Origin of the sequence: Petroclostridium sp. X23 (assembly GCF_030013905.1) — a bacterium.
Taxonomy (GTDB): Bacteria; Bacillota; Clostridia; order SK-Y3; family SK-Y3; genus X23.
Genome location: NZ_CP124862.1, coordinates 2191514 through 2249184, shown reverse-complemented (window position 1 = coordinate 2249184; position 57671 = coordinate 2191514). Strand labels below are relative to the sequence as shown.

Genomic DNA, 57671 nt, shown 5'->3' with positions numbered 1-57671 from the left:
CATTTTCATTAAGATAATTGATTATAAATCAGGAGGAAAAAATTTGAATTTGACAGAAGTAGTAAATGGCTTGCAATTACAGCTTATGATTTATTTGAATGCAGTATTGAATGGTTTTAGTCAAAGTAATAATGCAAGAGCAGCAAAGCCAGCGGGTGTATTTTACTTTAAAATTGATGACCCTATTATTGAATCTGATAATATTAATAATAAAGAAATCATTTTTAATGTAGAAAATGAAATAAGGAAACTCTTTAAGATGGATGGATTGGTGCTTAAAGATATAAATATAATTAATAATATAGATAGCGAAATAAACGGATATTCAAATATTATTCCTGTAAATGTTAAAAAGGAAGGATCAATAGGGGGAAAATCAAAGACCTTGGAAGAAAAAGACTTTGAAAAGTTACTTTCACATATGCTAAAAATTACAGGGGATTTGTGCGAGTCTATAATACAAGGGAATATTGAAATTAAACCTAAAAAATTTAATGATAAAAAAACTTCTTGTACATATTGTAAATATAGAACCATATGTCAATTTGACATATCTCTTGCAGGTCAAAAGTACGAGAAATATGATAAAATAAAGCCAGAGGAAATGCTATCATCTTAAGATGATAGATGAAGAGATGAAATATGAGAGTTAATGAAGATTTTGCAAAGCAAAATCCTGCCTTAATTATTCATTATTAATTTTTCATTCGTAATTTGGAGCGTAGCTCCATCCTGCCAACATAGCTCAGCCGGTAGAGCAGCTGATTCGTAATCAGCAGGTCGTGGGTTCAAGTTCCGTTGTTGGCTCCAGTATAATCACTATGTCATTGATATAGTGATTATTATTATGTTTAACTACCCACGGCCAAGGGGGGAACGGGGGAAGTATTCCCCTGTTAAAGAAGTTGACTAGAGTCAACTGGATTACAACTCCGGGGGTAAGGCACACGAAGGTGTGCTGGCCGATAGAATCATTTGGTAGAGCCTGGGGACATTCCTCAAAGAGAAAGACCGTCTTGCGGAGGTGTGTCCCCTTACTTTGTGAGAGCGAAAGCGACGGGAGAGGGTTCAAGTTTTGCCATGCCGTGGCCGGAAGGTCTCGAAGGCAGACACGGATTCTAAATACCCAACTTTTTTTTCTTTCGCCACAAGGTACTTCTACTGACCCCAAGCATCTTGGCGGCATCCGTTTCGGTGTTGCATTTAGAGAGGGCTGTTTCAATAAATTGTTTTTCCTCGCAAACATGGGTTGGGTGGATAAACAGAATTTTTTCAAACAATTTTGTTTCAGTGTCGTAGCCCTGATACTGGACTGAAAAACGTTCCATAATATTTCTCAATTCCCTGATGTTACCTGGCCACTTATATTGTGTCAGCAATTCATTGTTTGCGATCCTCTTAATCGTGGACGGAGAAAGGTCGGGGCGAAAGCTCTGCAAAAAAAACTCAGCTAGGTCAGCAACATCATCAATGCGCTCACGAAGTGGAGGCAGTTGAATCTCAAGGATATTGAGACGATAAAACAGGTCAATTCGAAATTTTTGTTCCGAAACCAGAGTCAGTAGACTTTTATTAGTGGCTGCAATAACCCGGGCATCTGTATATATGGGACGTTGGCCGCCAACACGGAAAAACTCATGCTGTTCAAGAACGCGGAGGAATCGTGACTGTATCGGAAGAGAAAGTTCGCTAATCTCATCCAAAAACAAAGTGCCCCCCTGAGCCAGCTCAAAATAGCCACGCTTGCCCCCACGACGTGCCCCGGTAAATGCGCCCTCGTCATAACCAAACAGTTCGCTTTCTATGAGGCTTTCAGGAAAAGAGGCGCAGTTTACAGCTACGAATGGTTTAAGTGCCCTAGAACTCGCATTATGGATACTCTGAGCAAATAAATCTTTTCCCGTTCCACTCTCACCGTTGATTAATATTGTGGAGGGAGTATTAGCATATATTTTTGCATCTTTTTTTGCTTCAAGCAAAATCGGCGCCTTTCCAATAATATCAGAAAAATGAGTCTTTGCACTAAAATGATTGCCTCCATCATGACGCTGTATGGCTTCACTAGCTCTCTGGATAATATCTACATATTGAAAAGTAATAACAACACCCGTGACATCCCCATGCACATTAACAGGAACTTGTGTATTCATAACTTTCATATTGTCGATAATACAAAATTCATTGATCTTTTTTATATTACTGGTAACCAATTCTTCAACGTTTATCCCTTGGATTATATCGTTGACGTTTTTACCTATGATTTTGTCAGCGGAGATTCCAATGATTTTTTCAGCCCTTGGATTGATGAGCTCAATAATTCCAGTCTTGGATACGGACATAATTCCTTCATATGTCGAATTAATGATAGTTTTAAAATGTGTGGCGTCAGAAAATAGCTTCTTGTTGGAATGAGCCATTATTATAGAATTATCGATAGCGAGCTTTATGGCAGGTATTCGCCACAACAGATGTCCTCTTAATCCTTTTTCCTCTGCTAAACGGCATGTGTAGCTACCTCCGATGATGTCCTGTATTCCTGATTCCTTTAGTTGGTCGATAGTACACTCTAAATCGGTTAAACCGTCATATGTGTACTCTTCAACATCAACTCGCAGTATACTTTTTGTCTCAGCAAGATAGGGAATGAGATTTTTGTTCGTAATAATAGCTATCTTGTTGGAATGGCGCCGCACTTCCTTAAGAACACATAAGAGGTCAAAACCTGTGACTTGGATTTCTACAAGTGGGGTATTGATTTCATTGCATTGCTTGATTATTCGAGCGTTGGAGCCAGATGATATGAGTACATCAATATGCTGTTTGCTTTCGAGGTCGAGGATTTCTTCTATTACATGTTCAGGCGTGACTTCAAGAATAACAAATTCAATATCGGGGTATAATCGGTATACGGATTTAATAAGTTTCATCTGTTTTCCATAACTTAAAAAAACAAGTCGTGTATTCATATTGCAGTACCTCCTAAAAGAATTCAAAGATCATGTTCGTTTCCTTGAAATAAAAGTATAAGCTATTTCAAGGAGAGCGTATTATATTTGCACAGGAGATGATGGTAGGGTTTGGTTGCACGATTTACTGATCGTGAGCCTTTGGAATATAATTATAACATAATTCAAATGTGACTGCAACAATGAAACACGGTGAAACGATTTGATGAAACGAAGATGGGGATCTCTTCAAAGCAATATGTAATTAATGTAAATACAGTGTGCTGCAATCTCATTTGGTAGGTATTACGCATAGGTTCAATATGCGCCATAAAACAGCATTTTTTATAATCGATTTTATGATTTGTCTCAAAAATTATTAAAATATATCTCTATCGCGGGAAATTGGCACGAACATTGCTAAATATAAAGAGCAAAGACGGAAAGATTTTAAAGCATGTCTATTTTTAAGGCAAATGGATTGATAAAAAAGCTTAATTTGAACTTTAAGGAGGGATGCCCAATGTCACCATAAAAAAACCGTTTTTGAAAACAACCGTATATGACTCTATAGTTGTGCTTGTTATTTTTTAGGTGATGCTATGAATGCATCAAAAACTTTTTTCGTCTTTGATGGGTAGATCCTTTAGGTTGAGTCCTTTTATGTTTTGCATTGCTTTTCAAAAAATAAATAATATAAGTGAGGTATAAAAATGAGTCTATCAGTGATTTTTCTTATTTGTATCTTGAGCGCTATTTTTCTTGGTTTCTTTTTAAAGGTAAATGCCGGTATTATTTCTACAGTATTAGCAGTATTGCTAGGGGTTCTGGGCTGTGGTCTCAGTGTCAGCGGTGTCATCGCGCTCTGGCCGTCCAAGCTGATGATGACCCTTGTGTTTATGACCTTCTTTTTCGGTTTCGCCATAAATAACGGCACTCTTCACCGCATTATTCAAGTAGCAACACGGTGGGGAAGGAAGTGCCCGCCTCTAATCCCGATTATACTTTTCGCAATTAATTTTATTATGTCTATGATTGGTGTGCCCGCATATGCCATGTTCGCTTTTACAGCCCCCATCATTATCCCCATCTGCGTTGACAGTAGCATAAGTCTCATACTCGCTGCTATCATAATAATCGGTGCTCCAATCGCCGGTGGCTATTCCAGTGTTGGCCAGTTCGGCATCATCACTACCAACACAATGCTGGCGCATGGCTATTCCATGGAGCAGGCCATTCCGATAGTCCGAACTATGTGGATTAACAACATAATAGTTCAGGTTCTTGTATTTGTAGCTTTTTACTTTATACTGAAGGGATACAAAACCAAGGTCAGTGAAAGTGTTATGCATCCAGATCCCTTCGACAAAGTACAGAAAAAGACAGCCATCCTTCTCATGGTAGCGTTCGGCAGTATGATACTTATGAGTGTCTTGAAAACGCTAATCGGTGGTGATTTTTTCATTACTCTCAACAAGTTTAATGATGTACTCTTTATCATACCTATTCTAATCATAGCCTCTATTATCTTAAAGGTTGGCGATGAAAAAGAAGCATTTAAGAGGATTCCGATGGGATCTATCCTCTTGGTCTGCGGTATTATCACATTAGTTTCCGTTGGTCTCAAAGGCGGCATCTTAGATGAAATTACAGTCTGGGCGGCTGATAACGTCAGCAGTGGAGTTGCACCCTATTTCCTTTGCGTGGCTGCTTCGTTCATGAGTTACTTCGTATCCACTACTAGTGGAGTTATACCAACTCTTGGCACGATGGTCGCTGGCATCGCACAAAGCACCGGGCTTAACACATGTCTTCTCTACTCCTGTATATCCGTCCCTGCTGGATTTACCGGATACTCCCCATTCTCAAGTGGCGGTTCAATCACTCTGGGGTCCATAGTTGATGATAATCTCTCCAAGCCACTTTACAAGACGTTGCTCTGGTTCCCACTTCTTGCCACTGTTATTAACATTCTCTGCATCATGCTCGGCATTATGCAAAAAGGGCCCTTCTAAGGGATCGGTAATGTATAACTTTTGATTTTATCTGCTACAATGCAGTAGCCTTGACGGGTAGGGGCTACAGCATTGATTATCCAAAATCTATAGTAAGACTTATCATTCTAACAAGTTATAAGGGAGTGAAAATATTGACAATAACTGAGAAAATACTTGCTGCTCACTGTGGGAAAGACCATGTGGTTCCCGGAGAACTGATTACCACGAAACTTGATTGTCTACTGGCTAATGACGTGTCGGGGCCCATTGCGGTGCGAGAGTTTTACAAAATGGGTTTTAAAGAAGTATTTGACAATGAACGTGTATACCTAGTCAACGACCATTTTACGCCCAATGCAACGATCAACGCTGCGACGCAGAGCAAAGCCAATCGTGATTTTGCCCGCGACTGCAAGATTAAGAATTTTTTTGACGTTGGCAAAATGGGCATTGAGCACGCTCTTCTACCTGAGCAGGGCCTTGTATTGCCAGGTGATATCTTGATTGGGGGAGACTCCCACACCTGTACTTATGGAGCTTTAGGAGCATTCAGCACAGGTATGGGAAGCACCGACGTAGCAGTGGGTATGGGTACCGGTGAAATTTGGATTAAGGTACCCCATACAAAAAAGTTCATTTTTAGTGGTTCCTGCCCCGAATATGTTACTGGTAAAGACTTCATTCTTTACATCATTGGCAAGATTGGAGTGGATGGTGCACTGTATATGGCTATGGAATTTGCTGGGCAGGCTATTAGTGAACTGTCAATGGACAGCAGGTTTACCATCTGCAATATGGCTATCGAAGCAGGCGCCAAAAACGGCATCATAGCTCCTGACGAGAAGACCATTGAATATGTAAATGAGCACAACCGAACTGGTAGGAAGTACACAGTCTATGAAAGCGATCCCGACGCTGAATATGCAGCAGTTTACGAGTGGGATGCCAGTCAGTTGCAACCATTGGTTGCATGCCCGCATCTTCCAAGTAATGTCAAACCTGCCAGAGAGATCAAGGATGTCCGCATAGACCAGTCCATCATTGGATCCTGCACAAACGGTCGCCTTGAGGATTTGCGTGCTGCCGCTTCAGTGCTGAAAGGCAATAAGGTCGCTTCCAATGTCCGCACGATCGTTATTCCCGCTACTCAGGAGATATACCGTCAGGCTGTGAATGAGGGTCTGGTGGATATATTCCTCGATGCGGGCGCGGCGGTTTCCACGCCAACCTGCGGTCCCTGCTTTGGCGGACATATGGGCATTCTCGCCGCTGGTGAGCGTACCGTTTCCACAACAAACCGAAACTTTGTCGGCAGAATGGGTCATCCCACTTCTGAGGTCTATCTGTCGGGAGCTTATGTAGCTGCCGCATCTGCAGTTGCAGGTAAGATTGCAGATCCAAAGGAGGTGCTCTGATGGGAACAGCACATAAATTCGGTAACAATATTGATACAGACCTTATCGTTCCCGGCAAGTATTTATCCCTGTCCGATGCAAAAGATCTCGGAAATATTTGCATGGAGGGAGCAGACCCCGAGTTTGTGAATAAAGTGAAGCGGGGCGATGTCATTGTAGCCGGAACGAACTTTGGCTGCGGCTCATCCCGTGAGCATGCTCCAATAAGCATTCTTGCGTCAGGTGTTAATTGTGTTATTGCAGAGAGCTTTGCTCGTATCTTTTATCGAAATGCGATTAACTTGGGTTTACTCGTTCTTGAGTCTGCTGAAGCGGCAAAAGCCATATCTGATGGTGACGAAATTGAAGTAGCTGTTATTGAAGGAGTTATTGAAAATAAGACGACTGGTAAGAAATACTTTTTTGTTCCATTTCCTCCTTCTATAATGGAAATTGTAAAGGCTGGCGGAATTAAGAAAAAATTAATATCAGATTTAAATATAGAGAAAAATTAATGAGGTGAAAAAATGTCTAAAGTAAAAGCTCTTCGTGAATTGATTAATTCTGGAAAAATAATTTCAGCCCCTGGTGCATATGATGTGTGGTCCGCAAAGCTGATCGAAAATGCTGGTTTTGACGTTGCTTATATGACAGGTTATGGTGTGTCTGCAAGTGTACTCGGACGTCCGGACATCGGGCTAATGACTTTTTCAGAAGTGGCTATGATGGCGAAAAATATTGCTTTTGCCACTAACATTCCTATAATTGCAGACTGTGATACTGGCTTTGGCAATACTTTAAATGTCATCCGTTGTGTCGAGGAGTTTGAGGCTGCCGGTGTTGCTGCTATCCAGTTGGAAGATCAGTTAATGCCTAAGCGTTGTGGACACATGGAAGGCAAAGTTGTAATCCCCAAAGAGGAAATGGTAGCAAAGATTCGTGCTGCTGCGTATGCGCGTAAAGACCCTGACTTTGTTATTATTGCTCGCACGGATGCACGAGCTGCCAACAGTTTTGATGATGCTATGGATCGAGCAAAAGCCTATGTTGAGGCCGGTGCCGACGTTATTTTCTTTGAGGCACCTCAGTCAGTTGAAGAAATTAAGACTGTTGCTGCAACCCTCAAAGTTCCGCTCATTTCCAACATGGTTGAGAACGGAAAAACTCCTTTGCTTTCGGAAAAAGAACTTCAGGAATTAGGATACAGAATTGTAATTTATCCTCTTGTAGCCCTCTATGCAGCTACCAAAGCAGTAATGAACACACTTGATGTCCTAAAGGGTTCAGGGAGTATTGAAAATTGCCTGGAAAATGGTGTCGATTTCCCGACGTTTAATAATGCGATTAGTCTTCCTGAATTACGTAGATTAGAAGAAAGTTTTTATAACAAATGAGGAGGTGAAAAGAAATGTTTACATGTGCCGACTGCTCCAATAAGCCTTGTCGTACAAACCAACCAGATAAGTTTCCAAATGGTTGCCCAAGCATTGGCGCTACTACTGAAAGCGTGTTAGGACGTTATTCTCCTGATGAAATTAGAATATTAAAAGAAGCAGCGGTTGTAGAGGCAAAGGGCTATTGCCTGCATACTAGGGTAGAAGAGACCATGCATTTAGCTTATCGTCTTGGATATAAGAAAATTGGAATTGGATTCTGTGCAGGTCTTTCAAAAGAAGCGGCTACACTGGTAAATATCCTTAGGAACAATGATTTTGAGGTGTCTGCGATTTGCTGTAAATCCTGTAGTATTTCCAAAAGCGCAATCGGAATCAGCAATGAAGAGCAGGTCAGGCAGGGGCAATTTGAGGCCATGTGTAACCCCGGCTTCCAAGCGGAATATCTTAACGAAGCCAACGTGGATTTCAATATTCTTCTTGGCTTGTGCGTAGGACACGACTCTACTTTCATTAGACACGCAAAAGCGCCTGTGACTGTTCTGTCCAGTAAAGATCGTGCTCTGGGTCACAATGCTATGGTTGCGCTCTATATGGCTGATGGTTATTTTAACAAGAGATTAAATAATTTTATTGCTTGCTTAAAAAAACAGGAAATTAGAGACTAAGAAGGAAAGCAAATATACCGTTAGTGGTATCAAAAACAGGGTAACAAGATGGCTGGATATATACTTCACGGAGTTTTGCACAGTTTTTGGAGACTGGGAAGGAAAAACTGCTCTTATGACATTAAAAGAGTTAGCCTTACCTTCAAAGATTGCTAAAATGGAGCCATTCACACTATTAGCCTTTTGGCGCCAAGAGGTTAAACGTGGGGTAGGCATCAAAAAAGCAGAACAACTAGTTGAAGCTGCCAAGTCTTCTATTGGAGTTGGGACATTGATCCCGTGAGAAATGGGAGGGTTTGCCGCCAGAGAATAGTGGATACCGTGGGCCCCAATATACCAAAAAGTATGTAGGTTTATTAAGGTTACACTATTACTTCCATATATTTTAAAAATATGTACTGCCGTCCAAGAGGCTTATGATAAAAAAGACAAAAATCTAAGATTAAGCGAGATATTCAAAGAAAATGAAAGATTATTGAGGGAGGTATTTTAATGAGTGATCAGTTTCGCGTTCCATGTGTAATTATGAGAGGAGGTACAAGTAGGGCTATCTTTCTGAAGTCCAACGATCTTCCTTCAGACTCCGAACTTAGAGATAAGGTTATTTTGGAGATTTTTGGAAGCCCCGATGTTCGCCAAATTGATGGACTTGCGGGTGCAGACTCACTTACTAGTAAATTAGCGATTATTGGGCCACCAACGCATCCGGATGCGGATGTAGATTATACTTTTGGTCAAGTTGCAATCAACGATTCATATATTGATTATAGTGGTAATTGTGGCAACATATCTTCAAGTGTCGGGCCTTTCGCTATTGACGAGTCTATGGTTACCGCTGTAGAGCCTGTTACCAAGGTATGTATTTATAACACTAACACCAAGAAACTGCTTTATTCCGAGGTTCAGGTAAAAAACGGAAAATCAAAGGTAACCGGCGATTGCAAAATCGACGGTGTGCCAGGCACGTCAGCACCTGTTCTTTTAGACTTTTCTGAAACAGCTGGTGCTGCTACGGGCAAGATGCTTCCAACAGGTAATGTAGTTGATGTGATTGAAACAAGCCGTGGTCCGGTAGAAGTTTCAATCGTTGACGTTGCAAATCCTATGGTATTTCTGCGTGCAAGTTCTGTCAATATGAAGGGTACTGAAACTCCTGCTGAGATAGATGGCAATGCAGAACTGCTCAGTTATTTAGAAGAAATTCGTGCTAAATGCTGTGTAATGATTGGCATGGCGGCTACGACTGAGGAGGCCACAAAAAAGTCGCCCGCATTTCCAATGATTGCGTTCATAACTGAAGCTGCGGATTATATCGACTTTACTACAGGAAATACAATCCATAAAGAAGATGTTGATTTCGTTTCCAGGCTTATGTATATGCAGGTACTGCATAAAGCGTATGCTGGAACGGCAACTATTTGTACAGGTGTGGCAGCAAAAATTCCCGGAACAATAGTCAATCAGATAATTGCAAACATTAATCAAATTACATCTATTCGTATCGGTCATCCTGCCGGCGTAATTCCGGTGATAGCTGAAGTGGAAGATGGTATAGTTAAAAAGGCTGCATTTATTCGTACTGCCAGAAGAATCATGGAGGGATACGCCTATGTAGAAAAAGCCAGAATAGAAAAGTAGAGTGATTTATTTTTATATTTAATAGTAAATCTCCCCACTTTTTTAAGATTGGTGCAACATACTTTTAATAATTTTACTGTGTGGCTTTAGTACAAGGAAGGAAATGGTATAGATGATTCACCTAAAAGAAGAACTTGGAAAACTGCCCGGTGGAAAAGTTCTAGATGTTGCTACACGTTATGGTGAGTTTGCATTTAAACTTAAAGCTGGACTCCCTGAAACAACAGTGATATATGCAATCGACAATTCGGAGAAAACAATTGCCAAAGCAAAAGAAAAATTTCATGACAGTGGCATTATCTTCGAGGTAATGGATGCCCAAAAACTTAGGTATCCTGACATATTCTTTGACTCGGTTTGTGTATCTAATTCTCTACACCATATTGAGAATATTGATGACGTGATTAAGGAGATGCTTCGCGTGTTAAAAACCGGAGGAACCTTAATTATTAATGAAATGTTCTGTGATAATCAAGATTTAGCTCAACAGACACATGTTGCGCTTCACCATCTTGAAAGTAAAATAGACCGAGCTCTTGGGATATATCAGGTAGAAACTAGTACTAATGCTGAACTAAGTGCGTGGTTTATGGGGCTTTGCCTTGACAATACTCATATATTCGAAGACCACGAAACTGATCCTGAACTTGACAAAAAGTTGAGTATTAAGGCAGAACAAATCGTAGAAAAAGCACAATTACTCAAAGAGCGAGCTCAGTACGATGAGATTCTACAGGAGGCAAAAAATGTTTTTTCTTTATATAAGAAGAATGGAATACGCCGTTGTACTCAATTGGTTATGATGGGAGAAAAGAAAGCTGATTTATAAGGAACATAAAATTTCCAAAAATAAAGATATGGAGGAATATTAAGATGGGTCAAACACGTCAATTAGCTGAATTTGTAAGTTCACTTCAATACGAAAAACTTCCTAAGGAAGTTGTAGCCTCTGTTAAGAAATGCCTATTAGATTATTTTGGTTGTACGCTTTTTGCGACACAGACAGACATGGGAAAGATTATTATTGATTACAGTAAACAGGGGAATTCAGGTCACGCAACGATTCTCCCTGATTTTGAACAGGCGTTTAATCCAGCCAATGCTGCACTGGCGAACGGTTCTTGTGCCCACGGATTTGAATTAGATGACGTGAGTGCAATTTCCATATCGCATCCCGGCGCTTGTGTTATCCCGGCCGTTTTGGCTCTGGCAGAGGAGCGAGGAATTAGCGGAAAGCGTACGATTGAGGCTATTGTGGCCGGCTATGAGGTGATGGTAAGAGTCGGTTCAACCATTGCTGGTGCTCACATAGCAAAAGGTTTTCATCCCACCGCATCTTTTGGAACCTTTGGAGCAACTGCAGGTTGCTGCAAGCTTTTAGGTCTGACGGCGGATCAAACGGAGAATGCCTTTGGTATTGCCGGTTCTTTGGCATCCGGCCTGACACAATTCTCAATCAGCGGTTCTATGGTTAAACGCATTCACGCCGGTAAATCTGCACAGCAGGGTGTTATTGTGTCTCAGCTTGCCGAAAAGGGATTTACTGGACCTGCTGGAATTTTTGAAGCTGAGCTCGGTTTCTGCCGCGTGTTCCGGGATGACAGCTCAAAGATTCTCTGGGACAGGTTAACCGATGGATTGGGAGAGTCTTATGCAATAATTGACACGACCTTTAAACCCTCTCCAACCTGTGGAGTGTTGCATACCTCCGTTGAGTGTATCGATCGAATGAAGCAGAATCCTATTTTTGATGCTGCAAAGATACAAAAAATTCTTGTATTTGGCAGTAAAAATTTGGCGCATACACATAATGTGTTCACTCCAGATTCTATTCTTGCCGCTCAATACAGCCTGCCATTTACGTTGGCCATGGCCTGTCTCGGTGATTTGGCCGACCCTACTCCATACTTAAGCAATGACATATTGAGTGATCAGTCGGTTTTGGAGCTTGCCAAGAAGGTGGAGACAGAATTTGATCCAGAGCAAGAGACTTGGTATCCCCAACATTTCTCTGCCAAGGTCAGTGTCTTTTTTGAGGATGGCACCGTTTTGCACGAGGAGATTATGGATCCCAAGGGATCTGCTATCTCTCCATTCACCTATGATGAACTTTACAACAAATATAAGAAGCTGTCTGCTAATATTGTTTCTGAAGCTGTTGCCACTCAACTATCCGAACGGATCAGTAAAGTGGAAGAATTTGCGTCAATGCGTGATTTTTCATCAAAACTGGTATAAGTGACACTTAAAAGCGGTTTTGTATGAGATACTTCAAAGTTGTATAGCATTTTCTGAATACCAGGATTTATTTTGGAGAGCCTCGATGTTATTTCGAGGCTCTCTAAAGCTTTTTCAGCACGACGGTCAACGTGGTTGAGATGCAGTCGAAAGCCGGCCTCGCTGGCGCGGTGCACGGCCCGCTTGAAGCGGGAGCGCTGACCACTACATATACCGCCTTTTTTAGGGGCTGTTGCTGATGATTCCCAATATGTACAAACTGTCCGGGAATTTCTGCCTGCGGCATTTCAAGCCCCGTTGTTGGTTCCATAAAACCCCCTTATACGTGTTGAAGTTGTAATCCTGCACTCAATGTGGCATAATAAGCAACCACAGATTTTGCTTAACCATACTGGCTAAAATGCAGGTCTAAAGCTAATTTTAGGGAACAAGACCATAGTAAAATCATTAATCAACCAACATGGCAAAAAGGGTGAAGCTATAAATATACTGTAATTTTCATCTAGGCAATATGGCAATTGAAAACTTTGAACAATATCTTCACAACTGCTTCAATTCAACCTTGGATGGCAATTTTTATAAGCATTTTGGTTGATAAGTCATGAAAGGATAAAACAACCAGACTAAACAACCAGGTTGTCATAAATAGTAGAAAGTGATTATATATAATGGGAAAATTACTTTCCAGATGCTGCTTACTTGGGTTACTTTTATTTTTTGATTATTTTTCTGTATGTGTGCTACAATGGGATACAGTAGATTAAAATACAGGTATTAAGATAAATAAAAAGCATTGGGCAGTAAAATCGATGCTGAAAGACAATAACTTGTCCAAATTTTGATTATATGCTCTTGGATAGGTCAGACTGGTATGGCAACAGCAATATAATAGATGGCCGAGAAGGTTTAAAATTTATATTCACTTATTGTAATAAGAGAAACGAGCACGTTTTGATAAATTTGAACAAGGTATTTGTAGTATAATAGATACGATATACGATATATCTAACTAAATAAATTTGATAAGGGCAAACTTGTTGAAAGACAAGGACGGAAAGCCACGGGTCTAAAGCGAGTGTTGATATCGCTATGATAGCCGGGTTGCCGGGGGATTAGACTGCTTTAGGCTCACTGGTGCTTTGTATAACATCAGTGGGCCTTAATGTATATAATTGGCTCTATATATTGCAATAACTTGGCAACCATTATGACTTTGATTTACATTGGAGATGTTAACAAGTTTGCTAAGAAACCAAGAAAGGTGTGGTGAATTTGTTACCAGTAAAAATTGTAATGGCTGATGATGAACCTGGAGTATTGTTATTGCTTTGTTCAATTCTTTGTAAGCTTGAAGGTGCTCTGGTTGTAGGAACAACAGAAAATGCGAATAATGCAATAGCGATTGTTAGAGAGCAATGTCCGGATGTAGCTTTTTTAGATATTGAGTTGCCTGATATGAAAGGGATAGAGCTAGCAGAGAAATTGAGAGAAATACAACCTAACATAGCTATAGTATTTATTACTGCACATCAGGAGTACTCTCTTGATGCTTTCAAACTATATGCTTCTGATTATATTTTAAAACCAATTGATCAAGAAAGGGTTAAGTCAACTTATCAGCGTATATATCAAATGTTAAAAATGGCGGAGAATAGCAATAATACCTCGTGCGTGCAGACAACCAGGATCTCTATAAATCTAGGTAATGAACGGGTTTTTGTGAAGTTAGACGAGATTTTCTACATAGAAAAGGCTGGACGTCATACTCTTATTTATTGTATCAACGGAGAATTCAAAACCCGGCAGACATTGCAAGAGCTGGAGCGGCACTTAGGGAAGAGTTTTTTTCGATCCCACAAATCCTTCATTATTAATACTGATCGAATAGAACGAATAGTATCTTTTCCCAATTCATCATACTACGAGGTTAAGTTTAATAATTGTAAGGATAAGGCTTTACTTAGTCGTGACCGTATGCATGAACTTATGAAATACTCAAATTACAATCTCTAAAGGGGGATGGAGATGGACTTTATGCCATTAATACCATTTTTAGGTGTATCTGTTCCTGAGAGCTTGATTTTATATTATATGGTGTTAGTACTAACAGGCAAGAAAGAGTCTCCGCTTTTTGTTATTGTTCTTTCCTTGTTAACCTCACTATTTTCTTTTACTGTCAGGTCAATACCAATACTTTTTGGTATTCATAGCATCTTGCAAGTAATAATAATGATATTTTTTTTGAACCTTTTTTTTCAATTATCCTGGCATACTGCGGCAATTGTAATGATAATTGCAAGCATAGCATTAGGATTGGCAGAGGGAGTTTTTGTTCCTTTTATTGCATGGGCTTTCTCGCTGAATCTACAACAGGTTGTTTCAGATCCTTTACTACGGATACTGTTTACTTTACCGCATCTTGCTTTCCTAGGAGTCTTTAAAACATTAGGGATGGCAGACTGTGTCAAAACTCCAGAAAATGGTTAACATAATTTAAAAGGAATATGTTATAATCTAATCTGTTCATTAGAAAGCAGGTGGATTATGAGATATATTGAAGGTATTGATAGAAAAAGAATTGCTTATCCAGAGTATATAGATGATTACATTACTGATGACAATCCTGTTAGAGTTATTGATGCTTTTGTTGATTCTCTAGACCTGGTTGAGCTGGGATTTAGAAACGCTATCCCCTCACACACCGGTAGATTAGGATTTGATCGTAAAGATTTGCTAAGGCTCTACATCTATGGATATATGAATAAAATTACTTCCTCAAGAAGACTTGAAGCGGAAGCTACTAGAAATATTGAGCTAATGTGGCTGATTAGAAAATTAAGACCTGATTTTAAGACAATCGCTAATTTTAGAAAAGATAATAAAGATGCTATACAAAAAGTATTCAAGCAGTTTATAGCGCTATGTAAACAGTGGGATTTGTTTGGCATGGAAGTAGTGGCAGTTGACGGTTCTAAATTCAGAGCATCTAATTCTAAGAAAAACAATCTTAATCAAAAGAATTTAGCCCGTAAAATTAAGTACCTTGAAGAAAAGATACAAGAATATATGGCTCAAACAGATGAAAATGACAATCAGGAAGAGTCGATTAAAAAGCCTAACGCCCAGGAAATAAAGGAACGCATAAAAGAACTAAAGACCCGTAAAGAATTATACGAAAATTATCAACAGGAACTAAAAAAAAAGATACAAACGAAATCTCCACTATCGATCCAGATGCAAGACTCATGGCTGTAAATAATAATGGTGTGGATGTATGTTATAATGTTCAAACAGTGGTAAAGACGGAGGTCTCTTTGGCTTTTTTAGCTTACAACATGAAAAGAGTAATAAATATACTAGGAGTTAAGAAAATATTGAAGAGATTAGCAGGATTATTACATCCTTCTAACCTCTGCAAATTACATATTAGTAGATAGTGGAAGGTGCGGGGACTAAACTGTGTAAATTACTGATAAATAAATATGAGTATTATTTTCCGTTTATACACAGTCTGCCGTCCAATGTCATAAAGCTAAGAATACAATAATTGGAATTTGGAATCTGAAACAAATGTAATGAAAACTTAACATAAAAGTATAAAAAACACTTGACTTTTTTGAAACACCTCAATAATCCAGATGGATACCTTTTTGATGGTATATCTTCTCGATATTGGGTGATACAAATGTTAAAAAATTTTATGACTGCTCTTGAAATAGCTAGAGAACAAATCAACGACGCTATCTTTATGTTGACCAACCGTAAAAAGAGCACATATTTTACAAAAGACACTGCTAAGATGAATTTTAAAGATGCAATATATTTTATATTAAAGGGACTAAGAAAGACATTACAAATAGAGATAGATGATTGGTTTGAATTCTTAGGTGGAGATAACGCTATGACAAAACAAGCTTTTTCACAACTACGACAAAAAATTAAGCCTGATGCCTTTATACAGCTTAATGATAATTATATAAGCTGGTTTTATAATGATGATAACTTTAAAAAATATAATGGTTATAGACTCCTCTCTATTGATGGTAGCATTCCTGAAATCCCTAATACGGTTAGTAACAGGGAACATTTTGGGTATTATCATAATCAAAGTAACAGGAAGCAGGCAAGAGCGATGGTTTCTGTAATATATGATATGGAAAATGATTACATACTTGAATCAGATATACGTACATGGAAAGCAGCAGAAAGGGATCTAGCAAAAGAGCTTATCGAAAGGCTTGAAATTAAAGGATTTAAAAATGATTTGTTTTTATTTGATAGGGGTTATCCGTCAAAGGATATATTTGATTTCTTAGAAAGTAAAAAATTAAAATATTTGATGAGAGTAAAGGTTAATAAATTTCAGCCGGAAGTTGATACTGCAAATAAACCGGATCAAATTATCACGCGCATTCATAAAAACAAGACATTAACATTGCGGATCATTAACGTTATTTTGCCAACGGGTGAAATTGAAAAATTAGTTACTAATATTATGGATGAAGATTTCACTACTGAAGATTTTAAAGTACTATATTTCAAACGTTGGGGGATAGAAGTTAAATACAGTCAATTAAAAAGCCGATATGAGATGGAAAACTTTTCGGGAGTTAATCCAACAGCTATAATGCAGGATTTTTATGCAACTATATATTTATCGAACCTTATGGCAATGGCAAAAGCAGAAGCTAATGAGAAAGCAGAATTAAGCAAAGAAGGTTTAAAATATGAGTATAAAGTAAATATGAATGTATTAATATCAAAAATGACTCGGACATTAATAAAATGTTTCTATGAAGATGACCTGGAAAAACGGACAATATTATTTGATAAGGCAATGAAAAATATTACAAAAAATCTTGTTCCTATACGTCCGGACAGAAGTTTTCCTCGAAAGGAGCCTTCGAGGAAAAACAAATATCCTGTTAACAAGAAGCGTTCTGTGTAAGATTTTGTTAATTAAGCTTTATGACATTGGTCTGCCGTCCCCTCGTTTGTATTTAGTCGGTTTTGCAATATTCCTCTTCTTTAGTACAAAAAATGACAGGCAGTGTTAATGTCACTTTTGTACCTTCGTTTAATTCGCTTGAAAAACACAAACCATAATTTTTGCCAAAATATAATTTGATTCTTTCGTTAATATTTTGTACTCCTATGCCGCTAAACTTTTTCTTGAAATTTGCATCTTCTGTTATGCTCTTTAATGTATCATCATCTATACCGGAGCCATTATCGGTGACTTCTATGATTAGATTTCCATTTCTTATCTTTGTACTGATTTGTATAATCCCATTGCCTTCGACACTTTCAAATCCATGAAAAATAGCATTTTCCACTATAGGTTGAAGAATAAACCGTAAAGTTGTACATTTCAAAGTTTCTTCTTGAACATTATATTTAACACTGAAAATATCTCCATATCGGTATTTTTGAATTTTAATATAATTTTTTACACTTTCAATTTCTTCTTCCAGTGTTACGGATGGGGTTGTCCTGGAAATATTATATTTCAGCAAGTTAATCAAAGCAGTAGCCATATCACTAATATTATTTATATTTTGAATAACGGCAAGCCACTTTATCGAATCAAGGGTGTTGTAGAGAAAGTGGGGATTTATTTGTGCCTGTAAAATTTGAAATTCCATATCGGATTTTTTCTTTTGTTCTTCTAAAAGCTTATTAATAAGGTCTTTTAATTTAACTACCATATTATTAAATGAATTACTTAATTGTCCTAACTCATCTTTGCTTTTTACTTTCACATTTACTGTAAGGTCACCTTTCTCAACCAGTTTGACTTTATGGGTAAGTTCCGTAATTGGTTTAGTTAAGGTTGAAGAAAGCACTAAAGAAGCTGACAACGAAATGATAATGAATACTACTGATATATATGTTGCAATAGTTTTCAGTTTATTAGTATCACGGTAAATTTTATCAGAAGATACGATTCTGATAATTTTCCAGTCTGTATAATCAATCGTATTCGATATAATGATACTTTCTTTTCCGAAAACTTTTTTATTGAGCTGCGTTTTTTCAACTTCTAAAAGCATGGGGTTATCATTCACGATGTTATCCAAGCTAATATTATAAGGAAAGTTTAAAATTTTTTCTCCATTCCGGTCAATGACCAATACTTTTTCATCGTTTTGGATCGAAGATATAGTAAATATTTCCTTTAAAAGTTCATAATTAATATCAATGATGATAGTGCCGATATATTTTTCTGAGTTAATGTCAAATATCGGTCGTATATAAGAAATTACACTGGAGTTTGATAAGGAATGATAGTTAACTTCATGAAGGCCCGTAAAATGTTCCTTGGCAGTAGTCTGATTAGCAAAATAAGATTGATATGTTTTTTTAAATTCGTATTCATCGACTCCCCAATCGTTGGTATAGAAATTTCCATTGGAGCTTAGAATATAGATACCTTTAATATATTCTTGGACGCTGATAATATTTTTAAGCATGGTGCTGATTTTGTTTTGTCCTTCATAATAACTGCGGTCTGCCGGGTTATACTCTTTTTTAAATTCATTTAACAGATCCTGGTTAGCGCCTAATAAAGTTCCTGTATTATCAATCAGGTTAAGGACAAATTCAATATTTTGTTTTGTTTTGTGTGATGATTCTAGGGCATATTTCATTTCATTTTGTTGAAGCGCTCTAAAAAAAAGGAAGTAAATAACAAGGCTTGTAATAACGAATGAAATGGTTATTAAAGAACACATATATATAAATATTTTTTTCTTGATCGTTAGATTGAAGAACATCATTTTCTCCCCTTTGAATAATGCTAACCTTTTTTCACCTTCAGAAGAAATAACAACCTGCTTAAAGCTAAGAAGATTGTTTTTGTCTATAAATTTTTACTAACATCAACATAGTATGCTATAATTATAACATATTCACGAATGAAAACATATCATCGTTTTAGTTGAAGAGGAGGAAGGCTGGGATTACGCCTTGAGGGACCACTAACTAAAAAAAGTATGGTAAACAAGCCCTTCAGCGGGTGGACTATACAAAGATAAGTCTTCGCGCTTTAAATCACACTTATGTACGCTTGAATGAGCAATCTCCAGATATGAACATATGGTCTACTTTCAAAAGAGCAGCGCACTTACTTCTCCGTGATTTGTAGTTGACTGCAATCTCAATAATATCGTTATAGAATATTAAGCTCAAAGGTAATAATTTCGTTCCGTTTTATGCCTTGGGCGAAACGAAAGGAATGGCTATAAATATGAAAAAAGTTTTAATAGCTGATGACGAATTTTTAGTGCGGGTAGGTCTTAAGACGACTATTAACTGGGAAGAAAATGGATTCATCGTTATAGGTGAAGCTAAAAATGGAAAAGAAGCTATAGATTTTTTTGAAAAGTTTGATCCGGATATTTTATTGACTGATATTAGAATGCCTATTATCGATGGCTTAGAGTTAATTCAGAAATTGAAGGAAAAGAAAAAAACATTAAAAGCGGTCATTTTAAGTCATTATGATGATTTTGTTTATGCACAGGAAGCTATTAAGATTGGTGCTTCACAATACATTTTAAAATCCGATTTATCATCTGATAATCTTTTAGCTATTTTGAAAAAGCTCTCTGATGAAATAGACACGATACAAGAAAAAACAAACACACCTTACAATCAAAGCGATATTCAAAATATGAATAATGATCAGTATAATAGGATGCTTATGAAACGGTTTATTACAGGAGATTTTGAATCAACCGATGAATTGGCAGGAATTTTAGAGGAAGCTTCAAAAACCTTTAAACATCATTCGTTTGCAATTGCTGTTGCCAGTATAAAATATAAAGATAATACCCATTATGAGAAAGATAAAGAACTTTTTGCTAAGACAATAAATAATATCTCAAGTCAAGTATTTGACGGAAGAGATTTTTTTCAGATTTCGTTTGTGGAAGATAAACGTATAACTTATTTATTAAATATGGAAATCCAGGATAATGTGCGGGAGAATCAAGAAAAAATCATTCATCTAATGATGTTATTAGAGAAAAATATAAAACAATTTTTAGATATTAAATTAACGATAGGGATCAGTGAAATAGGCAGTGAGGTAGATAAGCTTCCCCAACTGCTTAAGCAGGCTGAAATCGCGCAGAAGCATTGTTTTTTTGAGCTGTCGGAAATCATGATATATCAACAAGGAATGCTCATCAAAAAGGAGAGCAGTCCTAAAGTAAGTTTGGAAGTATTAAAGAGTTATGTGAGGCTTTTTGATATAGAGAAGATTGAGAAGTATATAAACGCTATATTTACACAATTATATGCTGCAAAACGAATTGATTATGTGAAAGATGTGTTTATTGATTTGTTGAGTTACGGCAAGATAATTGCGATAGAACTAAATCTAATGAATCAATCCTCGCTTAATGAAACGAAATTTAGATATGGCAATTTTGAGCAATTGCATACTTTTGAAGCTGTGAAAAAATATGTATTGGATATATATCATGCGTTAGTAAACTATAAAGGTGACCACGAGAAATATTCCTATGTCATTAGCAAAAGTATAGAATATATAAAAAATAATTATTTTAAAAATATAGCGCTTTCAGATGTAGCGGAATATGTAGAAATGAGCAGAAGTTATTTGAGCTTATTGTTTAAGCAGGAAACAGGTATTAACTTCAGTAATTTTTTGACGAATTACCGGATTGAAAAATCTAAAGAACTTTTAACCGGTTCAAACTTAAAAGTCTATGAAATAGCAGAAAAAGTAGGGTTTGACAATCCGTATTATTTTAGCAGAGTGTTTAAAGAGACGATAGGGATAACTTGTAAAGAATTTAAGAAAAATATTAATGTCAGTGAAAGATCATGTCACTTATAATTGTGGATTATTATAGGAGAATGTGAAAAAGTCGGATTTAGCACATAGAGAAAATCGAACTTGGGGACTGGTCTGCTGTCAGGCCTGGTTTTTGGCCGGACTGCGGCCCTGTCCCCTTGTGTGATTTCTGACCAATTAAGCACTTTTTCAGCACTCTCTTATAGGAACTCCATATGGAATGCCGCACATCTAAATATTTTACACAAAATCATAAAATACTATAGTTTTATTATAAAACTATAGTATTTTATGATTTTGTTAGTTAATTATCAAAATAAATTGATAAATTTACAAATATTATTTATTTAAATAAGATATTGGTATCTGTATAATGTAAATATGCACAAAACATTAATGCAATCAGAGTAATAAATTGCACATAATGCCATAAATGTTGAAGGAGTTCCGGAGGATCATAGAAAAAAGGGAGGGGGTGTAGGACAAAAAGTATTAGATATAATAGAACCAATCAAACAACATTTTAGGGAGGAAGGGTGTAAAAATGGCAAACATTGTAAAAAGAACATTTAGTATGATGGTTGTTCTACTACTTGTATTTTCTTCGGTAGGTTGTGGAAAGCAACAGGAGCCACAGGCAGATCCAAACAGCAATTCATTGGATACGGCTGCCGAACAAGCGAAAGAAGATGCTAAAAAGACAGGATTCAGCTGGGAAATGGCGAAAGGGGCTAAAATAAAAGTATTACTCAATCAACATCCATATGCAGAAGCTGTGATCAAGAAAATTCCGGACTTCGAAGAAAAAACAGGTATCAAAGTGGAATACTCTATAACACCGGAAGAGAACTATTTTGATAAGGTTACTACTTCCTTAAACAGCCGTTCAGGAGATCCGGATATCTTTATGACAGGAGCCTACCAAGTTTGGGAATATGCGCCCGCCGGATATATCCAGCCATTGGATGAATTCATTAATGATTCGAATCTAACAGCTTCCGATTATAATTTTGAAGATTTCTATAAGGGTATTGTAGGGGCGTTAAAGTGGGATTTGACCCCGGGGCATAAGACAGGCTCGGGATCGCAATGGGCACTGCCGATGGGATTTGAACAATATACTCTTGCATATAATAAAAGAATTTTTGCCGAAAAAGGGCTAGAGGCACCAAAAACGATAGAAGAACTGATGGATTTATGTAAAAAACTCAATGAATTTGACGGCAAAGGCACCTATGCGCTTGCGCTACGCGGCACAAGAAACTGGGCGACAATCCATCCGGGATATATGACTACTTTTGTTAATTATGGTGCAAAAGACTTTGAGGTGGAAGAGGGCAAACTTGTATCAAAGCTCAATTCAAAAGAAGCAGTAGAAATGACCGACACATGGGTAAAACTCATTAAATCCGGCGGTTCACCGTCATGGTCAAGCTATACATGGTATCAAGCAAGTGCAGACTTGGGAGCGGGCAAAGCTGCGATGCTATTTGATGCAGATGTAGTTGAGTATTTCCAAAATCCGGAAGGCGCATCTAAAGAAGCGGGTAATCTTGCGTGGGTACCGGCTCCGCTGCCGGAAGGTAAAAACCAGGTTAATTCTAACTTGTGGACATGGGCGCTTGCGATGAATAAAGCCTCTAAAAACAAGCAAGCTGCATGGCTGTTTTTACAGTATTTCACCGGAAAAGATTATCAACTATGGGCTTCTGTAAACGCAAATCTTGTTAATCCGGTTCGTAATTCAGTATTTGAAGATCCTTCCTTTGCTGCAATTATTGAAAAAGCAGATGGATATGCACAAACATTTAAGAAGACGATAGATGGAACGACAATTCAATTTACACCGCAGCCTCACTTCTTTGAGACAACAACTGAATGGGCAGCTACACTGCAGGATTTAGTTGGAGGGAAATATAAATCAACACAAGAAGCAATGGATGCTTTAAAGGCAAAAATCGACAAGATTGTAGAAGATGTAGAAGTAGAGTAACTTTTACGGTTTAAGGAGGGAGCCGTCTTTTATCTATAGAGGCGGCCTCCTTGAACCGGAGATAGACAAGGGGGGCAAAATGTGGATACGTCAATAGAAACAAAAAATACCGAAGCAATACTTAATCATGATAAGTATACAAAAATTCCTTTCTTAGTTAAAGCAAGACCATATTTAATTATGGCACCGGCACTTTTAATCACTGTAGGGTTTTTATATCCATTTGCGGCTGCAATCTATTATTCCATGACAAATTTTTCGTTTAGAAGAGCAACTTATAAATTTATTGGTTTGGAAAACTGGATTGATATATTTAAAGATTGGGACTTTTGGCACGCTATTCTTGTAACCGGAAAATATGCATTAGCCACAACCGGTATAGAAATGCTTTTGGGATTGGGAATTGCACTTCTGCTTAGCAAAGATAACAGGTTTACAAAGATATTAAAAGTAGTATTGATTTTTCCGTTAATGATTGCACCGGTTATAGCAACTCTAATATGGCAGCTGATGACCAATAATTCTGTTGGTATATTGGAGAAGTTTTTAAATATTTTTGGTATTTATAATTTTCCATGGGCATCTTCACCCAAAACAGCTTTATTTACGGCATCACTTATTGATATATGGATATATGCTCCGTTTGTTATCATACTAATACTTGCCGGAATCCAATCTTTACCTAAGTCACCGTTCGAAGCGGCTAAAATAGACGGAGGGTCGGCGTGGTTTACCTTTAGGACATTAACCTTACCCATGCTAAAGCCATTTATGTATATTGCGCTTATTTTTAGATTGATGGCTTCTTTACAGGAATTCTCCATTATTTTTGCATTAACAAAAGGAGGACCGGGAAACACGTTAATGAACCTTTCATTATCAAGCTATAATACAGGTTTTGCATTTTTAAAATTCGGTAAAGCGTTACCCTATATATTAGTGCTATGGATTGTTATTTATATTATTAGCAAGAAGTTGGTTGGCAATTGGCTGTCGGTGCATAGCAAGGCATCGGGAAATTAAGAAGGTGGGAGGATAGCATGATGAGTAAAGAAAGATTAGCGGTCGTAGAGAAAGTCGTGAGCAATTTTTTATTAACAATATATGCAATATTTGCACTTTTTCCGCTGTTTTGGATGGTATTAATTACTTTTAAAAGCGATGCGGAAATGTATACAACAACGTTCTTATTTAATCCAACGCTTGAAAATTATAAAGCGGTACTTTTAAGAACAGATTATTTTAAAGCATTTTTAGATAATGTTATTGTCAGCGGGGGTGCGGTACTTGTGTCTGTAGCGGTAGGAGTACCTGCTGCATATGCACTTGCAAGATATAACTTTAAAGCAAAAGAAGATTTGGCTTTTACGATATTGTCATTCAAATTTGCACCGGAGATATTGGTTATTCTGCCCTTATTTATGATTTATCAGAAAATTGGTTTATACGATACTTATTTCGGATTGATATGGGTTTATCAATTAATTACTTTACCGCTGTTAATCTGGGTGGTAAGGGGATATTTTGAAGATATCTCTGTTGAAATAGAGCAGGCGGCACAGCTTGATGGCTATGCTTGGTATCATGTTTTTTGGAAAATATTACTGCCGCTGATCAAGCCGGGACTAGTTGCGGCAGCATTACTTTCATTCATCTTTGCATGGAATAGTTTTACTTTCCCTTTAATTTTAAGTGGATTTAATATCCAAACCGTTACAGTAGCATCGTTAAAGTATATTGCTTCCGATACGGTGCATTATGGACAAATGGCTGTGGCAGCAACAATTTCAGCATTACCTGAAGTTATACTTGCACTAATCATTCAAAAACATCTGGTAAGAGGATTAAGCTTTGGAGCTGTAAAAGGATAAAGGAGAGAGGGTTATGGCACATATTGAACTATGCAATATTACAAAAAGGTTTAAGAAAATCACTGCCCTTGATAACATCAGCCTGGATGTCAAAGATAAGGAGTTTTTTGTTCTCTTTGGTCCGGCAGGGGCAGGGAAGACAACAATATTAAAAACAATTGCAGGAGTAGAGTTCCCGGATGGCGGACATGTCAAAATGGACGGGAGGATTATGAATCTTATAGAGCCTGCAAAAAGAAATGTCTCAATGGTATTTGAAAATTATGCACTGTATCCCCATATTTCGGTATATGACAACATTGCTTCTCCGATGAGAAGTCCGTTATATAAGAAGGATGAAGAGCACATCAAGAAGGAAGTTTATCGTGTCGCATCAATGATGAAGATTGACCATTTGATGGAGAGATTGCCCAGCCAATTGAGCAACGGACAAAGACAACGTGTTGCACTTGGCAGGTGTATTGTGAGGGAGCCTAATGTTTTTTTGATGGACGAACCGTTAGCACATCTTGATGCAAAGTTAAGACACTTTATGAGAGCCGAACTGAAGGAGATGCAGTGCAGCTTTGATACGACAACTATTTATGTAACGCATGACTACTTGGAAGCGATGAGCTTGGGCGATAGGATCGGTATTATTAATGAAGGTAGAATAGAGCAGATCGGAACGAGCGATGAAGTATATTATACCCCGGCGAATGAATTTGTTGCAAAGCTTATGGGAGAACCGGAGGTTAATATTTTTAAAGTAAATCTTATTAATCAAAATAATCGGTTGAAAGTAAAAATGTTAGGGCAAGAAAAGTTGTTTGATATACAAGAAGATGCAGCTAAAGTTCTTCTGAAACATCATAGTAATGAAGTAGACTTGGGAATCAGAGGCATAGATATAGACTTAAGTTTTAGCAAAAAAGATGATGAATATATGCACGGCACCGTATATAGTCTTGAGCCGATAGGAAATAAATCTGTTTTAATTGTTGATGTCAATGGTCAGCTGATCCGGTTAATTGCACCTAATGATTTGAAAGCGGATTTGGATTCGGATATTTTTATCAAATTTAATATGAACAATGCATTGTTCTTTAACTGCAAGGATAAAACATTTCTTGTGAGGCACCGCCAAGAAGAGCTTGCGAAGGGGGTAGCATAATGGCAAAGTTGACCCTGAAAAATGTATATAAAAGATACAAAGATAATAAAAAAGGGGAACAAAATGATTTTGCAGTAAAAAGTTTAAGCTTGGAATGCAATGATGGAGAATTTATAGGCATATTGGGGCCTTCCGGATGCGGGAAAACAACAACACTGCGAATGGTTGCCGGACTTGAAGATATTACGGATGGGGATGTTTATATTGGAGAGACAAGAGTGAATCATTTACATCCTAAAGACAGGCATATCGGCTTAGCTTTTGAAGATTATGCATTATATCCTCCGCTTAATGTATATGATAATATTGCTTTTAATTTGAGAGCTAAAAAGGTAAGTGAAGATGAGATTCACAAAGAGATTATGAAAATTGCACCTCTATTGAAGGTCGATGATCTATTAGAAAGCAGACCTATGAGCTTAAGTGGGGGACAAAAACAGCGTGTGAATATTGCAAGAGCCATCGTTAGAAGGCCAAAATTGCTGTTGTTGGATGAACCTCTGTCACATCTGGATGGGAAAATGCGTCAGATTTTGAGAACTGAAATTAAGCGGCTTCATAAAGAAATTCAATGTACGACGATTATTGTTACCCATGACCAGTTAGAAGCAATGTCTTTAACAGATAAGATTGCTATTATGAAAGATGGTCAACTTCAACAGTTTGGTACGCCTTTGGAAGTATATGACAACCCTGTGAATGAGTTTGTTGCCGGCTTCATTGGGGAGCCGCCTATGAATCTTATGACAGTAAAAATAGTAAAACGGGATGGCGGATTTTTATTCGATTTTCCCGGAAGTGATGTTCAAATAGGTGTTCCTAACAGATATTACCCAGCTGTAAAAGAAGGCATGATGGTAAGATTAGGGGTAAGGCCTATGGATTTATTAATCGATGATGAGAACAGTAAAGGTTCTGAAGTGAAAGTGGCTGTATTTGAGAATCTGGGAGAGGAAAGACGGATTAGTGTACGGGTAGGTGAAGAATTTCTTACATTAATTACAACAGAAGAAATTCGATATAAGCAAGGCGATACGATTAAACTAGAAGTAAAAGCAGAAAAAACACATTTGTTTGATATTCATACAGGGAATAGAATTTAAACACAATTCATAAACAAAATCATACATTTCAGTGAGAGTCTTAGCCTCAATTAGCTGTAGAACAAATTTAATCTTTATATTCATAAAGGGGGATTTTACAATGTCAAATTTACCGGAAAAAATGAAAGCTTTAGTAGCACATGCTCCTGGGGATTACAGATTGGAAGAAGTTCCGGTACCAAGGGCTGAAGAAGGAGAAATTATAATAAAAGTTGAAGCATGCGGTGTTTGTGCAGGAGATATAAAGGCATATCATGGTGCACCAAGCTTTTGGGGCGGGGAAGGAAATCCGCCATATATTAAAGCACCTATGATTCCAGGACATGAATTTTTAGGAATTATTGTTGAAATGGGACCCAATGTAGAAGGTGATTTCAAAATAGGAGACAGGGTGATATCCGAACAAATTGTTCCTTGTTGGGAATGTAAATTCTGTAAAACAGGGCGGCATTGGATGTGTCAAAAACATGATGTATATGGATTCCAGAATAATGTTAATGGTGGCATGGCTGAATATATGAAATTCCCTAAAGAGGCGCTCAACTATATTGTACCTAAAGATATTCCTATTGAAAAGGCAATTTTAATTGAACCTTATGCTTGTTCCAAACACTGTGTTGACAGAGCAAAGATTGGTAATGAAGATGTAGTGGTATTGTCAGGTGCAGGTACCTTAGGGCTTGGAATGGTAGGTGCGATTAAGCTGAAGAATCCCAAAACTTTAGTTGTTTTAGATCTAAATGAAGACAGACTGAAAATTGCTAAAAAATTTGGCGCTGATATCGTGATGAATCCGGCTAAAGAAGACGTTATTGAAAAAATTATGAAGATGACAGATGGTTATGGTTGTGATGTTTATATTGAAGCAACCGGCCATCCTAAGAGTGTACAGCAGGGATTGGAAGCGATTAGGAAAATGGGTACGTTTGTAGAATTCAGTGTATTTAAAGATTTGACGACAGTAGACTGGAGTATTATCAGCGATAGAAAAGAATTGGATTTGTATGGTGTCCATCTTAGTCCTTACTGTTATGAACCTGTTATTGAATGGATTGGAAATGGGAAGCTCCCTACAGAAGGTGTAGTAACGCACCAATTACCATTAGAACAATGGCAAGAAGCATTTGAATTAGCTGAAAAAGGAGAAAACTCTTTGAAAGTAGTTATAAAACCTTAACGATATATAAGCAAATAGGAGGGAAGGTTATGTCGATTGCAATCGGGTGTGACGAAGCGGCATTTGGATTAAAAGAAAAGATAGTAGCATATTTAAAAGACAATAGGTATGAAGTGGAAGATTACGGTGTATATGATACCCAGCCCATACTTTATCCTGATATTGCAGTAAAAGTCGCAAAAGCAGTTGCGGATGGAAAACATGAACGGGGAATATTGATATGCGGTACAGGAATAGGGATGGCAATTGCGGCCAATAAAGTTCCCGGAATAAGAGCTGCGGTATGCCATGATCCATATTCGGCAGAACGTGCAAGAAAAAGTAATAATGCGCAAATTATGACGTTAGGAGCCAGAGTAATAGGTGAAGAATTAGCAAAACAGCTGGTAAGCATATGGCTCAATTCCGAATTTCAGGGTGGAGGTTCTACAGCAAAAGTCGAAAAGATTTCCGAATACGAGAATCAATTTTTAAAATGCTGCAACTAGGCGGTCAAATACGAATTAAATAGGAGGAATCTGATATGCAAAGAATTATCAATAATCCGGATAAAGTAGTAGAAGATATGATTGAAGGTTTTGTGAAAAACCATTTGGATTTGGTAGAAAAAACAGAAAATCCAAGAGTGCTGAAATACAAAAATGCTCCCGTGAAAGGGAAAGTAGGTGTAGTAACCGGAGGGGGATCCGGACATAAACCGGCATTTATCGGCTACATTGGTAAAAATATGGTGGATGCGGTAGCGATAGGGGAAATATTTTCATCACCTACAGCAAAAGCTTTCTATGATTCATTTAAGGCAGCCGACTCGGGGAGTGGTATAGCTTGCTTATATGGCAACTATGCCGGAGATAATATGAATGTCAAAATGGCAATGAAAATGGCGGAAATGGAAGGGATGGAGGTTAAGACTGTAGTAGCCAATGATGATGTTGCATCTGCACCAAAGACAGAAAGAGAAAAACGGCGTGGCGTAGCAGGAGAAATTTTAATGTGGAAAGTAGGGGGAGCAAAAGCTGCAAAAGGTGGAAATCTTGATGAAGTCATTGCGGCAGCTCAAAAAGCTATTGATAATACGAGGAGTGTAGGAATCGGCCTTACACCATGTACGATACCTGCAGTAGGAAAACCGAACTTTAAAATTGAGCCGGGAACAATGGAGCTTGGTATCGGACATCATGGAGAGCCGGGCATAAAAGTATGTGAATTAAAAACTGCTGATGAAATGGCACAGATGATGCTTGATATTATAGTACCTGATTATCCTTTTGTACAAGGCGATGAAGTGGTAGCGTTAGTATCAGGTCTTGGAGCAACACCAATCATGGAATTATATATCTTATACAACAAAGTGGAAGAAATACTTGCTGAAAAGGGGATTAAGATACACAGATCTTATGTAGGAAACTATTTTACTTCTCTTGATATGATGGGTGCAACACTGACACTCATGAAATTAGATGACGAATTAAAAGAGCTTATGGATGAAGAAGCGAATAGTATAGGCTTAAAACAGTTCAAGGAGTGGTAGAAATGGAAAACCTTTTAAACAAAAATGGTGCGGTTATAGTGCATAACCTAATCAAGACAATACAAGAGAATAAGGATTATTTAAGTGAAGTAGATGGTGCGATAGGTGATGGAGACCATGGTATTAATATGAATAAAGGATTCACAATTTGTCAAGAACGGTTGGAAGATAAAGAAGTGAATTTGACAGAAGCACTTAAGGTATTAGCCATGGTGCTTATGACAGAAATCGGAGGTTCCATGGGCCCACTGTATGGTACATTCTTTTTTGAAATGTCAAAAGCAAGCAGTGGCAAAGAGGAAATTGATGCACAAATCTTTGGCGAAATGTTAGAAGCGGCAATAGAAGAAATTCAGACACTAGGGAATGCAAAAGTTGGAGATAAGACATTAATGGATACTTTGATACCGGCAGCAGAAGCTTATCAAAAAGCACTTGCAGATGGAAAGAATTTTGCACAAGCATTAAAAGAAATGAAAGAGGCATCAAAAAAAGGAAAAGATTCAACAAAAGATTTAGTTGCTAAAATTGGCCGGGCGAGCCGGCTAGGTGAACGTTCCAGAGGCGTTTTGGATGCGGGCGCAACTTCTTGTAACTTAATTCTTCAATCTATGGCTGATTCTATTATTAGAATGATAGAATGAATGAAGTGCGGGTCAAGTTACTTTGCCATAAATTAGTTTTTCAAAATGGAAAAATTGTCTAAACCCTAACGGGAAGTGTTTGAAAATAAAATTATTTATAAGAAGATAGTTAAAACAGTATATTTTTATGATAAAAGATTAGTGCTGAAAAAGCACTAATCTTTTTAACTTTAATAAATTCACCAAATCTAGTTCCCCTAGTCTACGCTGTTTTCCAATGTGTTCTGTTTTTTTATTCTTTGCTATGTTATAATTTGATTATGTTGAAAATAGTCAGTCACATGACATGTATTTAAAAGGGGTATCTAAAGATGGCAAGAAATAATTTTAAAGTAAAATTTTATTTGTTTTTCATAAGTATCACCCTATTTATACCGGTATCAGCTATTTTCCTAATATGGAAAAATAGTATGTTGCCTCCTGAGCAGAAGAGTGATACCGGGATGTTGACCATTGTTGTATTCATATTATTTCTTGCATATATATCCATCCTATGTTTATTGACGATTATATTAAGGATTTATAAAAAAGTTAAAGAATTGCAATACATGGTTTCACATACTAATCAGAGAGAACATATATCCTTCGGTACATCTGCGAATATAGTAAATATTTTTAGCGAATTTGAAAGAATTTGTGGGGGTATAAAAATTCTCAGGTTTGAAAACCAGATTTTGTATGATACTGCATTAGCAATACATACATCCGCCACGCTTCAAGAACTTTTGGATACGATACTTGCGAGATTAACAACTCATATGCATGCCGACTTTGGCTTGATGTTTCTGCTTGAGGGAGATTTGCTTCAGTTAGAGGCACAATTCAATATAAAGGAACAGGTAATCAAAAAAACAAGTTTTCGAATTGGAGAAGGTTTAGTTGGGTGGGTAGCACACAAGGGAATTGGCATTCTTTCAAATGATGTAGAAAACGATCAGCGTTATATATTATGCATCCAAAAAACAAGATCGCAAATGACGATACCTATCAAGATATATGAAAAAATACTGGGGGTATTGGTTCTTGGCAGCGAAAATACTAATTGCTTTAAGAAAAGTGATTTTAAACTGGTGGATACTATATCGGGAGAAATTGGGCTTGCCATCAACAACGCAAAGCTCACACAAAAACTTAAAAATGAGAGCAAGAATAATCAGCTGCTGTATAAGATGACTAGAGAAATAACTTCTTCGGTTAAACTGGATAACGTTGCAAAGATAGGAATAAAAGCAATTACAGATATTGTTGATGTGCATACCTGCATAATATCAATCTATGACGTACAGAAAAACGCACTGGATATCATAGCTTCAAATAAGGAAGATGATGAAACAGAAAAACATTTGAAACTGGAAGGTGTCATAAAACAGGCAATCCTTGAACGGCACCCCATAAAGAAAAATACGGATGATGGCTGCCGATACGCTGTTCCTTTGCTATCTGAAGACCAATGTATCGGAATGATAGATATTACTTCAAAAACTGATTTATCCAAAGACGAATTTGAACTTATCAATAATATTATGGCACCACTATCAACTGCTTTAGAAAATGCGCTTTTGTATAGATCTGTAAAGAATTTAGCTAGTAAAGACGGTCTGACCGGATTATACAATCACCGTTCTTTTCAACAAATTCTTGAAAAGGAAATTGAAAGTGCTAAAAGAAATGATTGTGATCTAAGTCTTGTTATGTTAGATATTGATAATTTTAAGAAGTACAATGATATTTATGGACACCAAGCCGGTGATTATATTTTAAAGGAACTGGCAGATATTCTTCAAAACAATTTGCGTCCTGAGGATATTGTATCCAGATATGGCGGAGATGAGATTTCTATCATACTACCGGGAGCAACAGTTGATGAAGCCGGTACGGTTATGGAAAGAGTTAGAATAATTGTATCGGATCATAAATTTGAGATAGTAAAGTTCCCACAAAACATTGATGAGAGTGATGATGAAGATAGTGTAGAAAAACGCGATATTCTTAAAATCAATTTAAAGAATATGAGTCTGTCCCAAAGATATAGTCAAATCAGAAGCAATGTTGCACAATGGTTATCAGATAAAGGAGTACTATCTAAATCCGGTTTTTCCAGAGTGTCTTTAGATATTACTATTAGTATAGGTGTGTGTTCTCTAAAAGATGTGGATTACAATAAGGAAGAACTTGTTCAAAATGCGGATGAGGCTTTAATATTAGCTAAACGACAAGGAAAAAATAAAGTTAAGGTATGGGAACCGCTAAAACGTCCCCGCATATGAATATTAGAAAATAATAAAATTATGCTTTGAAAATGAAGATTGGTTATTTGGTGCTAGGCGATAGTATCCAAATAACCAAGTTTTATTTAAGATTATAGAAAAGGGAGAAGATAATGTATAGAAAAATTGGAGCGGAACAAATTTTTCAGTATGGACAAAGAGAAATTGAATACTTAAAAAATAAAGATGAGAAACTTGGTACGGTTATTGATAAGATAGGTATGATTAGACGTGAGATTATTCCGGATCCGTTTGCTGCGCTTATCTCAAGCATTGTTAGTCAGCAAATTTCAAAGAAGGCTGCGGAAACTGTTTGGAACCGATTGAATGAGTTAATTGGAAGCATTACACCGAAGAGTGTAGTCCGGGCAGACTTGGCGGAGATAAAAGGTTGTGGGATGTCTGAAAGAAAAGCAGGATACATAAAGGGAATCGCAGAGGCTGCTATATCGGGTAAAGTAGATTTTCATACACTCTCTACCTTAGATGACGAGGAAATAATTAAAAAACTTTCTGCTCTGCGTGGAGTAGGGGTTTGGACTGTTGAGATGCTGCTTATTTTTTCATTTTGCCGGTCTGATGTAGTAAGTTATAATGACCTCGGCATTCGAAGAGGAATGATGAATTTATATGGTCTTAAGGAACTCTCCAAAAAAGACTTTGAACAATATAGAAGACGGTATTCTCCTTATGGTTCAATTGCTTCGTTATATCTTTGGGAACTTTCTAGCATATAGTCCCGTCTTAGGATGTAGACCATCTACAAACTTTTAGGGGTGGAACTAAATCGTTCACAGTATGGAAAATAAGAAACAGAATGAAATCAATGTAGTTGAACAATGAAAGTGAATGGTAAAACAATGTCATCAGGAGGGTCAGAAGGATTATGGATTTTAGAAAGAACAGGTTCCGGATAGGTGCCGCAGCCATTACTATTCTCAGTGCGATTGTTGTTATACTGATAATAAATGCGCAAAACATAGGTGTTGATAAAGAAGGAGAGCCCTTCGAGATATACATGGTTCAGGAGAATGCGGAGAGTGATTTGGAATTAAATGATCTTCCTCTGGAGGATAAGCCGGTGATTGGAGGAGAGCAGCTGATAACTTACTATTGGGATAAGCACATCCTGAAAGTTAAGGCGGGAAAATATCTGGAAAGAATCGCAAAGTATACTCCTGTTTCAGGGAGACCGTTTGTACTGGTATCCAATGGCAAGAGGGTATATAAAGGTCATTTCTGGACTTCTCTGTCTTCAGTATCTTTTCCCGCAACACCTTTAATCGATGTAGAAGGTATACCCAATGAAGAAGAATTGTACATTCAGAGGGGGCGAGATGAGGTTCTTTTACAGTTGACTCTTTCTCCAAATATGAAAGACCGTCAGGAGTTGCTGAATCAAGCTGAACTTTTCACTGTGTTAAAAGAATCCGGTAAACTTGTAGAATCATCAGCGCCTCCGGATGACGCAGAAAAAGTATATAATATTGATATGTCCGGAACAGAAAAAGTGACGATTGAGTATGATGAAAAGGTAATTTATACGATGAAAGAGCCTACTGAGCTTAAAAATTTTTCATCCTATCTGGACAATATGACCTTGCTTCCCAATGATAATAAAATAAGGGTGAACAGGTCGTCTATAATCAAATTTAGGCTCTGGAACAAGGATGGAACGACAGCAAGCTACGATACCGTGTATGACAGTCTATATGATTCGGGGTATATTGATATAAACGGATTGAAGGTGAGGACAGGTCTGGATTTTTTCCGCTTGCTTGAAAGCTATCCCCGATACCCTGGATCAAGTTACGATGTTCCGGAGGATGTCAGAAGACTGTTTAAGGACTATGGGTGGACAGTTTCTTTCAAAGTAAATGAGATGAAAGAAAAGCTTCCAAGTGATTTGAAGTATCAGGCAGGAGAGTTTCCAATAAAAATATATTGGGCATATAATTTTACACTCTCCGATGCAATTGGATTAAGTGATATGAAGCAATACCTTGGAAAGACAGTCGATATTGAGATCTATAGGTTAAATGAGGGATTGCCGGAGGGATTTGAACCTAATATAGAGGCGCGGGGAATAGTCATAAGAAGTCAGGGGCAAATCATAGGTGCCTATATGGACAGAGGCCGGCACTCCAGCTTTGCGTGTTCTCTTGATCGAAAAACGTTGGAGCAAATCACAGGTAAAGACTGGTCTGAATGGCTGGCCGGTTATATCGATTTTGACAACAAGCTTCTTAAAGAATTAAGCACCATGACTCCTGAAGAAGTAATTAAGACAAGTTTTGATGCCCTGGATAAAGGAGATTGTAAACGGTATTATGCTACTTTTACGCTAAAGAATTTAGTGTCTTATTTATCCGGCAATATGGGTTTTTCTGACTTATACAACAAGGGGTTTCCTACGGATACAAATATTAATAAAGCCAGACTAATTAAAATAGGAAATAGCAGAGATGAAAATAATTATAAAGTATATCCGGTGAAAGTAGACTTTGATTTTAAGAAGATGATAACAAGTGAAAATGGTCCTCAATCACGGTTTGTTGAAGTTGAAAAAGAGTCGGAAAATATTGGATGGCGTATCAATGGAATCGGGACTGGACCATGAGATACTAGAACAGACAAAAAGGGACGTATCTAGGTTGTCATATTACAATAAGGAGAAATACAGACATGAATATTTTTTTTCAAAGGTTTATAAAGTTGTTGATAGGCATCTTTTTATTTGCACTGGGAATTGTAATGACCATGAAGGCAAACCTGGGATTTGCGCCATGGGAGGTCTTCCATTGGGGTATAGGAAAGACCATTGGTATGTCTATTGGGAATGTTTCTATTTTTATAAGCCTGTTTATCTGTGTGATTGTGGTACTGATGGGCGAAAAGCTTGGATTAGGTACGATTTTAAACATGATACTGATAGGTGTTTTTATTGATATATTATTGTTTTTTAATTTTATTCCTCAAATGAACGGATTGGTATCAGGAGTAGTACAGATGATAGCAGGTCTTTTTACGATTGCCTATGGTTCTTATTTTTATATTGATTCGGGGTTTGGTGCGGGGCCGAGGGATAGTCTTATGATTGTAATGAGGCGGAAAACAAAACTTCCCGTAGGACTATGTCGTGGAATACTTGAAATTTTTGTTGTTTTGATAGGTTGGAAACTAGGCGGACCTATTGGTATCGGAACGGTTATTGCTGCTTTTGGAATCAGTTTCTGCATACAGATTGTTTTCTCCTTGATGAGATTTGAAGCAACCTCTGTAAAGCATGAAACTCTTGATGTAACACAAAAGAATTTTAAGGCACTGTATTTCAAGAAAGAGGGGTGACGAAAAGGAATGATGCAAAAGAATGACGGGATAGACGCATTTTTCCAAATATCATCATTACTTACGCTATTTAACTAAAATGGTGTTTTTTAATAACATAAAAGTACACGTGTAGAGGAGAACTGCATTTTCTGCATGGGATTTTAAATTTTCCTCTCAATAATAAAATCAATAAGCTGTGGTTCAGATTAAATATTTTACTTACCATAATAAATAAAGAAAAATATGCAGTTTTGACTATAGAAGATATAATGAATGAAAAAATAAAGGAGAAACTTAAAGATAGAGTCAAAGGAAGATTTTGTTGAAAAATGTCGATTTGTGTAATATAATTTTATTAATGATTGCTAAGTAAAGATGCTTATTTTACTTGAATGGAGGATAGAATGTCAGAGTGGGCTATCATGGAGGTAGCTTTTAGAGTACTTGGTGAGGATTAAGAAGTTTCAGTATCTACATTCTATTAATGAATATCTGTTTTGACTGGGGGCGTTTATGCATATAAACCATAATACAGTATTTAATTTTAATAAACTGGTGATTGAGAGTTGAAAAAATGGAGGTATATATGATGAAATGGTTTAATAATTTAAAAATAGTGCATAAACTTGTAACGTCTTTTCTTTTTGTTTCCATATTTATTGGAATTGTGGGTTTTATTGGAGTTAGAGATATGGGAATAATAAATTCTAATGCTGTTCTTATGCATGACAATAATTTAGTATCATTGGAAAAAATTCATTCCGTTAGAGAAAGAATTTTAGAGATTCGTACAAATATTTTAATTCTTCTTCGTAAGCAAAACAGGAGTGAAATTGAAGATATTGAGCAAAGAATGAATAAGATCGTCAGTGGAAATGATAAAGACCTTCAGGACTTTGAGAATCTGGGTTTATCTGCCGAAGAACAAGATATCTACAATCAATTAAAAAAAGATTTACAAGACTATAGAACTGCGCGCGTTCAGATTATTTCACTGGTAAAAGAAGAACGATATGATGAAGCAGAAAGGATATTCCCACAAGTATCTGAAATACGTAATAGAATGTTTATATCTTTAGATAAACTATTAAATTATAATATGCAAGAAGCCGCTGATGCGAATAAAGCAAATAGGTCTACATACAATTCGGCTGTTAATATTATGTTAGGTATTAGTATTCTAGCTCTATGTATAGCTATAGCATTAGGATTACTCATATCCTTCAATATATCCAAGAGGCTGGATCATATTGTTAAATTTGCGGGTGCATTCGGGGACGGAGATTTAACGCAGAGGATTACTATTTTCGGCAAAGACGAACTGGGTAATCTTGGAATAGCCTTAAATAGAGCGATTGAGAATACCAGGAATTTGTTATCTGAGATTATTACAGGTTCAACGGATATCAGTGCGTCAAGTGAAGAGTTGTCTGCAACAATAGAAGAAATTGCCTCAACGATGGAGAACATCAACGAATCTACCACTGAAATATCAAAAGGTGCACAAGAATTAAGTGCTGCAACAGAAGAAGTGAGTGCATCAACTGAAGAAATTCATGCTACAACCAATGAACTTGAAAGCAAAGCCGACAATGGAAGTGCTTCAGCAAAAGAAATAGCAGACCGTGCCAATGAGATTAAAGAAAAGGGAGCAAGATCTATCGAAACGGCAAATGCTATCTATGAAGAAAAGTACGCTAAGATCATAAAAGCCATTGAAGATGGTAAAGTAGTAGAACAGGTCCAAGTAATGGCTCAAACGATTGGAAATATCGCTTCACAGACAAATTTACTTGCGCTAAATGCTGCGATAGAAGCGGCAAGAGCAGGAGAACACGGCAGAGGATTTGCGGTAGTAGCTGAAGAAATTCGCAAACTTGCCGAGCAATCAACGACAACAGTATCTAGTATAACAAATATTGTCGGACAGGTTAAGCAGGCCTTTAACAACTTATCAGAAAATGCGCAGGAAGTGTTAAGGTTTGTAGAAGACAATGTAAAACCTGATTACCAATTGCTTTTACAAACAGGAATGCAGTATGAAAAAGATGCTCAGTTCATTAATGATATGTCCCAAGATATTGCTGCATCAACCAGAACAATGGCTGAAATAATAGTACAAGTTGCAGCGGCTATGCAAAATGTAACAGCAACAGCAGAGGAGTCGGCAGCAAGTTCGGAAGGTATCTTGAGCGGTATCAACCAAACAACAATTGCAGTGGAAGAGGTCGCGAAGTTAGCCCAAAGTCAGGCTGAACTTGCAGAAAAACTTAATAGTATGGTCCAGAGATTTAAAGTATAAATCATTATTTGTATATATATAAACAACGTTCTGCTCCTATGATATAATGTTTATATCGTTTATGTAAAAGCTTCTGGTAGTTAGCTGGAAGCTTGCCGAACGATCAATAACGTATGGCACATATTCTTGTGTTATTTATATTAAGGGAGGGTTAATCAATAATGGAATTAGAGAAAATTTTATCTGCAGTAGACCATACTTTGTTAGGTATTACTGCAACATGGCAAGATATAAAGGCTATTTGCGATGATGGAATGAGATATGGCGTTGCATCGGTTTGTATTCCGCCATCTTATGTTTCTAAAGCAAAGAAGTATGTAGGTGATAAACTAGCGATTTGCACTGTCATTGGATTCCCAAATGGGTACAATACAACAGAAACGAAGGTTTTCGAGGCAAAGAACGCTATTATAAATGGCGCAGATGAGATTGATATGGTAATCAATATAGGACTATTGAAGTCCGGAAACATCCAGGCTGTTGAGGATGAGATTAAAGCCTTGAAGGCAGCCGTGGAGGATAAAGTTTTGAAAATAATTATTGAGACTTGTGTTTTAACTGAAGAAGAAAAGATTGCAATGTGTAAAGCAGTTACAGATGCAGGAGCAGACTTTATCAAAACTTCTACAGGTTTTTCCACAGGTGGTGCAACTAGAGAGGATATAAAACTTTTTACCGAAAATATAGGGGAGCATGTCCGTATAAAAGCGGCAGGCGGGATTAAATCGTTAAAGGATGCCGAGGATTTTATTGCACTAGGTGCTTCCAGGCTGGGGACAAGTTCGGTTATAAAAGTGTTGAAAAATCAGGACGTTGAGGGGTACTAATAGAGCTGTTTTTATATAACTTTTAAGGGAAGTCATTTTGACTTCCCTTAAAAGTTATATATTCTTGTTTGGTGAACATAAATATTGCTAATATAGTGAAGAATTAAAATCAAAGTAAATAAATAGATATCTTTAAGTAGGGAATTAATAGCTTAAAAAATCAAATGTGGAGATTGAATAATTTGTATACATGCGATATACTATTTATGAGTATTCGTTCTGTAAGTGCTATATGACTGAAAATAATATCAATGAAGAACATAAGATTATTACCGATAGAATCATTGAGAATATTAAAGAAAGCTATGACTATCTACTGATTGATGGATCTTTCGTCATACCGAAAGTTAAATAATTTATAAACAATAAAGTGTGGTTAAAGAGAATAGATTAATCAAAGATTATGAGCATCTTGCAGATAGTCTCTTGCAAAGAGTTCATAATCTTTTTTATGTCAAGTAACAAAACGTAAGTATGTAAGCAAAGGTGAAATATATTTACGGCCGTAACAAGTTAACAGAAGTGAATTTCAAAAGAATGAAGCATGTAATTATTTCTTGGGGAGGGTAGTGTATATGAGTGGTTTGATAGATGCTTGTATTACTGACGATGTAGTTAGAAATATTGATTGTCTTAAGAACGAGGCATATGGAAAGCATCAATTTTTAAATAATTTGTTAGACAGCTCCAATATGGCTGTTGTAGAATGGACACTTGATGGTACAATTCAATACGTAAATAAACAAGTAGAAGTAAATACGGGATACAAGTCAGATGAACTTATTGGGTCAAATTGGATTGATATGTTTGCACCGATAAATCATATAGATAAAATAAAAAGGGATATAAAATACTTTAAAAGCCAAAAAGTAAGTAAAGATTATAATCAAGTGATTCGTTGTAAAGACGGCAGGTATATAAATACTACATGGAAGAATTTATTGGTTGGTGATAGAGAACCGTGTACAGTGATTTCTATGGGAACAGTAGCAGATAGGGCGAATCAGGAGTCAAAAGCAAGTACCAGGCTTTTCAACTATTATAATGATGCATTAGTACATAACCGTTCTGCATTTATTAATATTATCAGATATATTTTAGATACGTTAAATGAAGACTTGGGTACCGCAGCGATGATGTTAATTGATGTGGATAACTTTAGGGATTTAAATAATGTCTATGGATATAAATTTGGAGACGAATTGTTGGAAAATATTGGCGAATTATTAAGCGTCGGTTTCCAACGCTATGGAATTTTAGATCATTATGAAAAAGATTGTTTTGCACTCTTTATTTCTTCAATAAAAGATGCTGAAAATGCAGTTGAAATAGCCAAAAAAATAATAAATATGTTTCATATGCCGTGGGTTTTAGGCAAGCATGAATGTTATAGTACAGTGAGTATTGGGATATCTATTTATCCTAGCGATGGAAAAAAGGTAGAAACACTAATTAAGAATGCCGAATCTGCTTTAGCTTTTGTTAAAAAGCAAGGCAGGGATAGATATCAGCTTTATTCAAAAACTATTGATAAACAGATTACTAAAAGGTTAGGTATAGAATATAGTTTAAGAAAAGCGATTGAAAAAAATGAATTTATTGTATATTATCAGCCGCAGGTCAATATTAAAACAGGAGCCGTGGTGTCATTAGAAGCATTGGTAAGATGGGCTCATCCTACAGAAGGGATTATACCTCCTTCTGTTTTTATACCTATTGCGGAAGAAATAGGATTGATAGACCGTATAGGTGAATTAGTATTGCAGACTGCTTGTATGCAGGTAAAAGAATTAAATAGTCTGATGCAGTCTAATATTACGATAGCAGTAAATCTATCACCACGCCAATTGCAAAATAAGAATCTTTCAGATAAAATATTAGAGATTATAGAAAATGTACAGTTTAATCCTCAGCTTCTTGAGATTGAAATCACCGAAGAAGCAGCGATAAAAGATATAAACACTACAATTAAGCTGTTAAAGGATTTGGGAGATAAGAATATAAAGATTGCTCTGGATGACTTTTGTACAGGGTATTCTTCGCTCTGTTATCTTGAGCTTTTGCCTGTACATAAGATTAAGATTGATAAATCCTTTATAGATGGAATAAATAAAAATTATAAGAAGGAATCTATCGTTGAAGCCCTAATCAATTTATCGCACCGATTAGGCAATGTTATCGTTGCAGAGGGTGTAGAAGAAGAGTCACAGTACAAAACTTTAAAAGAGAAAAACTGTGATATCGTACAAGGCTATTATTTTAGTAAGCCATTATCTTTTGACGACCTGGTAAAATATTTTAAAAGGATGGAGCTCCATTGATAAAAAATATTTTTATAAAAATATTAATGCTTATAGGTGTGCTGCTAATAATGAATGCATTAGTGCTGATGTTAATAGTCAATTTTAATAGCGGCATTATTATTACTTTTATTTTAGGATTGATCTTGCTCTGTTATGGGATATGGAATAAAAAAATTAACGGGATTTCATGCAATGGTATTATGAAATGGCTTAGGTACCTGATTAGTGCCGGGATTATATTTATGGTTTGTATGATTGCGTTTATTGCTATTGTTGGTCAAATAGATACTGCTACATTTGAAGAGGATGCGGTGATCATTCTAGGCGCAGGAATAAGAGGGGAAGCAGTTACGCTTCCTCTTGCTTATCGGTTGGATAAGGGAGTTGAATATATCAATAAAAATCCCAATGCGGTGATCGTAGTTACCGGGGGGCAAGGACCTCAAGAAAATATAACAGAAGCACTGGCGATGGAGAAATATCTGATTTCCAAGGGAATATCGGATAACAAAATTATTAAGGAAGAAAAAGCAACAAGTACGTATGAGAATTTTAAATTTTCAAAAACGCTGTTAGATGAGCACTTCAAAAGACCCTATAAGATAACATATATTACAAATGATTTTCATATTTACAGAGCAGGACAACTTGCAAAGATCGTAGGGATTGATGCGACAAGTTATAGTGCAAGACTTCAGTGGTACGCGGTCCCTATCACGTATTTAAGAGAGTTTTTAGCCGTTCTCAAACTTTGGGTATTGAGAAGGTGAAAATACAAAATTATATTGTCATATTTCCCCGGAAATACTCAGCCTGCCACGGTTACAAAAGGGGATGCAGAAATAGAAGTCCCGGTTGGATACCTAAATCCTTATATTGAATAATTTGTATAAATAGGATATACTATCTATAAGTATCATTTCTGGAGGTACTATATGAGTGAGCGTAATGTAAAAGATAGTTATAGCATTGTAGTATCTGGAGACTCTATTTCTAGAGGCGTAATATATGATGAGGTACAGAAAAAATATATTGTTTTGAAGGAGAATTATGTTGATTTGCTCCGGGGCAAATTGAAAGGTATAATTTATAATACTTCTCGGTTTGGAAGTACAATCAGTAAAGGCGTTCGTAAACTCAAAAGTCACATACTTAAAGAGAGTCCAGACATAGTTTTAATTGAGTATGGGGGAAATGACTGTGATTATAACTGGGATGAGGTTGCAGAAAACCCTGACGCCAGCCATGTTCCTAAGACGGATTTTGAGATTTTTGAGTCCTTTCTAAAAGAAACCATAGCTTACTTAAAAAGCAGCAGCATAACTCCTGTATTGATGACATTACCTCCTCTAAATGCAGATATGTACTTTAAATGGGTCTGTAAAAATAATCCCCTTGCAAAAGTGAATGTTCTGAAGTGGCTTGGGAGCGTTACTAAGATATATTGGTGGCAGGAGAGATATAATTCTGTGATCATAAAAATTGCTGAAGAAACTCATACAAAGTGGATAGATGTTAGAGGCGCATTTCTTCAGCAGCCTGACTTCACCAAGTTTCTTTGTGTAGATGGAATACATCCGAATAAGGAAGGACATAAGATTATTGCCGATAAAATCATTGATTATATTAAAACAAGTTATGATTATCTGTTGGTTGATGAATCCGGCATGGTATCAGAAGTTAAATAATTACCTAACTCCGCAGTGTTTGCAGGACCAGTCCTGAAATGCTGCGGGATTTTTATTTTTAGGTAAATAGCATTTGACAATAACAGAATTTGGTTGTAGAATAAAATTAGCATATGCCAATATAAAAGGTTATAAGAGGAGTTGCGGTTTGTACTTATATTACTTTGGTTAATAGCACAAGGAGGTATTTTATGATGAAAATAGCAATTGCAAGTGAAGGACATTATGTTAGTGGACATTTTGGACATTGTGAAGGATTTACGGTCTATGAGGTAGAAGAAAACAAAACTTTAAAGAAAGAATTTGTACAGAATCCGGGGCATAGACCAGGATTTTTACCGGGCTTTTTAAAGGAATTAAACGTAAATGTTATTATTGCAGGAGGTATGGGGGAGACAGCCCAGCAGTTGTTTACCCAAAACGATATGGATGTAATTGTAGGAATAGAAGGCCTTAGTGATAATGTCATTCAACAATATTTAAAAAAAGAATTAAACTCTACAGAAAGTATATGTAGGCAGCATCAGCATGAGGGCCATTGTCATGAATAGTTTGTTGGGGTTATGCTTATGGACGCGGTAAAGGATAAGGCGATGACAAAGAATGAGTTTTTTCTCATTAAGAAGCTGATAGAAAAAAACGGGTTTAAATTTACAAAGCAAAGAAAATTGATTCTGGAACAGTTTTTTATTGTAGACAGGCATTTAAGCGCAGAAGAGATGTATCAAAGGTTAAAAGCTTATAATATTGGTATCGCCACAATATATAGGAGCGTGAAGATTTTTGGCAGTATTGGCATAGTAAAAGAGATTGTTGTAAATGGAGTAAGTTATTATGAATTGAAGATTTACAGTAAAAAGCCCCTGCATATACATTTTCAGTGTGTTAAATGTAATGACATAATAGATATTGATGAAAGAAAAGTTGCTTTAGAGTATCTAAAACTAAACAAGATGGTGGAAGATATAAATGATTTGGAAATTTATGATGCAAACATAATGCTTATTGGGCTTTGTAAAAGATGCAGGGAGGTAAACCAATGCCAAGACCGATAAAATGCAGAAGAGTCGAATTTTTTCCGGAGCATACTTATTTCCTGCCGTTAGGCAAAAGAAAGTGCGAAGTAGAAGAGATTGCTCTCAAGATTGAAGAACTTGAAGCCATGCGATTAAAAGATATTGAAGGGCTTACCCAGGAAGAGTGTGCGGAGAGGATGCAGGTTTCAAGGCAGACTTTCCAAAATATCATAGACAATGCTAGAAAGAATGTAGCGATAGCCCTCACGCAAGGAAATGCCATACATATATGCGGGGGGCATTATACTTCAGGGTCATGCCGATTTAAGTGCTTAAGCTGTAATCAAGTTTATGATATGAATTGTGAACATTATAGAAATGTTTGTCCATCTTGTGGATCAAATGAAGTAATCTGTGAGAAAAGAAATAGGTTGTGCCATAGAGTATAAATAACTTTTTTAGTACAAACGAGGAAATATAATCAGTACAAAAGTCTAAAATGAAGGAGTTGAGCAATTGAATAATTACATTCTGTACATCTTTACTATTGCCTTATTAGTGATATCCTATTTCAAAGATAAGAAAAAAACCAAGATAGCTTTAAAAAAAGCATGGAAATCTTTCGAGAATATCTTACCTGAATTTTTAGGGGTTATTATGTTGGTGGGGCTGCTCCTTGCAGTATTGAACGCTGAGGTGATCTCACAAATAATCGGCAGTGAATCAGGACTGTTTGGGATTGTAATTTCGGCTGTTGTTGGTGCTGTGACTTTGATACCCGGATTTGTTGCATTTCCTACGGCTGCGATGCTTTTGAACAATGGAGCGGGTTATATGCAAATCGGAGCGTTTGTTTCCTCTTTAATGATGGTGGGAATAGTGACAGCACCGGTTGAAATGAAATATTTTGGGAAACGGCTTACTATTCTAAGAAATGTATTGGCATTCTTTTTTTCTTTCTTAGTAGCCTATATCATTGGAAAGGTGGTAGGTGGATGATGAAGTTTATTCAACGGTATAAGTTTTTTATGGTCACAATACTTATAATAGGTATGATTACAATAATAAATCAAAGCATCGGACTTAAAGCGTTAGGTGTTGCAGGATATAGTTTTAAGGAGATGGCGCTGGTGATTCCACCTGTATTTATCCTTCTGGGTCTTTTAGATGTGTGGGTTCCGCGGGAAATGATGGTCAAATACATGGGAGAAGGGTCAGGACTAAGGGGCATTATTCTGGCTATTCTTTTAGGTTCTGCTGCTGCAGGTCCTCTTTATGGGGCTTTTCCGGTAGCGGCAGTGTTTATGAAAAAAGGTGCAAAATTCAACAATGTACTCATATTTATCGGAGCATGGTCTACCACTAAGATCCCAATGTTTTTATTCGAGATGTCAGCATTGGGGGCAAAATTTGCACTAACAAGACTTCTAATAGATATTCCGGGAATCATTGTCATTGCTTATGCTTTGTCATTATTAACATCCGCACAAGAAGTTGAGCGAATATATAAAAAAGCAGAAATGCTTTAGGATATATGATGCGGAATAAAGTTGCTGAAAAAATCATACTTTATATAAATAGTCTTTTATTGAATCCTTTCAATTAAGGTTAGTTTGCCTTTGAGGAAGTGTAGAGTATGATCGTTTACCTTTTAAAGTTTAATGTTAAGAAGGTAATAGGTAGTATTGTTGTGCTGAGTATTCTGCTTATATGTATGTTTTGTATATCTATAAATGACAAAAGCATTCGCATATTTGATTTTTTTGAAGAGCCCGTTGTTTACAATTTTGACAATATAAGGACCAATGAAGATAGAGTTGGTTTCTTGAGGCAGTTTGGATGGAAAGTAGATGAAAAACCCATTGAGGTTTTGAAAGTGCAGATTCCTGAAGAGTTTGAGATAGTATATGAAGATTATAATGAGCTTCAGAAAGAAATCGGGTTGGATTTAACAGAGTATAAAGGGAAGCTGGTAGACAAATATGCATACAAGGTGTTTAACCATCCCACAGAGAAAAGAAGTCCTGTCATAGCGAATATTCTGATTTATGAAGATAAGGTGATTGCAGCAGATATTACAACTACTTCCCTTGATAAATTTATACATTCTTTGATGTATTATGAGGATTAGAAATTTTTTTAATTTTAGAAAAGTATAATTTTATAGTATATATGCAACGGTCTTTTTAGGAACAGTGAAATAATAAATTCGGAAATTTTCAACGAGGGATTTTTGCGTCAGGCTAGGCGGAGACCTTTAGCAATACTGACGTATGGCAAAGGTTTACAACGACGCATGACACAAAAATAACCGTTGAAAAATCGGAAGTTATTATTTTGCTGTTCCTTAGTGTTAAATATTAACTGATTAAAGACGGATAGGCTATGAATGCCTATTTGTCTTTTTTAATTCCATAAAATTTTAAAACCAATCATGTAACAAGATAAATAATGAATAAATAATTTAAAAACTATATATAACGCGTTATATATAGTTTTGGAGTAGCAAAGAAAGAGTCTGTATGCATGATTAATTAATGAAACAGGCTCTTTTCTATTATCATAGATATAGTGAAAAGACACCTCTGCTTTCTGAAAAACTCACTATAACCATATATAAAAAATATGAATGGTTATACTAAGCTTGACTTGAAGGCTAGTTATAAGTTACAATTATACCAATTTATAAGTGCTGTTAAATCTATTGAATAAGATAGGAGATTATAGAATATGGGCATTAAGTATTTTGTTTCTATTCTATTTCATAGATTCAACAACTCGTCGGCTTTTATATGGAATCAAAAACAGCTGGTGCTTGCTGAGTATTATATATTAGTGGAAAAGTTCAAAATTTATAAGTTATTAATAGTACAATAAAAAAGAAGAATAATTTGGAGGATTGTAATGGCAAAGAAAAAAAAGAAACTTAGAGTTATACCACTTGGTGGTTTGGGAGAAGTAGGCAAGAACATTACGGTGTTTGAATACGATGAAGATATCATTATCGTAGACTGCGGGATAGCTTTTCCGGAAGATGAGATGATGGGGATTGATTTGGTAATTCCGGATGTCACCTATTTAAAGAATAAAAAAGAACGGATCAAAGGGATTATTTTGACCCATGGGCATGAAGACCACATTGGAGCGATTCCTTATGTATTGAGGGAGATCAATGTGCCGGTGTTCGGTACAAAGCTTACATTGGGGTTACTTGAAAATAAGCTGGAAGAACATCGTATGCGTTCGGATACGACCCTTCAAACGGTTGAACAAGGACAAACTATTCAACTAGGCGTGTTTAATGTAGAATTCATTAATTCCTGCCATAGTATTGCAGATGCAGTGGCTTTGGCGATACATACCCCTGTAGGTGTTGTAGTGCATACCTCGGATTTTAAAATAGATTATACACCCATACAAGGGGAACCTATTGATTTGGCACGATTTGCGGAGCTGGGTAAACAAGGGGTACTGCTTTTGATGTCTGACAGTACCAATGTTGAACGTGAAGGATATACTATGTCTGAAAAGACGGTAGGCAAAGCTTTTGATGAGATATTTGCGGAAGCAGACAGCAGAATCATTGTGGCCACTTTTGCATCTAATATTCATAGGGTGCAGCAGGTGATTGATGCAGCAGTTAAATATAAAAGAAAAGTGGCCATCATTGGAAGAAGTATGGTCAATGTAGTAAATGTAGCCCTAAAACTAGGATACCTAAACGCACCCGAAGGAACAATTATTGATATTAATGAACTCGGCAGATATCGGCCTGAGAAGTTAATGATTATTACAACGGGAAGTCAAGGGGAGACTATGTCTGCATTAACCAGGATGGCGGCATCCACCCATAGGCAGGTGGCAATTAATCGCGGGGATTTAGTGGTGATTTCAGCAACGCCCATTCCCGGAAATGAGAAAACCGTCTCAAGGGTTATTAACCAATTATTTGAAAAAGGTGCGAATGTAATCTATAAGGCGCTTGCGGAGGTGCATGTTTCGGGACATGCTTGCCAGGAAGAACTAATGTTAATGCAGAGTTTAGTAAGACCTAAATTCTTTATGCCGGTACACGGCGAATACAGGCATTTAAAACAGCATGCGCTTCTTGCCCAGAAGGCAGGAGTGCCGGAGGAAAATACTTTTGTCATGAGCATCGGAAAAGTATTGGAATTGGATGATTCCAGTGCCAAAATTACCGGAAGCGTATCTTCGGGGAAAGTACTTATCGATGGTCTTGGCGTAGGGGATGTCGGAAATATCGTACTGCGTGATAGGAAGCTTTTATCACAGGATGGATTAGTCATTGTTGTGATAACCATTGAAAAGGAATCCGGAGTTTTAATCACTGAACCTGACATTATCTCTAGAGGATTCGTGTATGTAAGAGAATCAGAACAATTAATTGAGCAGATGCGAAAAGTTGCATATAGTGCACTTTTACAGTATGAAGGGAAAGACTGGGGCACGATGAAATATATTGTGAAGAACGTTCTAAAGGAATATCTGTATAGCAATATAAAGAGAAATCCGATGATACTGCCCATTGTGGTGGAGATATAACCGGATGATTAACGAATAGAGCACATGGAAACAAAAATACTTAAAAACTCAAGAGGAATATAAAGATGGATACAATGTATCTATCTTTGTAATTCCTCTTTTTGTTTTGATTTATATACTGGTTTTTAATTTAAGAAATTGTATAAAATTAATTATAAAATGCAAACTAAATAAGAAAAAATACTATATGAATGGAGAATCCAATATGAGAAAACTTTCTGAAAATGAAGTGCTATCAATGGCAGCCCTTCTTGATATGGAAAAGAACGGATTGATAGTAACAAAAGCAATGCAAATGTTAATTAGTGATGAAGAATTAAAGAAGCAGGTGGAAGCAGGTATATTGGCTACAGAAGGAAGAATAAAAGGAATTCAGCAGTTTGTTAGCGAAAACCAAATAACAGATATTAAGGAGGTACATTAAGATGTCATCATTTTTAGGAAATAGAGCAAAAGAAAATATGAACCTCTCTGATGAGGTGATTGCTAAAAATATGGTTGCTTCTGCGACGGCAGCGGCAAACGCATACCTTGCTGCGCTTATGACAAGTACTACTCCTGAATTAAGAGCAGTTTATGGTGCCAGTCTCAATCAGCTTATTGGTGGACATTCTGCAATCGTAGAATTGGCAGTAAAACGTGAATGGGGCAATCCGTATATCGCGCCAAGAGAGCAGCTATCTATTGTATATGACAAAGTGCGGTCAACTATGCAGCACGATCAATAACCGATAGATTTTAATATATCTGTCGATAAGTCTAATAGAATCCCGTGAAGTGTATTCAGGAAGAGTTCTGTTTACTTTCACGGGTTTTTGTCTTATAAAGCTGATTTGTATGTTAGGTAGGGCATAAAAATTTAATAGGGGAAAGTTATAATGAAATAAATGTCAGACAATTAGAAACATTTATCGTATGAAATAATATAAAATAAAAATGAAGAGGTGATCTTTATGCTTTATGAATTATTAAAGGGTAGAAGAAGTATAAGGAAATTCCAAGATAAAGAAGTGGAAAAAGATAAGATAGACACCATTTTAAAAAGTGCACTGCTATCACCATCATCAAGAGCTAGGAAACCATGGGAGTTTATTGCTGTGACTGACAAGGAGTTGTTAAGAAAGCTTTCGCAATGCAGGGAACACGGCTCCGTTTTTTTAGCAGGGGCTCCTTTAGGGATTGTGGTTATTGCTGATTCGGAGAAGTGTGATGTTTGGATTGAAGATTCGTCCATCGCTTCTATCATCATTCAATTGTCTGCACAGTCATTAGATTTGGGTTCGTGCTGGATACAAGTAAGGGAAAGACCTCATTCTGAGAATGAGAAGGCAGAGGATTACATAAAACAGGTTCTGGGGATACCTGAAAGATATAGTGTGGAATGCATTGTTGCAGTCGGTTATCCGGCAGAAGACAAAAAAGGCTATGATGAAAATGAATTGCCATATGAGAAGCTCCATTTTAATAAGTATTGAGTAAAAATATAGATTAATATATTATATTCAAAAAAAGGGTAGTAAAATATTTTGCTACCCTTTAAAAAGCTGTGCTGAAAATTTGTAATTCTGATGTTCTTCTTTCAAAAGATTCACTTCTTTCCATTGATCTTTTTCTTGTATATATTCGTGCAGTAAGATATCATAACCATTTGTAAGGCGTATGAAATCAAATCGGTATTTGTTATTTTTACCTTTAGCGTAGACATGTATAATAGCATCCTTTTTTTCGATACGTTCTATCTCGTCAATTAGTCCATACCAATCGTTGTATATAATTTCTACGACATATTTCGCGTCCCAGTTCCAATGGTGGTAGGGGGCACATAGGAAATCTTCCGGAATGTAATCTATATTTTGGATTTTCCATCCGTCAGCAGTTGTATACGTTGTTGTGATAAGTCCGTAGTAGTAAGCGAAATAACTGGGAGATAATTTCTGTTGGTTATAGGGAGGACCGGTAATCACTTCGATTTCTACCATGAAGTATTGCAAATGATCAGGGGTCCCTGTAGGTTTGTATGCAGGATAGAGTTTTAAAAGGGTGATGTGCCCTATACCGGAGAAAGAGTTTATAAACTCATCCAGAGACAATTGCTGCTTTTTATTTGTACTGAAAAGTTCATAAGCAAAAGGATAAGGGATTCTATCCAGACCTATGGTGCCACATCCGCCGTGGTAGCCCGACATATTGGAAGATTCTTTTAAAATTGAATAATAAGCATATATAACGTCTCGTGGAGAGTCATACGTTGCCGGGTAACCGGGAGAAATATATGGCGGCTTTGGAGCGTCAAAGTCATCGGGTATGCGAAAACGATACTTTACATTTAATGCCGGCTGTTTGGATGGGCGTTGGAACCGCTCTTCGTAATCCTTTTCTTCATTTTCATTGAATACAGGCCTGTACGCTGTATCAGGGTGGTTATGTGAGTGTATAAAGCCTCCCAATAAAATGGATGACTTCTTTGTGGATATTGCTAATATAGCAACCGATATTGAAGAGAGTGCTAATATTAAAAGTACGGGTTTGATGAATTTTTTCAATGATATGACCATGATAATACCTCCTATCTATTCAAAGTATATGCCGATAGTGTACAGGAATGAACTATTTTAGTATGCGAATGTTGCTAGTTTTTCTTAAGGTATTATGAGTAAGTAGTAATGCTTCTTATAAAAAAATTTATATAAAATATAGTAAATAATGAAGGGAAAATAAAAATAATGTCGAAATAATAAGAGATAATATCAAATTTAATATTTTCAGGATTGTAAATAGCAAACCTATCAAAAGATAGGGACGCAAAACCACAGGTCTAATGTAGAAGTACGATGACGGCTGGGTTGCCAATTGCTGCGGGAGCAAGCATCAAGTATGTATTATAGGAAACAACTACTTAATGCTGTAAGCTTTACCAAGAGTGAACTGCAAGTAGGCAACATATAATTTGTCTGCTTTTTTTGTACAATTTTTTCAAACAAAGGAGAGGTAAAAATGAAGATGAATAGAGTGCTTATTGTGGATGACGCGGCGTTTATGAGAATGGCCCTTAAAACAATACTTGAGAAGAATGGTTTCGAAGTCATTGCCGAGGCTGAAAATGGCGAAAGCGGTGTTAGAAAATATATAGAATGTCAGCCGGATATTGTAACAATGGATATAACCATGCCGGGAATGGATGGAATTGAGGCTTTGAAAAGCATTAAAGCTTATGATGCTAAAGCAAAGATAATCATCGTTTCTGCAGTGGGAAAGGAATCAATGATCAAGCAAGCGGTAATGTCAGGTGCTAATTACTTTATTGTGAAGCCATTTAAAGAAGATCATGTAGTTGAGATATTACATAAAATGCTATCAGTGTGAAGTGAATATATCATTGTCAGGAAAATAGGATGATGAGGTTGGGAGGCAGGTGGCTGTAAAAGTGTTGTGAAGTAATATCAGAAAGGTGAGGAGGTGGAAAGTATTACTTTATTAGGTGATAGGTGAGTAGCAGAATGCCCGACATCGCAGCATTGCTTGAAAAACAATAATGAAGAAGGGAGATGAAAATATGTCTGAAGGAATGGGAAATATCATAGAAATGGAAGAGGATACCCAGACAGGCAGGTTCCTAACTTTCTCACTGGATAAGGAAAGTTATGGTATAGAAATAAAATATGTTACGGAAATTATCGGAATCCAGTCTATAACAGAGATACCTGAGCTTCCCGAATATATTAAAGGCATCATCAATTTAAGAGGAAAGATTATCCCCGTGATGGATATCAGGCTGAGATTTAAAAAGCCGTTCAGAGAGTATAACGACAGGACTTGCATCATTGTAATAGATATTAAAGACATATCGATAGGACTTATTGTGGATAGTGTTTCGGAAGTGCTTGTTATTCCGGAGCAAGATATTGTAGAACCTCCCCAAATGAACAAAGGTTTTAACAATAGATACATCAAAAGGATTGGGAAAGTAGGAAATGACGTAAAACTGCTGCTTGATTGCGAAAAGCTGCTTACTGACGATGAAGCTGAAACCCTAATTGAGATATCTTAGCAAGGTTTATCATTTTAGAAAAAGTTCAATATCTTATATTTGTCCAAGCACAAGATAAAAAATAAGGGGGCTTTCAAAATGAAATTCACAATAAAAGCAAGGCTGTTTTTAGGTTTTGGCATTTTAACCGTAATTTTTGTCACTTTAGGCATATATGCGACCACCTCATTGGGCACTGTTAATAACCAAACTGTTCAGATCGCTGAAAACTGGCTGCCCAGCGTAAATTATGCACATTCTATAAATACCGCAACCTCCGATTTCAGAATTAAGGAGCTTGAACACGTGATAGCTGAAACGCCTGAGCAAATGAATGAGTTGGAAAAAGAGATGGATTTAATCAATAATGAAATTAAAAAACATATAGAAGGATACGATACGGTCATCACTAATGAAGTAGACCAAAAGATCATTAGCTCAATAAGATCAGAATGGGATAAATACTTGCAAATTCATGAAGAGTTTTTGCCATTAAGTCGCGCACTTAAGACCCAGGAGGCAATGAGTTTATTGAATGGTGAATCAAAAAAAGTATTTGATGATGCATCAAGTTTAGCGGTTGAACTTGTAGAATTTAATCAGGATGGTGCAGGTGAATCAAGTAAGGATGCAAACGCAGTTTATTCTAGCACGCGAAGCATATTAATAGTTATAATAGCCATTGCAATCATAATATGTATAGGAGCAAGCCTAATCATTACCGGCAGCATTGTAAGACCTGTAAATAAACTTATAGATGTGGCTGATAAGCTTGCGCTGGGGGACGTTACTGTTAAAGTTGAAGCAACAACGAAAGATGAAATCGGCAATCTCATGCAGGCATTTGGAAGAATGATTGAAAATATCCGGGGGCAGGCAATGGCTGCTGAAAGAATAGCTGCCGGAGATCTGACGGTAGAAGTTGCTGTAAAATCGGACAATGATTTGCTTGGTAAAAAATTATCTGAAATGGTGAGGAAGAATAATCAAGTTCTGACGGACATCAGCAGTGCTTCCGAACAAGTAGCAGGGGGAGCGAAACAAGTATCTGATTCTAGTATTGCTCTTTCGCAAGGGGCAACTGAGCAGGCAAGTACAATCGAAGAGTTGACCGCTTCGCTTGAAGAGATATCATCCCAAACAAAGCTAAATGCAGAGAACGCCGATCAAGCCAATGGACTGGCTGAAAGCGCTAAGTCTAACGCAGTGCTGGGCAACCAGCAAATGGGACAAATGCTCAATGCGATGGAAGAGATAAATGATGCTTCTTCCAATATATCCAAGATTATAAAGGTGATTGATGAGATAGCATTCCAAACCAATATCCTTGCACTAAATGCTGCTGTTGAAGCCGCAAGGGCAGGACAACACGGGAAAGGCTTTGCTGTAGTGGCAGAGGAAGTAAGAAATCTTGCTGCACGTTCAGCAAATGCTGCAAAAGAAACAACAGATATGATTGAAGGATCTATTAAAAAAGTTGAAGGCGGCACAAAGATTGCCAGAGAGACTGCGGAAGCGCTTAATAAAATTGTCGGTAGTATTGAAAGAGTAGCCACGCTTGTAAATGATATTGCCGTTGCTTCTAATGAACAAGCTTCCGGGATTGCACAGATTAACCAGGGAGTGATGCAGATATCACAGGTTGTACAGACTAATTCGTCTACATCTGAAGAAAGTGCAGCTGCAAGTGAGGAGCTTTCCGGTCAGGCGGCATTATTAAGAGAGATGGTCAGCAGATTTAAATTGAGAAAAACCAGTCAATCTTACAATAAGCTGGAAGATATAGATCCGGAAATGGCAAAAATGCTGGAGAGTATGGCTGAAAAGAGAAAAGGTGTTGGGAATATTGCGGAAGAAGCTTATGGCGAAGCTGCTATCTCAAAGTCAAAAATCACGTTGAGTGATAAGGAATTTGGGAAATATTCTTGATAGATGAGGGTGAGTATTTGAAGAATATAGAGGTAGATTTAGGAGAACCGAAAGGTTCTTCCTTTCTTTTTATATAGTAACAAAAATAGGTTCATGCCTTGTAAAGGATAAAAATCTAGTCATAAAATGTATATGCAGGTGCATGTTTCTTTTTTTTATAAGGTATATGTAGCTGTTCTAATGTTTTATATACGTGGAGTTCCCTATCTGACATAATACACTTCCAGTCTAAAATGTTATTAATTTCTAATTATTATTGTACCATTTACGACCAAAAAGTAAAGAAGGAACTTGAATACGCTTAGAAGTTAACACAGTTATCTTAAATAGAGATTATATCACTTGATAAAAGAAATAAAAAATTTTATTGTTTCAAATAGATAAAACCTGTGTAAAAATAAATAAGTATTCTAAAAGTGCTATGGACAAAGCAAAAAAAGAGGATTCCATGCGCAACAACTCACCGAAATGACACATTACCGGCAAGATTTGATATTATTCGACATAATATATGTTATATAATATTAGTTGCCGATAAAGTACGAAAACTATAAACTTAGGAAAATGGGCTACAAGAGAAGTTTGACTGAATATTCAGGGCTTAGTTGAAAAGTGAGGATATATATGAGGGATATATCAAAAAGGTTTGCCAAAAGAGATAAAAAAGATCACTTAAACGATTTTTTAGAGTCGAAGGACTTGATCAATCCAAGGTTTGAAGCGCTGAGAATATCCATTATATATGGAATTATAGGTTTATTATGGGTTTTATTATCCGATAGGATAGCGGAAAAGATTGTTCATGATCCTGCGTTATTAAGACAAGTTCAGACCTATAAAGGGTGGTTTTATGTGACAACCACGATGGTTATGGTGTATATTCTTATTCGCAATCGTATGTCATTGTTCATGAACGCAATCAACAAGGTCTATGAAGGATATGAAGAAGTAGCTGCAACGCATGAAGAACTGGTAGCTATAGAAGAAGAATTAAGAGAGCAGTTTAATGAAGTGGAGAAACATCGTAATGCATTAATGGTAAGTGATCAGCGATATAGATTAGTAGTTGAAGGAGCAAATGACGGTATTTGGGATTGGGACCTCACGAACGGCAATTATTATTTCTCTATAAAATGGAAAAGTACTTTCGGCTATGAGGATCAAGAATTAGAAAATACCTTAGAAGGATGGAAAGAGTTGCTTCATCCTGATGACAGGGATTCAGCCGTACAAAAGATTGAGGAATATCTTTCGAGGCAAAAAGGTATCTATCAGAATACGTATCGTCTTCGCTGCAAAAATGGGAGCTATCGATGGATTTTAAGCCGAGGAAAGGCAGTATGGGATAAAGACGGAAAGGCGATTAGGGTTGCCGGCTCACATACGGATATGACTGAACACAAAGTGATGGAACACAAACTGCATACATTGGCTTACTATGACACATTAACAGGATTGCCGAATCGAGTTTTCATGGAGCAGGAAATGAGCAGAATATTAAAAGATCAACAAGAGAACAAATCTAAATTTGCTCTAATCTATTTAGATATAGATAATTTTAAGCATATTAACGATACTGTAGGCCATTCATCAGGAAATGTTTTAATAAAAGATATCGCTAATATATTGAAATGCCATATTAAGAGTCCTAACTTAGTTGTACGACTAGGCGGAGATGAGTTCGCGATTTTGTTGAACGATATTTCAGATAATGGAGAGGCCGCAGAAAAAGTGGAGTTCCTGCTTAATCTCTTAAAAAAGCCTTGGATACTGCAAGAGCAGGAATTTTTTGTTTCTGCCAGTGTAGGGGTGACTGTATATCCTGATCATGGCACTGATTTAACTACATTATTTAAAAATGCCGATGCAGCGATGTTTGCGGTGAAAGATAGTGGGAAAGATGGATACTCATTTTACTCTAAAAAGATGGAAGAAAAAACATTGCACTATATTCAGATGATAAATCAACTCCGGTATGCTATTGATAATGATGAGTTTGCCCTGTACTATCAGCCTCTGATTGATTTGGAAACGGGTACATTAATAGGTGTTGAAGCGTTAATACGATGGATTCATCCGCAAAAAGGATTTATTCCGCCTGCGGAATTTATTCCGTTAGCAGAAGAAACAGGACATATTCACCAAATCGGAAAATGGGTATTTAAGACTGCATGTAAGCAGAAAAAGGAATGGAGTAAAAAAGGATATTCCAATATACAAATGTCCATTAATCTATCGAGTAGGCAATTGACAAAAGGAAATATTGTTACACAGATTGGAGAAGCATTTGCTAATCTGAATATGAGCTGCTGCAATGTTCATTTGGAAGTTACCGAAACTGCTGTCATGAATGATATGGATGTTGCGATCCAAGAGCTTAAACAGTTGAGAAGTAGGGGTCTTAAAATTGTAATGGATGATTTTGGAACAGGTTATTCATCCCTTACATATTTAAAAAAATTGCCTATTGATATTGTGAAAATGGATCGTGAGTTTATAAAAAACTTTGAACATGAACATGAGTCTCAATTCATTATTCAATCTATTATTCAGCTAGCGCATGTGCTCAATATTATGATAGTTGCGGAAGGCATAGAGACTGTAGAACAATTAAATTTATTGAAAGAATACGGTTGTGACATAGGGCAGGGGTACTTATTCTGCAAGCCTGTTCCGGCGGAAGAACTTGAAAAAATGTTGGCAGCGGATTGGAAGTATATATGGTAATATATCTAACCAATGATTGATAATATTGCCTATATAAAAAACGGTTATGCTATTCAGTGGTATGATTAAAATGTATTATTTTTATCTTTTAAGCTAAGTTTATTTTTTGTTATTAAGCA

At 36.8% G+C, this 57671-nt stretch carries 51 protein-coding genes, 1 tRNA gene, 1 pseudogene and 2 riboswitches (1 of these 55 cut by a window edge); of the genes and pseudogenes, 49 read left to right on the top strand and 4 right to left on the bottom strand.

Translation table 11 applies throughout. The features are described 5' to 3' along the window. Positions 1-619, top strand: partial view of a PD-(D/E)XK nuclease family protein gene (locus QKW49_RS10705; RefSeq protein WP_349239129.1) — the 3' portion only. It extends 83 nt beyond the left edge of the window; the window shows 619 of its 702 coding nt (coding positions 84-702); the start codon falls outside the window, past its left edge; the stop codon is at positions 617-619. Between the two features lie 115 nt (positions 620-734). Continuing rightward, positions 735-810: transfer RNA gene (locus QKW49_RS10700), tRNA-Thr, on the top strand. A gap of 308 nt (positions 811-1118) precedes the next feature. On the opposite strand, the gene QKW49_RS10695 is transcribed toward QKW49_RS10700, so the two are convergent. After that, positions 1119-2966, bottom strand: a complete 1848-nt coding sequence (locus QKW49_RS10695; protein ID WP_282867528.1) for a sigma-54-dependent Fis family transcriptional regulator — start codon at positions 2964-2966, stop codon at positions 1119-1121. Between the two features lie 692 nt (positions 2967-3658). Between QKW49_RS10695 and QKW49_RS10690 the strand changes: the two genes are divergently transcribed. From QKW49_RS10690 to QKW49_RS10650, 9 genes and pseudogenes are all read left to right on the top strand, one after another. Then, positions 3659-4960, top strand: a complete 1302-nt coding sequence (locus QKW49_RS10690) for an SLC13 family permease (RefSeq protein ID WP_282867527.1) — start codon at positions 3659-3661, stop codon at positions 4958-4960. Positions 4961-5094: 134 nt separating this feature from the next. Then, positions 5095-6357 (top strand): 3-isopropylmalate dehydratase large subunit, encoded by a 1263-nt coding sequence (gene leuC, locus QKW49_RS10685; RefSeq protein WP_282867526.1) that lies wholly within the window; start codon positions 5095-5097, stop codon positions 6355-6357. Next, entirely contained in the window at positions 6357-6851 is a 495-nt protein-coding gene (locus tag QKW49_RS10680) for a 3-isopropylmalate dehydratase small subunit (protein WP_282867525.1), read from the top strand. The genes leuC and QKW49_RS10680 overlap by 1 nt, the downstream gene beginning before the upstream one ends. A 12-nt stretch (positions 6852-6863) precedes the next feature. Then, positions 6864-7730: an isocitrate lyase/PEP mutase family protein gene (locus QKW49_RS10675; protein WP_282867524.1), complete on the top strand. Its 867-nt coding sequence runs from the start codon at positions 6864-6866 to the stop codon at positions 7728-7730. Positions 7731-7744: 14 nt separating this feature from the next. Then, on the top strand, positions 7745-8398 hold the full coding sequence (locus QKW49_RS10670; RefSeq protein WP_282867523.1) for a DUF1847 domain-containing protein: 654 nt from the start codon (positions 7745-7747) through the stop codon (positions 8396-8398). A gap of 61 nt (positions 8399-8459) precedes the next feature. Further along, positions 8460-8663: pseudogene (locus QKW49_RS10665) on the top strand (IS110 family transposase); the annotation flags it as partial. A gap of 227 nt (positions 8664-8890) precedes the next feature. Continuing rightward, positions 8891-10036, top strand: coding sequence for a PrpF domain-containing protein (locus QKW49_RS10660; protein ID WP_282867522.1), 1146 nt, complete (start codon positions 8891-8893; stop codon positions 10034-10036). 112 nt (positions 10037-10148) lie between these two features. After that, a complete protein-coding gene (locus QKW49_RS10655; RefSeq protein WP_282867521.1) occupies positions 10149-10865 on the top strand; it encodes a class I SAM-dependent methyltransferase in 717 nt (238 codons plus the stop codon). A 44-nt stretch (positions 10866-10909) separates the two neighbouring features. Beyond that, complete coding sequence (locus QKW49_RS10650; RefSeq protein WP_282867520.1) at positions 10910-12274, top strand: MmgE/PrpD family protein; 1365 nt, start codon at positions 10910-10912, stop codon at positions 12272-12274. 103 nt (positions 12275-12377) lie between these two features. Here the strand turns inward: QKW49_RS10650 and QKW49_RS10645 are convergent, their stop codons facing one another. Next, positions 12378-12584 carry a hypothetical protein gene (locus tag QKW49_RS10645; RefSeq protein ID WP_282867519.1) on the bottom strand — a complete coding sequence of 69 codons (207 nt, stop codon included), beginning with the start codon at positions 12582-12584 and terminating at the stop codon, positions 12378-12380. A 707-nt stretch (positions 12585-13291) separates the two neighbouring features. Further along, positions 13292-13383: riboswitch (cyclic di-GMP riboswitch) on the top strand. 163 nt (positions 13384-13546) lie between these two features. On the opposite strand from QKW49_RS10645, the gene QKW49_RS10640 reads away from it, so the two are divergent. From QKW49_RS10640 to QKW49_RS10625, 4 genes are all read left to right on the top strand, one after another. Next, positions 13547-14287 carry a LytTR family DNA-binding domain-containing protein gene (locus QKW49_RS10640; RefSeq protein WP_282867518.1) on the top strand — a complete coding sequence of 247 codons (741 nt, stop codon included), beginning with the start codon at positions 13547-13549 and terminating at the stop codon, positions 14285-14287. A 12-nt stretch (positions 14288-14299) separates the two neighbouring features. Then, on the top strand, positions 14300-14761 hold the full coding sequence (locus QKW49_RS10635; RefSeq protein WP_282867517.1) for a hypothetical protein: 462 nt from the start codon (positions 14300-14302) through the stop codon (positions 14759-14761). 57 nt (positions 14762-14818) lie between these two features. Then, complete coding sequence (locus QKW49_RS10630) at positions 14819-15529, top strand: transposase (protein WP_282867516.1); 711 nt, start codon at positions 14819-14821, stop codon at positions 15527-15529. Between the two features lie 430 nt (positions 15530-15959). Next, the gene (locus tag QKW49_RS10625; RefSeq protein WP_282867515.1) at positions 15960-17222 is read left to right on the top strand and encodes an IS4 family transposase; all 1263 of its coding nucleotides are present in this window, start codon (positions 15960-15962) and stop codon (positions 17220-17222) included. A gap of 52 nt (positions 17223-17274) precedes the next feature. On the opposite strand, the gene QKW49_RS10620 is transcribed toward QKW49_RS10625, so the two are convergent. Further along, positions 17275-19053, bottom strand: coding sequence for a sensor histidine kinase (locus QKW49_RS10620; RefSeq protein WP_282867514.1), 1779 nt, complete (start codon positions 19051-19053; stop codon positions 17275-17277). Positions 19054-19523: 470 nt separating this feature from the next. Between QKW49_RS10620 and QKW49_RS10615 the strand changes: the two genes are divergently transcribed. The 30 genes from QKW49_RS10615 to QKW49_RS10470 all read left to right on the top strand — a co-directional run bounded on the left by QKW49_RS10615 (position 19524) and on the right by QKW49_RS10470 (position 50344). Then, positions 19524-21143 (top strand): response regulator, encoded by a 1620-nt coding sequence (locus QKW49_RS10615; protein ID WP_282867513.1) that lies wholly within the window; start codon positions 19524-19526, stop codon positions 21141-21143. Between the two features lie 502 nt (positions 21144-21645). Continuing rightward, entirely contained in the window at positions 21646-23094 is a 1449-nt protein-coding gene (locus QKW49_RS10610) for a sugar ABC transporter substrate-binding protein (protein ID WP_282867512.1), read from the top strand. An 81-nt stretch (positions 23095-23175) separates the two neighbouring features. Beyond that, entirely contained in the window at positions 23176-24117 is a 942-nt protein-coding gene (locus QKW49_RS10605) for a sugar ABC transporter permease (RefSeq protein ID WP_282867511.1), read from the top strand. A gap of 17 nt (positions 24118-24134) precedes the next feature. Further along, positions 24135-24965 carry a carbohydrate ABC transporter permease gene (locus QKW49_RS10600; RefSeq protein ID WP_282867510.1) on the top strand — a complete coding sequence of 277 codons (831 nt, stop codon included), beginning with the start codon at positions 24135-24137 and terminating at the stop codon, positions 24963-24965. A 13-nt stretch (positions 24966-24978) separates the two neighbouring features. Next, positions 24979-26118, top strand: a complete 1140-nt coding sequence (locus QKW49_RS10595) for an ABC transporter ATP-binding protein (protein ID WP_282867509.1) — start codon at positions 24979-24981, stop codon at positions 26116-26118. Continuing rightward, positions 26118-27221 carry an ABC transporter ATP-binding protein gene (locus tag QKW49_RS10590; RefSeq protein ID WP_282867508.1) on the top strand — a complete coding sequence of 368 codons (1104 nt, stop codon included), beginning with the start codon at positions 26118-26120 and terminating at the stop codon, positions 27219-27221. Before QKW49_RS10595 ends, QKW49_RS10590 begins: the two co-directional genes overlap by 1 nt. Before the next feature lie 100 nt (positions 27222-27321). After that, on the top strand, positions 27322-28398 hold the full coding sequence (locus tag QKW49_RS10585) for an alcohol dehydrogenase catalytic domain-containing protein (RefSeq protein ID WP_282867507.1): 1077 nt from the start codon (positions 27322-27324) through the stop codon (positions 28396-28398). 29 nt (positions 28399-28427) lie between these two features. Next, on the top strand, positions 28428-28886 hold the full coding sequence (rpiB, locus tag QKW49_RS10580) for a ribose 5-phosphate isomerase B (RefSeq protein WP_282867506.1): 459 nt from the start codon (positions 28428-28430) through the stop codon (positions 28884-28886). Between the two features lie 35 nt (positions 28887-28921). Continuing rightward, a complete protein-coding gene (locus tag QKW49_RS10575; protein WP_282867505.1) occupies positions 28922-29929 on the top strand; it encodes a dihydroxyacetone kinase subunit DhaK in 1008 nt (335 codons plus the stop codon). 2 nt (positions 29930-29931) lie between these two features. Beyond that, a complete protein-coding gene (gene dhaL / locus QKW49_RS10570; RefSeq protein ID WP_282867504.1) occupies positions 29932-30573 on the top strand; it encodes a dihydroxyacetone kinase subunit DhaL in 642 nt (213 codons plus the stop codon). Positions 30574-30884: 311 nt separating this feature from the next. Further along, complete coding sequence (locus QKW49_RS10565) at positions 30885-32840, top strand: diguanylate cyclase (protein ID WP_282867503.1); 1956 nt, start codon at positions 30885-30887, stop codon at positions 32838-32840. A 113-nt stretch (positions 32841-32953) separates the two neighbouring features. Beyond that, positions 32954-33577: a DNA-3-methyladenine glycosylase gene (locus QKW49_RS10560; RefSeq protein WP_282867502.1), complete on the top strand. Its 624-nt coding sequence runs from the start codon at positions 32954-32956 to the stop codon at positions 33575-33577. Positions 33578-33726: 149 nt separating this feature from the next. Next, a complete protein-coding gene (locus QKW49_RS10555) occupies positions 33727-35460 on the top strand; it encodes a DUF4829 domain-containing protein (RefSeq protein WP_282867501.1) in 1734 nt (577 codons plus the stop codon). Between the two features lie 65 nt (positions 35461-35525). Beyond that, the gene (locus tag QKW49_RS10550; protein WP_282867500.1) at positions 35526-36188 is read left to right on the top strand and encodes a hypothetical protein; all 663 of its coding nucleotides are present in this window, start codon (positions 35526-35528) and stop codon (positions 36186-36188) included. Positions 36189-36756: 568 nt separating this feature from the next. Beyond that, positions 36757-38472: a methyl-accepting chemotaxis protein gene (locus tag QKW49_RS10545; RefSeq protein WP_282867499.1), complete on the top strand. Its 1716-nt coding sequence runs from the start codon at positions 36757-36759 to the stop codon at positions 38470-38472. 161 nt (positions 38473-38633) lie between these two features. Continuing rightward, positions 38634-39299, top strand: coding sequence for a deoxyribose-phosphate aldolase (deoC, locus tag QKW49_RS10540; RefSeq protein WP_282867498.1), 666 nt, complete (start codon positions 38634-38636; stop codon positions 39297-39299). A gap of 232 nt (positions 39300-39531) precedes the next feature. Next, positions 39532-39654, top strand: a complete 123-nt coding sequence (locus tag QKW49_RS10535; protein WP_282867497.1) for a hypothetical protein — start codon at positions 39532-39534, stop codon at positions 39652-39654. A gap of 220 nt (positions 39655-39874) precedes the next feature. Next, positions 39875-41620, top strand: coding sequence for a GGDEF domain-containing phosphodiesterase (locus QKW49_RS10530; RefSeq protein WP_282867496.1), 1746 nt, complete (start codon positions 39875-39877; stop codon positions 41618-41620). Further along, on the top strand, positions 41617-42372 hold the full coding sequence (locus QKW49_RS10525) for a YdcF family protein (protein WP_282867495.1): 756 nt from the start codon (positions 41617-41619) through the stop codon (positions 42370-42372). The genes QKW49_RS10530 and QKW49_RS10525 overlap by 4 nt, the downstream gene beginning before the upstream one ends. A gap of 165 nt (positions 42373-42537) precedes the next feature. Next, positions 42538-43290 carry an SGNH/GDSL hydrolase family protein gene (locus QKW49_RS10520; protein ID WP_282867494.1) on the top strand — a complete coding sequence of 251 codons (753 nt, stop codon included), beginning with the start codon at positions 42538-42540 and terminating at the stop codon, positions 43288-43290. Between the two features lie 194 nt (positions 43291-43484). Continuing rightward, positions 43485-43841 (top strand): NifB/NifX family molybdenum-iron cluster-binding protein, encoded by a 357-nt coding sequence (locus QKW49_RS10515; protein ID WP_282868113.1) that lies wholly within the window; start codon positions 43485-43487, stop codon positions 43839-43841. A gap of 18 nt (positions 43842-43859) precedes the next feature. After that, positions 43860-44345 carry a transcriptional repressor gene (locus QKW49_RS10510; RefSeq protein WP_282867493.1) on the top strand — a complete coding sequence of 162 codons (486 nt, stop codon included), beginning with the start codon at positions 43860-43862 and terminating at the stop codon, positions 44343-44345. Then, a complete protein-coding gene (locus QKW49_RS10505; protein WP_282867492.1) occupies positions 44330-44755 on the top strand; it encodes a DUF134 domain-containing protein in 426 nt (141 codons plus the stop codon). The genes QKW49_RS10510 and QKW49_RS10505 overlap by 16 nt, the downstream gene beginning before the upstream one ends. A 67-nt stretch (positions 44756-44822) precedes the next feature. Then, complete coding sequence (locus tag QKW49_RS10500; protein WP_282867491.1) at positions 44823-45305, top strand: permease; 483 nt, start codon at positions 44823-44825, stop codon at positions 45303-45305. Continuing rightward, positions 45305-45835 carry a permease gene (locus tag QKW49_RS10495; RefSeq protein WP_282868112.1) on the top strand — a complete coding sequence of 177 codons (531 nt, stop codon included), beginning with the start codon at positions 45305-45307 and terminating at the stop codon, positions 45833-45835. The genes QKW49_RS10500 and QKW49_RS10495 overlap by 1 nt, the downstream gene beginning before the upstream one ends. A gap of 107 nt (positions 45836-45942) precedes the next feature. After that, positions 45943-46437, top strand: a complete 495-nt coding sequence (locus tag QKW49_RS10490; protein ID WP_282867490.1) for a DUF4830 domain-containing protein — start codon at positions 45943-45945, stop codon at positions 46435-46437. Positions 46438-47210: 773 nt separating this feature from the next. After that, positions 47211-48869 carry a ribonuclease J gene (locus tag QKW49_RS10485; protein WP_282867489.1) on the top strand — a complete coding sequence of 553 codons (1659 nt, stop codon included), beginning with the start codon at positions 47211-47213 and terminating at the stop codon, positions 48867-48869. Between the two features lie 205 nt (positions 48870-49074). Beyond that, positions 49075-49293, top strand: a complete 219-nt coding sequence (locus QKW49_RS10480) for a hypothetical protein (protein ID WP_282867488.1) — start codon at positions 49075-49077, stop codon at positions 49291-49293. Between the two features lies 1 nt (position 49294). Beyond that, entirely contained in the window at positions 49295-49597 is a 303-nt protein-coding gene (locus QKW49_RS10475; RefSeq protein WP_282867487.1) for a spore coat protein, read from the top strand. 225 nt (positions 49598-49822) lie between these two features. Continuing rightward, positions 49823-50344 carry a nitroreductase family protein gene (locus QKW49_RS10470; RefSeq protein ID WP_282867486.1) on the top strand — a complete coding sequence of 174 codons (522 nt, stop codon included), beginning with the start codon at positions 49823-49825 and terminating at the stop codon, positions 50342-50344. A gap of 54 nt (positions 50345-50398) precedes the next feature. Here the strand turns inward: QKW49_RS10470 and QKW49_RS10465 are convergent, their stop codons facing one another. Continuing rightward, entirely contained in the window at positions 50399-51424 is a 1026-nt protein-coding gene (locus QKW49_RS10465; protein ID WP_282867485.1) for a hypothetical protein, read from the bottom strand. A 211-nt stretch (positions 51425-51635) separates the two neighbouring features. Next, a riboswitch (cyclic di-GMP riboswitch) is annotated at positions 51636-51720 on the top strand. 149 nt (positions 51721-51869) lie between these two features. Between QKW49_RS10465 and QKW49_RS10460 the strand changes: the two genes are divergently transcribed. The 4 genes from QKW49_RS10460 (at position 51870) to QKW49_RS10445 (ending at position 57552) form a co-directional block, all read left to right on the top strand. Beyond that, entirely contained in the window at positions 51870-52232 is a 363-nt protein-coding gene (locus QKW49_RS10460) for a response regulator (RefSeq protein ID WP_282868111.1), read from the top strand. A 190-nt stretch (positions 52233-52422) separates the two neighbouring features. Further along, positions 52423-52917 (top strand): chemotaxis protein CheW, encoded by a 495-nt coding sequence (locus QKW49_RS10455; protein ID WP_282867484.1) that lies wholly within the window; start codon positions 52423-52425, stop codon positions 52915-52917. Between the two features lie 78 nt (positions 52918-52995). Continuing rightward, the gene (locus QKW49_RS10450) at positions 52996-54825 is read left to right on the top strand and encodes a methyl-accepting chemotaxis protein (RefSeq protein ID WP_282867483.1); all 1830 of its coding nucleotides are present in this window, start codon (positions 52996-52998) and stop codon (positions 54823-54825) included. A gap of 624 nt (positions 54826-55449) precedes the next feature. Next, positions 55450-57552: an EAL domain-containing protein gene (locus tag QKW49_RS10445; protein ID WP_282867482.1), complete on the top strand. Its 2103-nt coding sequence runs from the start codon at positions 55450-55452 to the stop codon at positions 57550-57552. Positions 57553-57671: the final 119 nt, after the last annotated feature.

Excerpts from the sequence above, each read along its gene's own strand:
- QKW49_RS10695 (WP_282867528.1), bottom strand. The coding sequence starts at position 2,966 with ATGAATACACGACTTGTTTTTTTAAGTTATGGAAAACAGATGAAACTT.
- QKW49_RS10690 (WP_282867527.1), top strand. The coding sequence starts at position 3,659 with ATGAGTCTATCAGTGATTTTTCTTATTTGTATCTTGAGCGCTATTTTT.
- QKW49_RS10680 (WP_282867525.1), top strand. The coding sequence starts at position 6,357 with ATGGGAACAGCACATAAATTCGGTAACAATATTGATACAGACCTTATC.
- QKW49_RS10675 (WP_282867524.1), top strand. The coding sequence starts at position 6,864 with ATGTCTAAAGTAAAAGCTCTTCGTGAATTGATTAATTCTGGAAAAATA.
- QKW49_RS10670 (WP_282867523.1), top strand. The coding sequence starts at position 7,745 with ATGTTTACATGTGCCGACTGCTCCAATAAGCCTTGTCGTACAAACCAA.
- QKW49_RS10660 (WP_282867522.1), top strand. The coding sequence starts at position 8,891 with ATGAGTGATCAGTTTCGCGTTCCATGTGTAATTATGAGAGGAGGTACA.
- QKW49_RS10655 (WP_282867521.1), top strand. The coding sequence starts at position 10,149 with ATGATTCACCTAAAAGAAGAACTTGGAAAACTGCCCGGTGGAAAAGTT.
- QKW49_RS10650 (WP_282867520.1), top strand. The coding sequence starts at position 10,910 with ATGGGTCAAACACGTCAATTAGCTGAATTTGTAAGTTCACTTCAATAC.
- QKW49_RS10645 (WP_282867519.1), bottom strand. The coding sequence starts at position 12,584 with ATGGAACCAACAACGGGGCTTGAAATGCCGCAGGCAGAAATTCCCGGA.
- QKW49_RS10635 (WP_282867517.1), top strand. The coding sequence starts at position 14,300 with ATGGACTTTATGCCATTAATACCATTTTTAGGTGTATCTGTTCCTGAG.
- QKW49_RS10630 (WP_282867516.1), top strand. The coding sequence starts at position 14,819 with ATGAGATATATTGAAGGTATTGATAGAAAAAGAATTGCTTATCCAGAG.
- QKW49_RS10625 (WP_282867515.1), top strand. The coding sequence starts at position 15,960 with ATGTTAAAAAATTTTATGACTGCTCTTGAAATAGCTAGAGAACAAATC.
- QKW49_RS10620 (WP_282867514.1), bottom strand. The coding sequence starts at position 19,053 with ATGATGTTCTTCAATCTAACGATCAAGAAAAAAATATTTATATATATG.
- QKW49_RS10615 (WP_282867513.1), top strand. The coding sequence starts at position 19,524 with ATGAAAAAAGTTTTAATAGCTGATGACGAATTTTTAGTGCGGGTAGGT.
- QKW49_RS10610 (WP_282867512.1), top strand. The coding sequence starts at position 21,646 with ATGGCAAACATTGTAAAAAGAACATTTAGTATGATGGTTGTTCTACTA.
- QKW49_RS10600 (WP_282867510.1), top strand. The coding sequence starts at position 24,135 with ATGATGAGTAAAGAAAGATTAGCGGTCGTAGAGAAAGTCGTGAGCAAT.
- QKW49_RS10595 (WP_282867509.1), top strand. The coding sequence starts at position 24,979 with ATGGCACATATTGAACTATGCAATATTACAAAAAGGTTTAAGAAAATC.
- QKW49_RS10590 (WP_282867508.1), top strand. The coding sequence starts at position 26,118 with ATGGCAAAGTTGACCCTGAAAAATGTATATAAAAGATACAAAGATAAT.
- QKW49_RS10585 (WP_282867507.1), top strand. The coding sequence starts at position 27,322 with ATGTCAAATTTACCGGAAAAAATGAAAGCTTTAGTAGCACATGCTCCT.
- rpiB (WP_282867506.1), top strand. The coding sequence starts at position 28,428 with ATGTCGATTGCAATCGGGTGTGACGAAGCGGCATTTGGATTAAAAGAA.
- QKW49_RS10575 (WP_282867505.1), top strand. The coding sequence starts at position 28,922 with ATGCAAAGAATTATCAATAATCCGGATAAAGTAGTAGAAGATATGATT.
- dhaL (WP_282867504.1), top strand. The coding sequence starts at position 29,932 with ATGGAAAACCTTTTAAACAAAAATGGTGCGGTTATAGTGCATAACCTA.
- QKW49_RS10565 (WP_282867503.1), top strand. The coding sequence starts at position 30,885 with ATGGCAAGAAATAATTTTAAAGTAAAATTTTATTTGTTTTTCATAAGT.
- QKW49_RS10560 (WP_282867502.1), top strand. The coding sequence starts at position 32,954 with ATGTATAGAAAAATTGGAGCGGAACAAATTTTTCAGTATGGACAAAGA.
- QKW49_RS10555 (WP_282867501.1), top strand. The coding sequence starts at position 33,727 with ATGGATTTTAGAAAGAACAGGTTCCGGATAGGTGCCGCAGCCATTACT.
- QKW49_RS10550 (WP_282867500.1), top strand. The coding sequence starts at position 35,526 with ATGAATATTTTTTTTCAAAGGTTTATAAAGTTGTTGATAGGCATCTTT.
- QKW49_RS10545 (WP_282867499.1), top strand. The coding sequence starts at position 36,757 with ATGATGAAATGGTTTAATAATTTAAAAATAGTGCATAAACTTGTAACG.
- deoC (WP_282867498.1), top strand. The coding sequence starts at position 38,634 with ATGGAATTAGAGAAAATTTTATCTGCAGTAGACCATACTTTGTTAGGT.
- QKW49_RS10535 (WP_282867497.1), top strand. The coding sequence starts at position 39,532 with ATGACTGAAAATAATATCAATGAAGAACATAAGATTATTACCGATAGA.
- QKW49_RS10530 (WP_282867496.1), top strand. The coding sequence starts at position 39,875 with ATGAGTGGTTTGATAGATGCTTGTATTACTGACGATGTAGTTAGAAAT.
- QKW49_RS10520 (WP_282867494.1), top strand. The coding sequence starts at position 42,538 with ATGAGTGAGCGTAATGTAAAAGATAGTTATAGCATTGTAGTATCTGGA.
- QKW49_RS10515 (WP_282868113.1), top strand. The coding sequence starts at position 43,485 with ATGAAAATAGCAATTGCAAGTGAAGGACATTATGTTAGTGGACATTTT.
- QKW49_RS10510 (WP_282867493.1), top strand. The coding sequence starts at position 43,860 with ATGGACGCGGTAAAGGATAAGGCGATGACAAAGAATGAGTTTTTTCTC.
- QKW49_RS10505 (WP_282867492.1), top strand. The coding sequence starts at position 44,330 with ATGCCAAGACCGATAAAATGCAGAAGAGTCGAATTTTTTCCGGAGCAT.
- QKW49_RS10495 (WP_282868112.1), top strand. The coding sequence starts at position 45,305 with ATGAAGTTTATTCAACGGTATAAGTTTTTTATGGTCACAATACTTATA.
- QKW49_RS10490 (WP_282867490.1), top strand. The coding sequence starts at position 45,943 with ATGATCGTTTACCTTTTAAAGTTTAATGTTAAGAAGGTAATAGGTAGT.
- QKW49_RS10485 (WP_282867489.1), top strand. The coding sequence starts at position 47,211 with ATGGCAAAGAAAAAAAAGAAACTTAGAGTTATACCACTTGGTGGTTTG.
- QKW49_RS10480 (WP_282867488.1), top strand. The coding sequence starts at position 49,075 with ATGAGAAAACTTTCTGAAAATGAAGTGCTATCAATGGCAGCCCTTCTT.
- QKW49_RS10475 (WP_282867487.1), top strand. The coding sequence starts at position 49,295 with ATGTCATCATTTTTAGGAAATAGAGCAAAAGAAAATATGAACCTCTCT.
- QKW49_RS10470 (WP_282867486.1), top strand. The coding sequence starts at position 49,823 with ATGCTTTATGAATTATTAAAGGGTAGAAGAAGTATAAGGAAATTCCAA.
- QKW49_RS10465 (WP_282867485.1), bottom strand. The coding sequence starts at position 51,424 with ATGGTCATATCATTGAAAAAATTCATCAAACCCGTACTTTTAATATTA.
- QKW49_RS10460 (WP_282868111.1), top strand. The coding sequence starts at position 51,870 with ATGAATAGAGTGCTTATTGTGGATGACGCGGCGTTTATGAGAATGGCC.
- QKW49_RS10455 (WP_282867484.1), top strand. The coding sequence starts at position 52,423 with ATGTCTGAAGGAATGGGAAATATCATAGAAATGGAAGAGGATACCCAG.
- QKW49_RS10450 (WP_282867483.1), top strand. The coding sequence starts at position 52,996 with ATGAAATTCACAATAAAAGCAAGGCTGTTTTTAGGTTTTGGCATTTTA.
- QKW49_RS10445 (WP_282867482.1), top strand. The coding sequence starts at position 55,450 with ATGAGGGATATATCAAAAAGGTTTGCCAAAAGAGATAAAAAAGATCAC.